56 protein-coding genes and 1 tRNA gene (1 of these 57 running past the window's edge) are annotated in these 55889 nt (G+C 71.0%); 35 read left to right on the top strand and 22 right to left on the bottom strand.

Annotated features, from left to right (window positions below; translation table 11 throughout):
- The 9 genes from argH to argF form a co-directional block, all read left to right on the top strand.
- A protein-coding gene (gene argH / locus Z052_RS10285; RefSeq protein ID WP_049932118.1) for an argininosuccinate lyase crosses the window boundary here: on the top strand, window positions 1-47 show its end. It extends 1462 nt beyond the left edge of the window; the window shows 47 of its 1509 coding nt (coding positions 1463-1509); the start codon falls outside the window, past its left edge; the stop codon is at window positions 45-47.
- Complete coding sequence (locus Z052_RS20220; protein WP_158228679.1) at window positions 44-208, top strand: hypothetical protein; 165 nt, start codon at window positions 44-46, stop codon at window positions 206-208. Before argH ends, Z052_RS20220 begins: the two co-directional genes overlap by 4 nt.
- A 132-nt stretch (window positions 209-340) precedes the next feature.
- Entirely contained in the window at window positions 341-529 is a 189-nt protein-coding gene (lysW, locus tag Z052_RS10280) for a lysine biosynthesis protein LysW (RefSeq protein WP_049932116.1), read from the top strand.
- Window positions 530-608: 79 nt separating this feature from the next.
- Window positions 609-1550 (top strand): lysine biosynthesis protein LysX, encoded by a 942-nt coding sequence (gene lysX / locus Z052_RS10275; RefSeq protein ID WP_099289011.1) that lies wholly within the window; start codon window positions 609-611, stop codon window positions 1548-1550.
- Entirely contained in the window at window positions 1547-2623 is a 1077-nt protein-coding gene (argC, locus tag Z052_RS10270; protein WP_094519691.1) for an N-acetyl-gamma-glutamyl-phosphate reductase, read from the top strand. The genes lysX and argC overlap by 4 nt, the downstream gene beginning before the upstream one ends.
- A complete protein-coding gene (locus Z052_RS10265) occupies window positions 2620-3588 on the top strand; it encodes an acetylglutamate/acetylaminoadipate kinase (protein ID WP_099289010.1) in 969 nt (322 codons plus the stop codon). Before argC ends, Z052_RS10265 begins: the two co-directional genes overlap by 4 nt.
- Complete coding sequence (locus Z052_RS10260) at window positions 3585-4712, top strand: aspartate aminotransferase family protein (RefSeq protein WP_049932109.1); 1128 nt, start codon at window positions 3585-3587, stop codon at window positions 4710-4712. The genes Z052_RS10265 and Z052_RS10260 overlap by 4 nt, the downstream gene beginning before the upstream one ends.
- Entirely contained in the window at window positions 4712-5893 is a 1182-nt protein-coding gene (locus Z052_RS10255; protein ID WP_086216042.1) for a [LysW]-lysine hydrolase, read from the top strand. The genes Z052_RS10260 and Z052_RS10255 overlap by 1 nt, the downstream gene beginning before the upstream one ends.
- A 64-nt stretch (window positions 5894-5957) precedes the next feature.
- The gene (argF, locus tag Z052_RS10250) at window positions 5958-6857 is read left to right on the top strand and encodes an ornithine carbamoyltransferase (protein ID WP_094579751.1); all 900 of its coding nucleotides are present in this window, start codon (window positions 5958-5960) and stop codon (window positions 6855-6857) included.
- A 39-nt stretch (window positions 6858-6896) separates the two neighbouring features.
- On the opposite strand, the gene Z052_RS20485 is transcribed toward argF, so the two are convergent.
- Window positions 6897-7052 carry a hypothetical protein gene (locus Z052_RS20485; protein WP_176450650.1) on the bottom strand — a complete coding sequence of 52 codons (156 nt, stop codon included), beginning with the start codon at window positions 7050-7052 and terminating at the stop codon, window positions 6897-6899.
- 556 nt (window positions 7053-7608) lie between these two features.
- On the bottom strand, window positions 7609-8727 hold the full coding sequence (locus Z052_RS10245; RefSeq protein ID WP_089308488.1) for a twin-arginine translocase subunit TatC: 1119 nt from the start codon (window positions 8725-8727) through the stop codon (window positions 7609-7611).
- 215 nt (window positions 8728-8942) lie between these two features.
- Here Z052_RS10245 and Z052_RS10240 point away from each other — a divergent pair, with 215 nt between their 5' ends.
- The 3 genes from Z052_RS10240 to Z052_RS10230 all read left to right on the top strand — a co-directional run bounded on the left by Z052_RS10240 (window position 8943) and on the right by Z052_RS10230 (window position 15107).
- The gene (locus tag Z052_RS10240) at window positions 8943-11129 is read left to right on the top strand and encodes a twin-arginine translocase subunit TatC (protein ID WP_099289009.1); all 2187 of its coding nucleotides are present in this window, start codon (window positions 8943-8945) and stop codon (window positions 11127-11129) included.
- Window positions 11130-11225: 96 nt separating this feature from the next.
- A complete protein-coding gene (gene uvrA / locus Z052_RS10235; RefSeq protein WP_099289008.1) occupies window positions 11226-14177 on the top strand; it encodes an excinuclease ABC subunit UvrA in 2952 nt (983 codons plus the stop codon).
- Window positions 14178-14249: 72 nt separating this feature from the next.
- Entirely contained in the window at window positions 14250-15107 is an 858-nt protein-coding gene (locus tag Z052_RS10230) for a hypothetical protein (RefSeq protein WP_049932097.1), read from the top strand.
- 44 nt (window positions 15108-15151) lie between these two features.
- Here the strand turns inward: Z052_RS10230 and Z052_RS10225 are convergent, their stop codons facing one another.
- Complete coding sequence (locus tag Z052_RS10225; protein WP_049932095.1) at window positions 15152-15400, bottom strand: hypothetical protein; 249 nt, start codon at window positions 15398-15400, stop codon at window positions 15152-15154.
- A gap of 159 nt (window positions 15401-15559) precedes the next feature.
- Between Z052_RS10225 and Z052_RS10220 the strand changes: the two genes are divergently transcribed.
- On the top strand, window positions 15560-15943 hold the full coding sequence (locus Z052_RS10220) for a RidA family protein (protein ID WP_099289007.1): 384 nt from the start codon (window positions 15560-15562) through the stop codon (window positions 15941-15943).
- 32 nt (window positions 15944-15975) lie between these two features.
- On the opposite strand, the gene Z052_RS10215 is transcribed toward Z052_RS10220, so the two are convergent.
- Window positions 15976-18003: a helix-hairpin-helix domain-containing protein gene (locus Z052_RS10215; RefSeq protein ID WP_099289006.1), complete on the bottom strand. Its 2028-nt coding sequence runs from the start codon at window positions 18001-18003 to the stop codon at window positions 15976-15978.
- 155 nt (window positions 18004-18158) lie between these two features.
- On the opposite strand from Z052_RS10215, the gene larE reads away from it, so the two are divergent.
- The 8 genes from larE to Z052_RS10175 all read left to right on the top strand — a co-directional run bounded on the left by larE (window position 18159) and on the right by Z052_RS10175 (window position 23549).
- Window positions 18159-19121 carry an ATP-dependent sacrificial sulfur transferase LarE gene (larE, locus tag Z052_RS10210; RefSeq protein ID WP_099289005.1) on the top strand — a complete coding sequence of 321 codons (963 nt, stop codon included), beginning with the start codon at window positions 18159-18161 and terminating at the stop codon, window positions 19119-19121.
- 107 nt (window positions 19122-19228) lie between these two features.
- A complete protein-coding gene (locus Z052_RS10205) occupies window positions 19229-19432 on the top strand; it encodes a hypothetical protein (protein ID WP_049932090.1) in 204 nt (67 codons plus the stop codon).
- A 97-nt stretch (window positions 19433-19529) separates the two neighbouring features.
- The gene (locus tag Z052_RS10200; RefSeq protein ID WP_099289004.1) at window positions 19530-19718 is read left to right on the top strand and encodes a hypothetical protein; all 189 of its coding nucleotides are present in this window, start codon (window positions 19530-19532) and stop codon (window positions 19716-19718) included.
- Between the two features lie 85 nt (window positions 19719-19803).
- The gene (gene serB / locus Z052_RS10195) at window positions 19804-20454 is read left to right on the top strand and encodes a phosphoserine phosphatase SerB (protein WP_049932087.1); all 651 of its coding nucleotides are present in this window, start codon (window positions 19804-19806) and stop codon (window positions 20452-20454) included.
- Between the two features lie 105 nt (window positions 20455-20559).
- Complete coding sequence (locus Z052_RS10190) at window positions 20560-21396, top strand: lycopene cyclase domain-containing protein (RefSeq protein WP_049932085.1); 837 nt, start codon at window positions 20560-20562, stop codon at window positions 21394-21396.
- A complete protein-coding gene (locus tag Z052_RS10185) occupies window positions 21389-22531 on the top strand; it encodes a Brp/Blh family beta-carotene 15,15'-dioxygenase (RefSeq protein ID WP_049932084.1) in 1143 nt (380 codons plus the stop codon). Before Z052_RS10190 ends, Z052_RS10185 begins: the two co-directional genes overlap by 8 nt.
- A gap of 71 nt (window positions 22532-22602) precedes the next feature.
- Complete coding sequence (locus Z052_RS10180) at window positions 22603-23259, top strand: GNAT family N-acetyltransferase (protein WP_086216054.1); 657 nt, start codon at window positions 22603-22605, stop codon at window positions 23257-23259.
- Window positions 23256-23549, top strand: a complete 294-nt coding sequence (locus Z052_RS10175) for a hypothetical protein (RefSeq protein ID WP_099289003.1) — start codon at window positions 23256-23258, stop codon at window positions 23547-23549. Before Z052_RS10180 ends, Z052_RS10175 begins: the two co-directional genes overlap by 4 nt.
- Before the next feature lie 27 nt (window positions 23550-23576).
- Here the strand turns inward: Z052_RS10175 and Z052_RS10170 are convergent, their stop codons facing one another.
- A complete protein-coding gene (locus tag Z052_RS10170) occupies window positions 23577-25361 on the bottom strand; it encodes an L-aspartate oxidase (protein ID WP_094494202.1) in 1785 nt (594 codons plus the stop codon).
- 97 nt (window positions 25362-25458) lie between these two features.
- Window positions 25459-26355: a YkgJ family cysteine cluster protein gene (locus tag Z052_RS10165; protein ID WP_094519681.1), complete on the bottom strand. Its 897-nt coding sequence runs from the start codon at window positions 26353-26355 to the stop codon at window positions 25459-25461.
- A 140-nt stretch (window positions 26356-26495) separates the two neighbouring features.
- On the opposite strand from Z052_RS10165, the gene Z052_RS10160 reads away from it, so the two are divergent.
- Window positions 26496-26717 carry a hypothetical protein gene (locus tag Z052_RS10160; RefSeq protein ID WP_099289002.1) on the top strand — a complete coding sequence of 74 codons (222 nt, stop codon included), beginning with the start codon at window positions 26496-26498 and terminating at the stop codon, window positions 26715-26717.
- 17 nt (window positions 26718-26734) lie between these two features.
- Here Z052_RS10160 and hisB read toward each other — a convergent pair whose 3' ends face one another.
- Window positions 26735-27331 (bottom strand): imidazoleglycerol-phosphate dehydratase HisB, encoded by a 597-nt coding sequence (gene hisB / locus Z052_RS10155; protein WP_089308503.1) that lies wholly within the window; start codon window positions 27329-27331, stop codon window positions 26735-26737.
- 162 nt (window positions 27332-27493) lie between these two features.
- On the opposite strand from hisB, the gene Z052_RS10150 reads away from it, so the two are divergent.
- Window positions 27494-28909 (top strand): APC family permease, encoded by a 1416-nt coding sequence (locus Z052_RS10150; RefSeq protein ID WP_099289001.1) that lies wholly within the window; start codon window positions 27494-27496, stop codon window positions 28907-28909.
- A gap of 1 nt (window position 28910) precedes the next feature.
- Window positions 28911-29747: a universal stress protein gene (locus Z052_RS10145; protein ID WP_199058256.1), complete on the top strand. Its 837-nt coding sequence runs from the start codon at window positions 28911-28913 to the stop codon at window positions 29745-29747.
- A gap of 49 nt (window positions 29748-29796) precedes the next feature.
- On the opposite strand, the gene hisA is transcribed toward Z052_RS10145, so the two are convergent.
- Both hisA and Z052_RS10135 read right to left on the bottom strand, forming a co-directional pair.
- Window positions 29797-30549 (bottom strand): 1-(5-phosphoribosyl)-5-[(5-phosphoribosylamino)methylideneamino]imidazole-4-carboxamide isomerase, encoded by a 753-nt coding sequence (gene hisA / locus Z052_RS10140; RefSeq protein WP_099289000.1) that lies wholly within the window; start codon window positions 30547-30549, stop codon window positions 29797-29799.
- A gap of 87 nt (window positions 30550-30636) precedes the next feature.
- The gene (locus tag Z052_RS10135) at window positions 30637-31476 is read right to left on the bottom strand and encodes a hypothetical protein (protein ID WP_099288999.1); all 840 of its coding nucleotides are present in this window, start codon (window positions 31474-31476) and stop codon (window positions 30637-30639) included.
- Window positions 31477-31559: 83 nt separating this feature from the next.
- Between Z052_RS10135 and Z052_RS10130 the strand changes: the two genes are divergently transcribed.
- The 4 genes from Z052_RS10130 (at window position 31560) to Z052_RS10115 (ending at window position 36498) form a co-directional block, all read left to right on the top strand.
- A complete protein-coding gene (locus Z052_RS10130; protein ID WP_099288998.1) occupies window positions 31560-32792 on the top strand; it encodes a thiamine ABC transporter substrate binding subunit in 1233 nt (410 codons plus the stop codon).
- 27 nt (window positions 32793-32819) lie between these two features.
- The gene (locus Z052_RS10125; RefSeq protein WP_099288997.1) at window positions 32820-34616 is read left to right on the top strand and encodes an iron ABC transporter permease; all 1797 of its coding nucleotides are present in this window, start codon (window positions 32820-32822) and stop codon (window positions 34614-34616) included.
- Complete coding sequence (locus Z052_RS10120; protein WP_099288996.1) at window positions 34606-35775, top strand: ABC transporter ATP-binding protein; 1170 nt, start codon at window positions 34606-34608, stop codon at window positions 35773-35775. The genes Z052_RS10125 and Z052_RS10120 overlap by 11 nt, the downstream gene beginning before the upstream one ends.
- Before the next feature lie 465 nt (window positions 35776-36240).
- The gene (locus Z052_RS10115) at window positions 36241-36498 is read left to right on the top strand and encodes a hypothetical protein (protein WP_049932058.1); all 258 of its coding nucleotides are present in this window, start codon (window positions 36241-36243) and stop codon (window positions 36496-36498) included.
- 39 nt (window positions 36499-36537) lie between these two features.
- On the opposite strand, the gene Z052_RS10110 is transcribed toward Z052_RS10115, so the two are convergent.
- Window positions 36538-37287, bottom strand: coding sequence for a TrkA C-terminal domain-containing protein (locus Z052_RS10110; protein ID WP_099288995.1), 750 nt, complete (start codon window positions 37285-37287; stop codon window positions 36538-36540).
- Between the two features lie 246 nt (window positions 37288-37533).
- Here Z052_RS10110 and Z052_RS10105 point away from each other — a divergent pair, with 246 nt between their 5' ends.
- From Z052_RS10105 to Z052_RS10095, 3 genes are read left to right on the top strand one after another with little or no spacing between them, the layout of a single operon-like run.
- Window positions 37534-37887: a hypothetical protein gene (locus tag Z052_RS10105; RefSeq protein ID WP_049932056.1), complete on the top strand. Its 354-nt coding sequence runs from the start codon at window positions 37534-37536 to the stop codon at window positions 37885-37887.
- A 30-nt stretch (window positions 37888-37917) separates the two neighbouring features.
- Window positions 37918-38625 (top strand): TrkA family potassium uptake protein, encoded by a 708-nt coding sequence (locus Z052_RS10100; RefSeq protein ID WP_049932055.1) that lies wholly within the window; start codon window positions 37918-37920, stop codon window positions 38623-38625.
- 46 nt (window positions 38626-38671) lie between these two features.
- Entirely contained in the window at window positions 38672-40225 is a 1554-nt protein-coding gene (locus Z052_RS10095) for a TrkH family potassium uptake protein (RefSeq protein WP_094519672.1), read from the top strand.
- Window positions 40226-40282: 57 nt separating this feature from the next.
- Here Z052_RS10095 and Z052_RS10090 read toward each other — a convergent pair whose 3' ends face one another.
- The gene (locus tag Z052_RS10090; RefSeq protein WP_094519671.1) at window positions 40283-42640 is read right to left on the bottom strand and encodes an amino acid permease; all 2358 of its coding nucleotides are present in this window, start codon (window positions 42638-42640) and stop codon (window positions 40283-40285) included.
- 213 nt (window positions 42641-42853) lie between these two features.
- Here Z052_RS10090 and Z052_RS10085 point away from each other — a divergent pair, with 213 nt between their 5' ends.
- Entirely contained in the window at window positions 42854-43963 is a 1110-nt protein-coding gene (locus Z052_RS10085; protein WP_094494303.1) for an alanine--glyoxylate aminotransferase family protein, read from the top strand.
- A gap of 55 nt (window positions 43964-44018) precedes the next feature.
- On the opposite strand, the gene Z052_RS10080 is transcribed toward Z052_RS10085, so the two are convergent.
- The 3 genes from Z052_RS10080 to Z052_RS10070 all read right to left on the bottom strand — a co-directional run bounded on the left by Z052_RS10080 (window position 44019) and on the right by Z052_RS10070 (window position 45584).
- Window positions 44019-44315, bottom strand: coding sequence for a hypothetical protein (locus tag Z052_RS10080; protein WP_086216881.1), 297 nt, complete (start codon window positions 44313-44315; stop codon window positions 44019-44021).
- A gap of 69 nt (window positions 44316-44384) precedes the next feature.
- Window positions 44385-44684 carry a DUF424 domain-containing protein gene (locus tag Z052_RS10075; protein WP_049932049.1) on the bottom strand — a complete coding sequence of 100 codons (300 nt, stop codon included), beginning with the start codon at window positions 44682-44684 and terminating at the stop codon, window positions 44385-44387.
- Window positions 44685-45584, bottom strand: coding sequence for a tetratricopeptide repeat protein (locus tag Z052_RS10070; protein WP_089308510.1), 900 nt, complete (start codon window positions 45582-45584; stop codon window positions 44685-44687).
- Between the two features lie 111 nt (window positions 45585-45695).
- Between Z052_RS10070 and Z052_RS10065 the strand changes: the two genes are divergently transcribed.
- Window positions 45696-46388: an SdpI family protein gene (locus Z052_RS10065; RefSeq protein ID WP_094519670.1), complete on the top strand. Its 693-nt coding sequence runs from the start codon at window positions 45696-45698 to the stop codon at window positions 46386-46388.
- A gap of 127 nt (window positions 46389-46515) precedes the next feature.
- Window positions 46516-47178 (top strand): hypothetical protein, encoded by a 663-nt coding sequence (locus Z052_RS10060; RefSeq protein ID WP_049932043.1) that lies wholly within the window; start codon window positions 46516-46518, stop codon window positions 47176-47178.
- Between the two features lie 21 nt (window positions 47179-47199).
- Here the strand turns inward: Z052_RS10060 and Z052_RS10055 are convergent, their stop codons facing one another.
- Complete coding sequence (locus Z052_RS10055) at window positions 47200-48567, bottom strand: M20/M25/M40 family metallo-hydrolase (protein WP_094553102.1); 1368 nt, start codon at window positions 48565-48567, stop codon at window positions 47200-47202.
- A 105-nt stretch (window positions 48568-48672) separates the two neighbouring features.
- Between Z052_RS10055 and Z052_RS10050 the strand changes: the two genes are divergently transcribed.
- A tRNA-Lys gene (locus tag Z052_RS10050) sits at window positions 48673-48746 on the top strand.
- Window positions 48747-48966: 220 nt separating this feature from the next.
- On the opposite strand, the gene Z052_RS10045 is transcribed toward Z052_RS10050, so the two are convergent.
- The 7 genes from Z052_RS10045 to Z052_RS10015 all read right to left on the bottom strand — a co-directional run bounded on the left by Z052_RS10045 (window position 48967) and on the right by Z052_RS10015 (window position 55615).
- On the bottom strand, window positions 48967-49623 hold the full coding sequence (locus Z052_RS10045; protein ID WP_049932039.1) for a lactate utilization protein: 657 nt from the start codon (window positions 49621-49623) through the stop codon (window positions 48967-48969).
- A gap of 319 nt (window positions 49624-49942) precedes the next feature.
- On the bottom strand, window positions 49943-51595 hold the full coding sequence (gene thsA / locus Z052_RS10040; protein WP_080508593.1) for a thermosome subunit alpha: 1653 nt from the start codon (window positions 51593-51595) through the stop codon (window positions 49943-49945).
- Window positions 51596-52013: 418 nt separating this feature from the next.
- Window positions 52014-52556 (bottom strand): KH domain-containing protein, encoded by a 543-nt coding sequence (locus tag Z052_RS10035; RefSeq protein WP_006114650.1) that lies wholly within the window; start codon window positions 52554-52556, stop codon window positions 52014-52016.
- A 283-nt stretch (window positions 52557-52839) separates the two neighbouring features.
- Window positions 52840-53835, bottom strand: a complete 996-nt coding sequence (rio1, locus tag Z052_RS10030) for a serine/threonine-protein kinase Rio1 (RefSeq protein WP_049932038.1) — start codon at window positions 53833-53835, stop codon at window positions 52840-52842.
- Window positions 53836-53920: 85 nt separating this feature from the next.
- Window positions 53921-54460, bottom strand: a complete 540-nt coding sequence (hjc, locus tag Z052_RS10025) for a Holliday junction resolvase Hjc (RefSeq protein ID WP_099288994.1) — start codon at window positions 54458-54460, stop codon at window positions 53921-53923.
- 135 nt (window positions 54461-54595) lie between these two features.
- Window positions 54596-54967 (bottom strand): rhodanese-like domain-containing protein, encoded by a 372-nt coding sequence (locus Z052_RS10020; protein WP_099288993.1) that lies wholly within the window; start codon window positions 54965-54967, stop codon window positions 54596-54598.
- An 81-nt stretch (window positions 54968-55048) separates the two neighbouring features.
- Window positions 55049-55615: an NADPH-dependent FMN reductase gene (locus tag Z052_RS10015; RefSeq protein WP_049932033.1), complete on the bottom strand. Its 567-nt coding sequence runs from the start codon at window positions 55613-55615 to the stop codon at window positions 55049-55051.
- Window positions 55616-55889 lie beyond the last annotated feature (274 nt).

Raw genomic sequence — 55889 nt, 5'->3', positions numbered from 1 at the left:
CGGCGGCGGCCGAGGCGCTCGACGCGGAGGTGGCGACGTATGAGTGATCGTGGGACCGACCGCGGTGGTCGCCGCGGGCGGACACCGAACCGGCCGCCGCCGCCGAACCGACCGCCGCAGCCGGACCGACTGCGACGACCGCCGCGACCGGGGGTCGACCGACGACCCCCGGTCGCGAACTCGTCTCCGCGAGGGGACGAACAAGTAACTAGGATCTGATAGTCCGGTTCGTCCGGGCGCTTTCGGCCGCTTTCGAACCGATAGCCGGTGCTTTGGCTAGTGTATATTTTTTGGTAAGTTCGGAAGATTTATGGTATCGAGTCACCCAGAGTGGAGTACGATGACAAGCGACACTGACACGCTGACCGCGGAGGACCCGATCGCGGGCGAAGAAATCGAGATCCCGGCCGACGTGGAGGTCGGCGAGATCATCGACAGTCCGGTCACGGGGACCGAGCTGGAGGTCATCTCGCTCGACCCGGTCGTCTTGGAGGAGGCGCCAGAGCTCGAGGAGGACTGGGGCGAGTAGATGGTGACGACCGCCGCGGCCGCGACACCCGAGTGGTCGACATGCGCGTGAACACCGACCCGAACGGAGGGGAATCGACGTGCGCGTAGGCGTCCTCTACTCGCGGATCCGGAAAGACGAGAAGCTCCTGCTCGGCGAGCTCCGCGAGCGGGGCCACGACGTGGCGAAGATCGACGTGCGCAAGGAGCGGTTCGGCCTGGACTCGACGACGGCCGCCGTCGACGACCTCGACCTCGTGGTCGACCGCTGCCTGTCGACGAGCCGGTCGCTGTACGCGACGCGGTTCCTCGACAGCTACGGCGTCCCCGTGGTGAACGGCCCGGAGACGGGCGACGTCTGCGCCGACAAGGCGAAGAACTCGCTCGCGCTCGCCGAGGCGGACGTGCCGACCCCGGCGACGGAGGTCGCGTTCACGACGGAGGCCGCCCTAGAGGCGATCGAGTCGTTCGGCTACCCGTGCGTCCTCAAGCCCGTGACCGGCTCGTGGGGGCGGCTGATGGCGAAGATCGACTCGCGGAACGCCGCCGAAGCAATCTTGGAACACAAGGAGACGCTCGGCCACTACGAGCACAAGGTGTTCTACGTCCAGGAGTTCGTCGACAAGCCCGGCCGCGATATCCGCGTGCTGGCGGTCGACGGCGAGCCGGTCGCGGCGATGACGCGCTCCTCGGACCACTGGCTCACGAACGCCGCGAAGGGCGGCGAGACGGAGCCGTTCGAGCTCGACGAACACGCGACCGAACTCGTCGAGAAGGCCTCGGAGGCCGTCGGCGGCGGTATGCTCGGCGTCGACCTGATGGAGGTGGGAGTCGAGGCGGAATCGGACACCGCCGAGACCGGCGTCGGCGCAGACGGCGACGGCGCGGCCGACGACTATACCGTCCACGAGGTGAACCACACCGTCGAGTTCAAGGCGCTCGACGCGGCCACCGACGTCGACGTCCCGTCGCGGGTCGTCGACTGGCTGGAGGCGAAGGCGACCGAGCTGGCCGACGGAGCCGTCGCGGGGGCCGACGCGTGACCGTAGACGCCGAGGACAGCGGCGCGGCCGCCGACGCCTACACCGCCAGCGTCGTCGGCGGCACCGGGTTCACCGGCGGCGAGCTGCTGCGGCTCCTCGCCGGCCATCCGAACTTCGAGGTCGTCCAGGCGACTTCGCGGTCGGCCGACAACATGACCGTCGGGCGCTCGCACCCGAACCTGCGCGGGCTCGACCTTCGCTTCTCGGACCCCGAAGACCTCGAATCGGTCGACGTGCTGTTCGCGGCGACGCCGCACGGCGTCTCGATGGAACGCATCGACGAGTTCACCGAGGCCGCCGACACCGTGGTCGACCTCTCGGCGGACTTCCGGCTCCCCGAGGCCGACGCCTACGACGAGTGGTACGACGGGCACGAGTCGCCGGAGTACTTGGAGCGTGCGGAGTACGCGCTCCCGGAGATCAACCGCGGGAACCTCCCCGGCGCCGACCTGATCGCCGGCGGGGGCTGTAACGCGACCGCGACGATCCTCGGGCTGAAGCCCCTCGTCGACGCCGGCGCGCTCGGTCCCGAGAGCGGCGAGGTCGTCGTCGACGTGAAGGTCGGCTCTTCGGAGGGCGGCGCGGGCGGCGGCGCGGCCTCCTCGCACCCGGAGCGCTCGGGCGTCGTGCGCCCGTACGCCCCGACCGGCCACCGCCACGAGGCGGAGATAGAGGCGTACATCGGACTCTCCGTCTCCTTCACGGTCCACGCGGTCGACATGGTCCGCGGCGCGAGCGCGACGTGTCACGTCTTCCCCGACGAGCCGGTCTCGAAGGGGGACCTCTGGGGCGCGTACCGCGACGCCTACGCGGACGAACCGTTCGAGCGGATCGTCTCGGGCGGGGGCGGCGTCTACCGCTACCCCGAGCCGAAGGCGGTCGCCGGGACGAACCACGGCGAGGTCGGCTTCGAGCTCGACCCCGGCAACCGCCGTGTGGTCGTCTTCTCGGCGATCGACAACATGATGAAAGGCTCCGCCGGGCAGGCGGTCCACGCGGCGAACGTCGCCCTCGGACTGCCCGAGACGGCGGGCCTCGAGTTCGACGGGCTCCACCCGGTGGGTGCGCCGTGACGGGGAGTGGTTCCGAACCGGCGGCCGAGCCGCCCGTCGTCGTCAAGGTCGGCGGCGCGAAGGCGGTCGACCCGGCCGGCGCGGTCGGCGACGTCGCGCACCTCGCGGCCAACGGGCGCCCCGTCGTCGTCGTCCACGGCGGCTCGACGGTCGTCGACGAGACGCTCGAACGGCTCGGCATCGAGCCCGACTACGTCGAGTCCGCCTCGGGCGTCACCGGGCGGTTCACCGACGCGGAGACGATGGAGGCGTTCGCGATGGCGATGGCCGGCAAGCTCAACACCGAACTGACGGCACAGTTCCGCTCGGCCGGAGTCGACGCGGTCGGCCTCTCCGGGGTCGACGGCGGCCTCCTCGCCGGGCCGCGTAAGTCCGCGGTCCGCGTCGTCGAGGACGGGAAGCGGAAGATCCGGCGCGGCGACCACTCCGGGCGGATCGAGTCGGTGAACGCCGACCTCCTCGCCGGCCTCCTCGACGGCGGCTACACGCCGGTCGTCTCGCCGCCGATGGCGGGCGACGAGGGCGACGGCGAGGTGACGGCGGTCAACGCCGACGCCGACCGCGCGGCCGCGGCGGTCGCGGGCGCGCTCGACGCCGACCTCGTCCTCCTGACCGACGTGGCGGGCGTGTACGCCGACCCGGACGACCCCGAGACGCGCATCGACGCGGCCGCGACGCCCGACGAGTTGGCGGCCGTCGAGGACGCGGCCGAGGGGTTCATGGGCAAGAAGGTGATGGCCGCGAGGGAGGCGCTCGAAGGCGGAGCGGGCCGCGTCGTGATCGCGGACGCCAACGTCCGCGACCCGGTCGTCGCCGCGCTCGGCGGCGAGGGGACGACAATCGAGCGGGCGGCGCTCGGCGGCGACGGAACAGCGGGGGGAGACGACGAGGCGGCGGACGGCCAAACCGGAGAGGCGGACGGCGACAGCGGACCCGCCGAGCCCGACGGAGGTGAGACCGCGTGAGCGGCTTCGTCTTCTCGGAGAAGCCGATCGGGATCGCCTCGGGAGATGGGGTACACCTCACCGACACGAACGGCACGGAGTACCTCGACTTCGGGGCCAGCTACGCCTGTACGCCGGTCGGCCACTGCCACCCGGAGGTCGTCGACGCCGCGACGAGCCAACTGGAGGAGCTGCTGTACGTCCAGGCGTCGTACCCGCACGCGGCGCGGACGGCGCTGTACGAGCGGTTGGCCGAGGTCGCGCCCGTCGACGTCGACAACGTCTGGCTCTGTAACTCCGGGACGGAGGCGAACGAGGCCGCGCTGAAGTTCGCCCGGCACGCGACGGGCCGCGAGAAGATAATCGCGACCACGCAGGGGTTCCACGGCCGGACGATGGGGACCCTCGCGACGACGTGGAAGGACAAGTACAAGGACGGGTTCGGCCCGCTCGCGGGCGGCGTCGAGTTCGTCGAGTACGGCGACGCCGAGGCGATGCGCGAGGCGGTCGACGAGGACACCGCCGCGGTCATCTTGGAGCCGCTCCAGGGCGAGGGCGGGATCAACCCCGTCCCGACCGAGTACCTTCAGGCTGTCCGCGTCGCGACCGCCACCTCCGGCGCGGCGATGATCCTCGACGAGATCCAGACCGGGCTCGGGCGCACCGGAGACATGTGGGCCGCCGACCGCCACGACGTGGTACCGGACATCCTCACGACCGCGAAGGGGCTCGGCAGCGGGCTCCCGATCGGCGCGACGCTGTGTCGCGACTGGATCGCCGAGGACTCGGGCGATCACGGCTCGACGTTCTCCGGCGGGCCCGTGGTGTCGGCCGCGGCGGGCGCCACCCTCGACGTGATCGAGCGCGAGGACCTCCCGGCCCACGCCGAGGCGGTCGGGAACTACCTCCGCAGCGAGCTCCGCGACCGCCTCGGCGACGACGTGCGCGACGTGCGCGGCGACGGGCTGATGGTCGGGATCGAGGTGCGCCGCGGGTCGAACCGCCTGCTGCGCGACCTCGCCATCGACCACCAGATCCTCGCGCTGCCGGCGGGGCGGACCGTGCTGCGCCTGCTGCCGCCGCTGACGATCGAGCGCGAGCACGCCGACGCCGTCGTCGACGCGATAGCCGAGGTGGTCGGCTGATGGCGGCCGGCAAGGAACAGGATCGGGAGGGCGGCGAGGCGGCCGACGACGCCGCGGCCGGCGGCACCGACGTCGTCGCCGGCGGCGGCTACCCCGCGGCCTGCGACACGCCGGCCCGGAAGCTGCTGTACGACATGGTCTCGATCCCCTCGCCGTCGCGCAACGAGGAGCGGGCGGCCGAGCGCCTCGTCGACTTCTTCGAGGCGAACGGCCGGGAGGCGTGGATCGACGAGGTCGGCAACGTCCGCGCCCCGGCGAACGACGCCGTGCTCCTCACCTCGCACGTCGACACCGTCCCCGGCGACATCCCTGTCGAGGTGCGGCCCGCGCCGTCCGAGGGCGAGCTGCCGGAGCCCTCCGACGTCCGCGTCGGCGACCCCGGCGACCCCGTGTTGTGGGGTCGCGGGTCAGTCGACGCGACCGGACCGCTCGTCTCGATGGCGGTCGCCGCGGTGAAGACCGGCGTCTCCTTCGCGGGCGTCGTCCGCGAGGAGGTCGACTCCGGCGGCGCGCGCCACCTCATCGGCGACCGCGACGCGCCGGAGGCGGTGGTCAACGGCGAGCCGTCGGGCTGGCAGGGGATCACGCTCGGCTACCGCGGCCTGCTCGAGGGGACGTACGTGAACACCAGCGAGTCGGGCCACTCCTCGCGGCCGGAGCCGAACGCGATCCAGCACGCGATCGACTGGTGGCACGGCGTCGAGGAGGCGTTCACGCCGGACGACGCGGAGACCGCCGTGTTCGACCAGGTGACGACCAAGCCCATCTCGGTCGACGGCGGCCTGAGCGACGACGGCCTCGCCGTGGAGGCGACAGTGGACGTCCAGCTGCGGATCCCGCCGTCGCGGCCGGTCGACGAGATCCACGAGCTCGCGGAGGCGGAGCTGTCGACCGGCACCGTCCGCTGGGGCGAGCCGATGCCGCCCGTGATGGAGAGTCCGCGGACCGACCTCGCGCGGGCGTTCCGCGTCGCGATCCGGTCCGCGGGCGGCGACGTGCGCCTGCTCCGGAAGACCGGCACGAGCGACATGAACCTCTTCGCGGCCGCGTGGGACTGCCCGATGGTCACCTACGGGCCCGGGAACTCCGACCTCGACCACGCGCCCGACGAGCGGCTCCCGCTACCCGACCTCGACCGCGCCGTGCGCGTGCTGACCGAGGTCTGCCGCGAGCGACTGTAACCCGACGCACCTCCCCGAAACCGACTGTTTTCGAACGACACCACCACCCGACACCACACCAACGATGCCCCTCGCAACCGACGACTTCCTCGACATCGACGACGTGACGCCCGCCGAACTGGACGCCCTGCTCGACCGCGCCGCCGCGATGAAGGCGGGCGAGACCGACCCTCGACTCGGGGACGCGACGCTGGGGATGATCTTCGAGAAACCCTCGACGCGCACCCGGGTCTCCTTCGAGACGGGCATGACTCGACTCGGCGGCCACGCGATGTTCCTCGGCCCCGACGACATCCAGCTCGGCCACGGCGAGCCGCTGAAGGACACGGCGCGGGTCCTCGGCCGGTACGTCGACGGCGTGATGGCCCGGCTGTTCGACCACGAGGACGTGGAGACCCTCGCCGAGTACGCCGACTGTCCCGTGATCAACGGGCTCACCGACGAGGCGCACCCCTGTCAGACGCTCGCCGACCTCCTCACGATCCGGGAGACGGTCGGCGAGGACGCCACGGTCGCGTGGGTCGGCGACGGCAACAACGTCGGGCAGTCGTTCGTCGTCGGCGCGGCGATGGCCGGCGTCGACGTGGAGGTCGCCACGCCCGCCGACTACGGGATGGACCCCGACGTGTTCGACCGCGCCGCCGAGTTCGGCGCGGACGTGGCGCCGACGACTGATCCGGCGACCGCTATCGAGGGCGCCGACGTCGTTTACACCGATGTCTGGATCTCGATGGGGCAGGAGGACGAGCGCGAGGAGAAGCTCGCCGCCTTCGACGGGTTCCAGGTGAACGCCGACCTGCTCGCGGACACCGGCGCGAAGGTGATGCACTGCCTGCCCGCGCACCGCGGCGAGGAGATCACGGACGGCGTGCTCGAATCCGACCGGGCTTTGGTCTGGGACCAAGCGGAGAACCGGATGCACGCGCAGAACGCGCTGCTCGTCGAGCTGCTCGGCGAGGCGTGAGGGCGCCGCTGGCGGGGCCGAACCAGAACTGCCGCGGCCTCACCGGCGGTTCGGCGGGTCGCGGTCGTCCATGAGGAAGACGCTGTCTTGGTTCGGGTCGAAGTACACCTCCAGCGCGCGGAGGGCGCCCACGTACGCCGCGACCGCGGCGAACACGAACGAGATAGCTGCCGGAACGACGAGGCCGAGGACCATACCGAGTCGATCCTGCCGCGGCGGACTAATGCGTGTCGGCGGAGCGGAGCCGCGTGTCGGCGGAGCGGAGCCGCGTGTCGGCGGAGCGGCGGCGCGTGCCGACGAGCGCCCGCGGGGCGCGAGTCGCACGCGCGAGGGACGCGGTGAGCGACGGGCGACCGAAGGGAGCCCGGAGTGAACCGCGAGGCTGGGGCGGTGTGAGGTGCGGCGCCGTGTGGTCGGGGCGGGACTCGAAGGGGCAGTCGCCGGCGGCGAAGCCGCCGGCTGCCCGTGGCGCGTAGCGCCACGCTGCCGCGAGGCCGAAGCACGCCGCAGTAAGCACCGCAACGAGGGAGCGTCAGCGACCGAGTGAGCCGCGCAACAGGGCGCGCGAGTCCTCGCGGCTAGGGCTTCGGAGGTGTCGTCGGCGATCAGCAGGTGTCTGCGTAGAGCCGGGCGGCTGGGGATTGGGAGGCGGTCGCCGTAGAACCGCAGTTCACGAACGACCGAGCGTCTGAGGCGCTGACGGTGTCTGCTGTCGATCCGCAATCAGTGGTAGAAACAGCACCGACCGGATCTAGTTCCCGGTCCAGCGCAGTATCGCGAGCGTCCCCTCGAAGAGGGCGATCATCGTGAGCGTCACGATGATCGGCGCCATCCCGGTCGGATCGGGGCTGAACAGGAACGCGATCCCGAGGAACGACCCCCAGAAGATCAGCCGCTTCGCCTCCAGCCACTGCCGGGTGACGAGGTTCATCATGATCGCGAGCATGATGAAAAGCGGGATCTGGAAGACGATCGCCATGAACGCGAGCATGATGACGATCAGGTTAAACGTCTCCGCGAGCCCGAAGGCGATCGTCGCGGCGTCGGAGGTGTAGGTGGTGAAATACGAGAAGATCGCGGGCAACACGAGGAAGTGCGCGAACGCGATCCCGACACCGCCTAAGATTAGGCTCGTCGGGACCGCCGCGAGGTAGTAGCGGCGCTCCGTCTCGTAGAGTCCCGGGCGCATGAACCGGTACGTCTCGTAGACGAACGCCGGGAGCCCGACCACGACGCCCGCGAGACCGGCCACCTTCAGGCGGGTGAGCGGGAGTTCGAGCGGGCCGTACAGCCGCGGGCGGTTCTCCAGCGGCGCCGGGATGTGGTAGCTCCAGAAGTAGTTGATCAGCTCCGTCGACTCGGTGACGACGACGAGCGTCGCCAGCCCGCCGATGAGGAAGACGACCGCGAGCCGGCGCATCATCTCCTCGATGTGCGCGGCCAGCGGCATCTCCTCGTCCGTCTCCGGCCCTTCGATACCCTCGAACGGCTCGTCCTCGACGGCCGTGGCGGCGTCGGCGGTCGGTGCGTCCGCGGTCGTCGCCGGCGTGCCGCCGTCGCCGAGGCTCTGGGCGTCGTCCGTCGCCGGGAGGCCGTCAGTCGACGGGTCGGCGGCGTCCGCGGAGCCGGTGGCCGCGGAGGCGGCCGAGTCGGCGTCAGCGGAGGCGGTCGAGTCGGCGTCGACCGCGGCGGGGTCCACCTCGGGTCCGACCTCTGCTTCGACCTCGGACTCGACGCTCTCGGACGCGGCGTCGACGGACTCGACGCTCTCGCCGCCCTCTCCGGCGGCGTCGCTCTCGGGTTCGTCCTCGTCGGTCGACCCGTCAGCGGCGGCCGAGTCGTCGTCGCGCGGCCGGTCCGAGTCGTCCATTCAGTTGCCCTACGCGACCGGGCGGTTATCAACCTTTTCGGATGGCTGCGTCGCGCGGGGGCGAAACCGGGTCTCGCGGCGGCGACGGAGCGACCGAAGCGGCGGCCTGGCCGGGCCCGGCGGGCTCGTAACTGCTCAACGGCCCCGCGACGGCTCGGCGGCCGGAGCGCCCGCGGTCGAAAAGGTTGATAACGGCGACGACCGTCGCCTTCCGTATGGCGAGCGCCCTCGACGAAGACACCCAGCAGTCGATCGCGGAGGGCCGCGAGACGGCGAAGGCGTTCCTTCGGTCGATCCAGAAGGATCTCCAGAAGGTGTTCGTCGTCTTCCTCATCGGCTTCCTCGCGACGTTCTGGGCGCTCCGAACGTACATCTGGGACCGGCTGCGGGAGGTGACCGAGTCCAACATGAGCGCCGCCGTCGCCGAGGAGGCGGACATCATCGCGACGACCCCGTTCGAAGTGATCCTCCTCCAGGCGAAGATCGGGCTGATCGTGGGCGCGATCGCCGCGATCCCGCCGCTGATCTACGTCACCCGCGACGAACTCCGCGCTCGCGGTATGTGGCCGCAGTCGCCGATCGCCCGCTGGAAGCTCGCGCTCCTCGGACTGCTCGCCGCGGGGCTGTTCTCCGCCGGCGTCGCCTACGGCGTCTTCGCCTTCTTCCCGCTGATGTTCGGCTTTCTCGCGGAGTTCGGGCTGGAGGCCGACATCCAGCCCACCTACGGGATCGTGATGTGGACTGAGTTCATCGTCTTCCTCTCCCTCTCGTTCGGCCTCGCCGGACAGATGCCGATGGTCATCACCGGGCTGTCGTACGCCGAGATCGTCCCGTACGAGACGTTCCGCGACAAGTGGCGCTACGCGGTCGTCGCCATCTTCGTGTTCGGCGCCGTCTTCTCGCCGCCGGACCCGTTCACCCAGCTACTGTGGGCGTTCCCGCTGGTCGCGCTGTACGGCTTCAGCCTCTACCTCGCGAAGCTCGTCGTCACGGCGAAACGGAGCTCCGACCGGATCGACGTGCTCGGCGCCGTGCGGAACCACTGGAACGTCGTCGGGGGCGCGACCGTCCTCGGTGGCGCGCTCGTGTACGGCTTCTACGAGTACGGCGGTCGAACCGCGGTCAACGACCTGCTCCGGCTCGCGGGGAGCACGCGGCGGTTCCTCGAACCGGGCGCCGGGCTCGGCGTCGACCCGACGACCGCGCTCGGCGTCTACGCGGCCGCGTGGGCGATCGCGTTCGCGGCCGTCGCGACGCTGTGGGCGGTGTACACCGACCTCGACACCGCGAGCGCGGGCTACCGGTACGGCGACCCGACCGCCATCGACGTGGGCGAACTCGACGCCGCGGGCGTGCGGGCGGCCCCCGCGGACGCGTTCGCCGAGATGGGCGAAGAGGAGTCGCTCGCGCTCGCGCAATCCGCGATCGACGACGACGACCCGGAGAAGGCGCAGGCGATCCTCGACCGCTTCGACGAGGCGAACGAGGGGAGCGACGGCGACGGCGGCGCGGACGACGCCGGCGAGGACGGGCTCGTCGGGAACGTCCAGAACCGGACCTCGCGGGCGAGTTCGACGTTCCTCGCGGAGCTCACCGACGGCAACGAGGAGGAGGCCGAAGACGACATCGGCGGCTACTACACGGACCTCAAGTTCATCTTCGACTCGCTGCGCACGCGGTCGTTCCGGATCGTCGCGGTGTTCGGCGCCGTGATGGCGGCCGCGTTCACGTGGCTGTACCTCGGCGGGCTCGGAACGGTCCGGGGCGACCTCGAACGGCGCGTGCCCGCGGAGGTCGAGGGCGGGATCAACATCATCACGCTCCACCCGGTCGAGGCGCTCATCTTCATGGTGAAGTTCTCGGTGATGCTCGGGATCTTCGCCGCGTTCCCCGTGGCCCTCTACTACGCGTGGCCCGCGCTCCGCGAGCGCGGCTTCGTCGCCGGGCGGCTCTATCAGGTGTACCTGTGGGCGGGCGCGCTCGGCGCCGGGATGATCGGCGGCTTCGCGCTCGGGTACGCGTACATCGCCCCCGGGATCATCGGCTGGCTCGTCACCGACGCGCGCCTCGCGGACATGGTCATCACCTACCAGGTGAGCGACTTCCTCTGGCTCGTCATCTACACGACCATCGGGATCGGCTTCCTCGCGGACATCCCCATCGCGATGGTCCTGCTGAACAACGCCGGCGTCCCGTACCGCGTGTTCCGCGCCCGCTGGCGCGAGGTGACGATCGGGATCCTGCTCGTCGCGGCCGTGTTCACCCCCGCCGACGTGATCACGATGTTCCTCGCGACGATCCCGTTGATGTTGGCGTACGGCGTCGGCGTCGGCGTCCTCTTCCTCGTCACCTTCGGGGGGCGGCGGGACCTCTCTCCGCCCGCGGAGTTCGTCGGGGAGTGAGTCCCCGCGCTCGGCGCGGCCGACGGCGAGAACGGGCGCTGCCGGTCCCCGCGACCGACGACTATTCCCGCGCGCGCCCGCAACGGACGAAGTGAAATGAGCAAGGACTACATCGAGGTCCGCGGCGCCGAGGAACACAACCTCAAGGACCTCGACGTCCGGATCCCGCGGGAGGAGTTCACCGTCGTCACCGGGCTCTCTGGCTCGGGGAAGTCGTCGCTCGCGTTCGACACCGTCTACGCAGAGGGACAGCGCCGCTACATCGAGTCGCTGTCGGCGTACGCGCGCAACTTCCTCGGACAGATGGACAAACCGCAGGTGGAGTCCGTCGAGGGGCTCTCGCCGGCGATCTCGATCGACCAGAAGAACGCGGCGAACAACCCACGGTCGACGGTGGGGACCGTCACCGAACTCCACGACTACCTCCGGCTGCTGTACGCCCGGATCGGCACCCAGTACGACCCCGTCACGGGCGAGGAGGTCGGCGAGCAGTCCGCCCAGGACATGGTGAAGCAGATCCTCGACCTGCCCGAGGGCACGCGGGCGAAGATCGCCGCCCCGGTCGTCCGCGACCAGAAGGGCGCCTTCGAGGACTTATTCGAGGAGCTGGTGAGCGACGGGTACAGCCGCGTCGAGATCGACGGCGAGCCCGTCGATCTCACCCTCGACGACCCAGACCTCAACGAGAACTACGACCACACGATCGACGTGATCGTCGACCGCGTTCGGGTGGCCTCGGACGCGCGCTCGCGGATCACCGACTCGGTCGAGACCGCCCTCGAGGAGGCGGGCGGCGTCCTCAAGCTGATCGTCCCCGACCCGCCCGAGGACGTTCCCTTCGCGTCGAACGCGCGCTCGACGGGATCGCTCGCGGCCGACGCCGACGGCGACGACCGCCTCGTCGTCGAGTTCTCCGAGGAGCTGGGCAACCCCAACTCCGACGTACAGTTCTCCGCGATCGAGACGCGCTCGTTCTCCTTCAACAGTCCGTACGGCGCCTGCCCGGAGTGCGAGGGGATCGGCTCGACGAAGGAGGTCGACGAGGACCTCGTCGTCGAGGACCCCTCGAAGCCGCTGAAGCACGTGTTCGAGCCGTGGAGCTACGACCGCACCTACTACTCGCGCCAGCTCGACAACGTCGCGGAGCACTTCGGCGTCGACCTCGACACGCCCTTCGAGGAGCTCAACGAGTCGATCCGGCGGCAGTTCCTCTACGGCACCGACGGGATGGTCCACTTCGAGTGGACGACGAAGAACGGCACGCGCGAGAAGACGGAGCGCTTCGAGGGCGTCATCCCCAACTTGGAGCGCCGCCACGTCGAGACCGACTCCGAGCGCGCCCGCGACCACATCGAGGAGTACATGGCCGTGACCACCTGTCCCGAGTGCGAGGGCACCCGACTGAAGGAGCAGTCGCGGCACGTCCTCGTCGCCGGCACGTCGATCACCGAGGTGAACGAGCTGTCGATCGCCGACGCCCGCGAGCACTTCGAGGGAATGGAGGCGGAGCTGAACGAGCGCGAGACGACGATCGCCGAGGAGATTCTGAAGGAGATCCGCGCGCGGCTCGGCTTCATGGAGGAGGTCGGGCTGGAGTACCTCACGCTCGACCGCGAGGCGTCGACGCTGTCCGGCGGCGAGAGCCAGCGCATCCGGCTCGCGACGCAGGTCGGCTCCGGACTGGTGGGCGTCCTCTACGTCCTTGACGAGCCTTCCATCGGCCTCCACCAGCGCGACAACGACCGTCTGCTCGACACGCTCGAAGGGCTCCGCGACCTCGGCAACACGCTGCTCGTCGTCGAACACGACGAGGAGACGATGCGGCGCGCCGACGAGATCATCGACATGGGCCCCGGCCCCGGCAAGCGCGGCGGCGAGGTCGTCGCGCAGGGCGACTTCGACGAGGTGGTCGGGACCGACGAGTCGGTGACCGCCGACTACCTCGCGGGCCGGAAGTCGATCCCGGTGCCCGACGAGCGGCGCGAGCCAGACGGCGAACTCGTGGTGACGGGCGCGCGCCAGCACAACCTGAAGGACCTCGACGTGCCGATCCCGCTCGGCACGTTGACGACCGTCACCGGCGTCTCCGGCTCGGGGAAGTCGACGCTCGTCAACGACATCCTCTATAAGGGGCTGGCGCGAGAGATGAACGACAACACCTCGGTCGATCCCGGCGCACACGACGCGATCGAGGGGCTCGACGGGGTCGAGACGGTGCGGCTCATCGACCAGTCGCCGATCGGGCGGACGCCGCGGTCGAACCCCGCGACGTACACGGACGTGTTCGACCACGTCCGAGAGCTGTTCGCGGAGACGAAGCTCTCGAAGCGCCGCGGCTACGAGAAGGGCCGCTTCTCGTTCAACGTGAAAGGCGGCCGCTGTGAGGAGTGCGGCGGGCAGGGGACCGTCAAGATCGAGATGAACTTCCTCTCGGACGTGTACGTCCCCTGCGAGGAGTGCGGCGGCGCCCGCTACAACGACGAGACGCTCGACGTGGAGTACAAGGGGAAGACCATCGCCGACGTGCTCGACATGAGCGTCGCGGAGGCGTACGACTTCTTCGAGAGCCACCGCGGGCTCGAACGCCGCCTGAAACTGCTGAAGGACGTGGGGCTCGGCTACATGGAGCTGGGCCAGCCCTCCACCACCCTCTCGGGCGGCGAGGCGCAGCGCGTCAAGCTCGCCGAGGAGCTCGGCAAGCGCGCGACCGGCGACACGCTCTACCTGCTCGATGAGCCGACGACGGGGCTCCACAAGGAGGACGAGCGCAAGCTGATCGACGTGCTCCACCGCCTCGTCGACGCCGGCAACACCGTGGTCGTCATCGAACACGAGCTCGACCTCGTGAAGAACGCCGACCACGTGATCGACCTCGGCCCCGAGGGCGGCGACGGCGGCGGCGAACTCGTCGCGAGCGGTACCCCCGAGGAGATCGCTCGGGAAGATGCCTCGCACACCGGGCGCTACCTCCGCGACATACTGCCCGACGTGGACCTCGACGGCCCCCGCGACGACCGTCGGAAGCCCGCGGTCGCGGACGACGACTGAGCGGCGTCTGTGGCGGCTTTCGGGGCGAAATTGGGAAAAGAACTTTTGCTCGACATCGCTTGACACACGGTCATGGAACGACGGTCGTTCCTCTCCGTTGGCGGCGCAGCGGTCCTCGCGCTCGCGGCCGGGCGCTCCTCCACCGCCGAAGGCGCCGGCGGTCCCGCGGCGGCGGTCGAGGCGTACTACCGGCGGGCGAGCGCGAGCGAAGACGCAGAGGCGTTCGCGGCGGACGTTCCGGCGCTCGCGCACCCCGTCTCCCCGCTCTCGACGCTCGCCGAGGACGTGCCGATGGCGTTCGACACCACGGTGAGACAGGAGCTCGCCGACGCCGCGGTCGTTGAGGAGAACGTCTCGGCCGACCGGATCCGCTCGATATCCGGATTCCTGTCGGCCTCGCTCACCGACGAGGAGCTGGAGTCGATCGCCGCGGAAAACGCGGTCGTCTCGGCGACCGTCGTCGGTGGCGACGGGGGCGAGTTCGAGCGTCGGTGGCTCGTCGCGACCGACGACGGCGAGTGGGGCGTCGTGTGGCCCGGCGAACCGGAGGGACCGGTGACAGTCGTCAGGGAGTACTACCGGCGGGCGGGCGAGGCCGAGAGCGCAGCGGCGTTCGCCGACGACGTCCGGGAGCTCTCGCACCCCGCGTCGCCGCTGGGCGAGGTGGCGGCGGACGTGCCGGGCCTCTTCGACGGCGCGCGGCGTCAGGGGCTCGTCGAGGCCGCCGTCGTCGCCGAGGACGTGGACGCCGAGCGCGTCCGGAGCGTCTCGGACTTCTTCGCCGGGGCCGCGGACGACGAGACGATCGAGACCGTCGCCGCGGAGAACGCGGTCGTCTCGGTGACAGTCACCGACGGCGACGGCGACGAGTTCGAACTGGAGTGGCTCGTCGCGACCGCGGACGGCGAGTGGCGGCTCGTCTGGCTCTGAGGGTGCGATCGTAACCGGGACGACGCGGCGCCGAGACCGTCGCGTTACCCCGCCGTCGGCCGACGGCCGGGCGATCCGACGGCTCTCGCAACGACGAGGAGCGCGATCAGGTCGACGGTGAGCGCCGCGATGGAACCGAAGCGGAACAGGATCAAGAGACCCAGTACCGCCACGGCGAGCCCGACGGCCGCGCGACGGGCGCGGTCACGGTCGGGGAGCAAGCGGGACACCTGAGCGCCGACGCCGACCTGCGCCGCGAAGAGGAGGACGCCGAACGGGGACACGGCTGGCATACGGCCCGATTCCGACCGAGCCTGTATGAATATGTCGGCGGGGCGACGAACGCCCGGACGGGGCGTGGGTCGGGGCGACCGCCTCGCGGCGGTGTCGGAGCGGCCGAGGCGACCCCCGCGACCCGCATCTTGATGCCGCGGCGCGCCGTCGCCCCGGTCATGCGAGAGATCACGACGGACGACGTCCCGGAAGCGCTCGGCCCGTACTCGCAGGGGATCGTCTCGGGCGACATGGTCCACGTCTCCGGGAAGACGGGCGTGGACCCCGACACGGGGGAGGCGCCCGACTCGGTCGGCGAACAGACGACGCAGACGCTCGAAAATGTCGCCGCGATTCTGGAGGCGGCCGGGACGACCCCGGACGCGATCGTGTCGGCGACCGTCTACCTCACCGACATGGACGACTACGACGCGGTGAACGAGGCGTACCGGTCGTTCCTCTCGGAGCCGTACCCGGCGCGGACCTGCGTCGAGGTGTCTCGGCTCCCCGCGCCGCTCGACGTCGAGATCACGGTCACGGCGGAGCTCGACGGCGGCGACTGAGTTCTCGGGGCGGGGGGAAACCCGCTCCCGGCTCAGAACTTCTCCAACAGGTCGCCGTAGAACTCGCCGCCGCGGTCGTCCGCGAGCTTCTCGACGATGAGCTCCGGCGTCGACCGCGCGAGGTGCCCCTTCTTCGGCGAGCGGTTCACGCGGAGTTCGCCGTCGACGAGCCCCGCGGCCTCGATGCCGTCGACCGCGACTTCGAAGTCGGCGGCGGCGCAGATCTCGCGGGCGAGGTGCGAGACGAAGACGGCGGTCGCGTCCTGGTCGTCGAGCGCCTCCAAGATGCCCGCGATGATCTTCGCGGAGGCGCCCGGCTCGGTGATGGATTCGAGTTCGTCCACCAAGACCAGCCGACCGTCGGCGCCGTCGACGAGGTCGCCGAAGTCCCGCAGCGTCGCCTCGAACGCGCCGGCGTCGAGGGTGCCCTGCGACTTCGCGTAGTAGTGGATCTCCTCAAACCGCTCGACGGTCGCCGACTCGGCCGGCACGGGCATCCCCATCTGCGCGAGCACGACGACCAGCGCGACCAGATCGAGCGTCGAGGTCTTCCCGCCGGAGTTCACCCCGGAGAGCAGCGTCGCGCCCGACACGCCGTAGTCGACGGGCTCGACATCGGGGAAGTCGACGTCGAGGAGCGGGGAGCGACCGCCCTCGATGCGGAAGCCGGCGGGCGGGGCCTCGCCGCCGTCGTCGCCCGCCGGCTCGACCACCTCGGGCAGCGTACAGTCGAAGTCGCGCGCGAACCGCGCGACGGCGAGCTCGACGTCGAGTTCCAGGGCGTCGCGGACCAGCTCCTCGACCGGCTGGCGGAGGTCCCCGAGGTCGCTCGCGAGGTCGGCCTTCAGCTTCGCCGCCCGGCGGTCCCGGGCCGCGGAGAGCTCGGTCCGGAGCCGCGAGACGGCGCTCTCGTCGTGGTCGACCGGGAAGGATGGGTCGCCGCCGAAGACGCGCTCCGCGAGCTCCGCCTCCTCGGGTTCCAGTCGGAGCGCGTCGGCGAGGTGTTCGCGGGCGGCGTCGACGGCCGCGTCGTACTCGTCGGCGAGCTCGCGGTCCAGTAGGGAGTCCACGCGGGCGCCCTGCTCGACGAGGGAGAGGAAGTCGGTCCCCTCGATGGTGACGTCGCGCTCGCGGATCGCCTCGCGCAGCCGGTCGTCGGCGACGGAGGCGGCCGTCGACACCGCGGCGTCGAGGTCGTCGACGGCGGCGGTGAGCCGGTCCAGCTCCGCGTCGCCGGCGATCGTGCCGTCGTCGTCGAGCCGCGAGAGCGCGTCGCGCAGGCGGTCGAGGGCGACCGGAGGGCCGCCGCCCGAGACGGGGTCGCCGGCCGCCGCGGCCGCCTCGTGGACCGCCGCGGCCGCCTCCAGCCGGTCGCGGTTCTCGGCGAAGAAGGCGAGCAGCCGCTCGGGCACCGTCTCCGCCGGCGCCTCCAGCGCGTCCGGCCGCACGCTCACGTCGCCCTCCACGTCGAGCCCGGCGAACGACTCGTCCAAGACGATCACGGACGCGTACGAGCGGCCCAGCTCGGAGACGTCACGCGCGTCCTCGACGGTCTCGACGGAGAGCTCGGGAACCTCCGCCTCGGCGCGCGCGAGCGTCTCGGCGTCGGCCGTCGCGAGGCAGCGGTCGCGGACGCGGACGGTCGGGGGGTCCGACAGGGGCGCGCAGTCCGCGAGCGCCTCGCGGACCGCCGGGTCGGGGTCGCGGTCGGCCGCGTCGGCGGCGAACGACTGCGCCTCCGCGATCCGCGAGGCGGACGCGCTCGGGTAGAACGTCTCCAGCCGCTTCGCCGCGTAGTCGGTGACGGTGCGCTCGCGCAGCAGGTCGATCGCCTCCCGGTACAGCTCGCGGGCGCGGTCGGTGGCCAGCACGCGACCGTCGTCGCCGTGGCGGCGCCGGATCGCTCCGCGAGCGATGCGGGCCGCGCGGGCCTCGTTGACGCCCGGCGCGCGGGCGATGGCGGCCACGTCGCCGGACTCGACGGTCGCGACCGGGTCGTCGAGTTCGCGCAGCGAAGCGGCCGTCTTGGCGCCGACGCCGGGGATCGCCTCCAGCTCCATCTACCCGCCGGTATCACGGCAACGGTGTAAAGCGTGCGGGTCGCTCCCGCGGATCCCCGCGGCGTCCGGCGGGTCGGGGGGCGGCGCGCGTCTCAGAGCGAGGACCAGCGCGCCGGGTGCGACGCCCTTTTTCGCGCTCGTCGCCAACGCATGCCATGAGTCAGGACGCGCGTGCCGTCGGCGACGGGTCGCTCGACCCCGAGGCGGCGGCGAAGGCGGCGACCGCCCGCGAGGCGCTCGGCGAGCGCGACGGGGTGCTCGTCGCGTTCTCGGGCGGCGTCGACTCCGCGGTGGTGGCCGCGCTGGCAACGGAGGCGCTCGGCGACGACGCCGTGGCGTGTACCGCCCGCAGCGAGACGCTCCCCGCGGCGGAGCTCGACGACGCGAAGCGAGTCGCCGACGAGATCGGGGTCCGCCACGAGACGGTGACGTTCTCCGAGCTCGACGACCCGAACTTCGTCGCCAACGACGGCGACCGGTGTTACCACTGCCGGACCATGCGGCTCGGCCGGATGTACGAGACCGCGAAGGAGCTGGGGATCGACACCGTCTGCGACGGGACGAACGCGGACGACCCCGGCGAGGGGCACCGACCGGGGCTCCGCGCGGTCGAGGAGCTCGACGTGTTCTCGCCGCTGCTCGACGCCGGGATCACGAAGGCGGAGGTCCGCGCGATCGCCGAGTCTCGCGACCTCTCCGTGGCCGACAAGCCCTCGATGGCGTGTCTCTCCTCGCGGATCCCGACCGGGCTGGAGGTCACCGAGGAGCGGCTGACCCGCGTCGAGAAGGCGGAGCGGGTGCTCCGCGAGTGGGGCTTCGAGGGGTTCCGGGTTCGCGACCACGACGGCCTCGCACGCGTCGAGATCGCCCCCGACGAACTGGAGCGGGCGCTCGACCCGGCCTTCGCCGACGCCGTCCACGAACACCTCACCGACCTCGGCTTCGAGTACGTCACCCTCGACATGGCCGGCTACCGAACCGGGAGCGTGAGTCCGGGCGGCGAGGAGGTGGGCGACGGGGATGCGGGCGACAAGAACTCCGACAACGCGAACGGAGAGCCCGCCGGGAGCGACGCGGCGGACGACGGCGCCGACCTCGGGCGGCGGTACCCGCGCTGAGGCGCCGGCGACCGCCGAGAGCGGCACCGCGCCGGAATGAGGGCGGCGTTATCACCGGAGAGAACCCGGCGGGAACGCTTATAACCCGTGTTACTAAATCGACACCTATGCGGGAGGCACAGACGCTGGCGGTGATCGCCGGCGGCGTCGGGGGGGCCGTCGGGGCGTTCGTGGGCGTCGCGATCGGCGGCTCGGCGCTCTCGGTGACGATGACCACCCTCGGGGTCGCCACCGTGGTCGGCGTCGGCGTCATCGCGAGCGCGGTCATCGCCGGCGACGTGGAGTTCCTCGCCGACGCTGACGGCGAGTGAGGAGGGCGGCGCGAACCGCTGCGACGCGGCCAAAAGGGGCCGGGCGGGCGCGAGTTCGAAGTAACGTTCAAATGCGAGTTTCACGTAAACGGACGCGATGGCCGCTGCGGCGTCGTTCTGGGAGGAGTGCGACCGATACCACAAGCTCGCGGAGCGGTTCCAGCGCGGCATCGAGATCACCCACCCCGATCGGCTCACCGGGCGGAGCGGCTACTACAGCGAGTGCGGCTGCGCCTGGTGCGCCGAGGAGGTCAGGTACTTCGAGTACCGCGGCGAGCGGCTGTGAGCGGGCCGTGTCCGAGAGGCGCTCCCGCCGGTGAAAATCGGGGGCGACCGCGCGCTTCAAGGCCCCGCCGCGACGAACGGACGCCATGAGTCTCATCGCGTTCGACTTCGACGGGACGCTCTCCGACTCCGAGATGACGGTCCTGCTCGCGGAGCGGGCGGGCGTCGCCGACGAGGTCGCCGAGATCACCGAGCGGGCGATGAACGACGAACTCAGCTACGCCGAGAGCCTCTACCGGCGCGCGGAGCTGCTGGAAGCCCTTCCAGAGGCGGAGGTCGAGGACGCGTTCGACGCGGTGCGGATCCGGCCCGGCGCCGCGCGTCTCATCGAGCGCCTCCGCGACGAGGGGCACCACGTCGCCGTCCTCACCGGGGGGTTCGAGCGCGGCGTCGAGGCGGCGCTCGCTCGCGAGGGGGTCGCCGTCGACACGATCGTCGCCAACCGACTGCCGACCGGACCGGACGGCGCCCTCACCGGCGAGGCGGAGGGACCGCTGATCGAGGGGACGAAGGACGACGCGCTCGCCGACCTCGCGGCCGAGGTCGGCGTCCCGATGCGCGAGACGGTGGCGGTCGGCGACGGCGCGAACGACCTCCCGATGCTGGAGGTCGCGGGCCTGGCGGTCGGCTTCGTCCCGAAGTCCGCGGTGCGGCCGGTCTGTGATTCGGTCGTCGCCTCCATGTACCGGCTGGGGAAGGTGCTGGAGGCGCACGGCGTCCTCGCGGCCGGGGACTGATCACCGAACCGGTTCGGGCCGGCGATACCTGACCACGTTGGGCTGAAGGGTTAAACAGAAACGGGGGCGATATGTTGGCATGAGCGTCTTCGCCGGGGTGGTCCGATGCTACCGACGCTGACGTATCTCCAGTTTCACCTCGTCTTCAGTCTCCCCGTGCTGGCGCTGCTGTGGTACCTCGCCCCGCGGTACGAGGCGACGCGGCAGCGCCGGGCGGTCGGTGGGATCGCGATCCTCGTCGCCATCGCGTACGCCTACACCACCCCGTGGATCAGCTACATGATCCGCCGGGGCGCCTGGGGGTACGCGGACGGCGCCGTCGTCGCGCGGGCGCTCTCGATCCCGCTCGGCGAGTACCTGTTCTTCGCGATCCAGACGATCGTGGTCGCGTTCGCGCTCCACCGGATCGGTTTCGATCCGACGTTCCGCGAGGGCGACTTCGACCGCGTGCCCCGGGCCGCTGGCGTCCTCGTCGGCCTCGCGATGGTCCCGATCGGGCTGGGGCTCGCGTGGCTCGACCCGTCGTTCCTGTACCTCGGCGGGCTGATCGCGTGGGTCGGGCCCGTCCTCGCGCTCCAGTGGGGCGTCGGCGGCGGCTACCTCGCGCGCACGCCGCGGCTGTGGATCACGGCGACGCTCGCCCCGGCGGCGTACTTCTGGGTCGCCGACCGGATCGCGATCGGCATGGGGACGTGGTACCTCTCGCCGGAGTTGACGACCGGGATCGCGGTCCTCGGCCTCCCGATCGAAGAGATGCTGTTCTTCGTCGCCGCGGGAGTGATGACGATCAACGGCCTCGTCTTGTTCGAGTGGGTGCTCGACTGGAACGACCGCCGCGGGGCGGCGGCGGACGCTGTCGCCGGCGCCGGGTCGGAGCCCGAGCGGGACGTTCGCGGCCCCGAGTCCCCGGCCGACCCGGACCCGGACGTAGTCGATGACTGAGGCGTCGGAGGCGTCGCGGAGCGCGGCGGACGCCCGGTCCGTCGCGACCGCGGGACGCGGGGCCGACGAGAGCGTCGGCGACGGGCGCGACGCCGACCCGGCGGCCGAGCGGGTCGACCGGTGGTTCGCGCGACGTCCGGCGCTGGCGCTGGCGGCGCTGTTGCCGGTCGGCGCCGCGACCCCCCTGTTTCCGGTCGAACTCGGCGTCGCGACGTTCGCGCTCGGCACCCTCGCCGTCGGGATGGCGCACGGGGCAGTGGACCACCTCGTCCCCCTACGGGCCGCGCCGGGCGTGTCGCTCCGGCGGTCGATCGCGGTCGTCTCCGTCGGCTACGCGGTCCTCGGCGGGGCGGTCGTCGCAGCGTTCTTCGCCGCGCCCGTCGCCGCGTTCGTCGGGTTCATCGCGCTCACGTGGCTCCACTGGGGGCAGGGCGACGTGGCGACGCTCGCGATCGCGGGCGTCGACCACCTCCCCACCTCGGCCGAGCGCTGGCTGGCGCTTATCGTCCGCGGCGGCCTCCCGATGGGCGTCCCGCTCCTCGCGCACCCCGAGGAGTACCGGCTGGTGGCCGAGTGGATCGTCGGCCTGTTCCTCGTCGACGGGGGCGCGGCCGCGACGGCCGTCGACCCCCTGTTCGCGCCCGCGGTCCGCGCCGGGGTCGGCGTCGGGATGGCGGCCGCGACGCTGGCGTCGGTCGGGCTCGGCTACCGGCGGGTTCGGAGCGGGCGCGACGCCGGCGGCTGGCGCCGCGACGCCGGCGAGCTGGCCGTGCTGTGGGCGTGGTTCCTGCTCGCCGCGCCGGTGTTCGCGATCGGGGTGTACTTCGCGCTGTGGCACGCGCTCCGGCACGTCGGCCGGCTCGTCCTCGTCGACCCAGCGGCGGCGAGCGCGGCGTCGGCCGGCGACGCGGTCGGCGCGCTCGCCCGCTTCGGGCGCGACGCGGCGCCGCTCACGCTCGGCGGGTTCCTCGTGGTCGGCGCGGTCGGCGTCTCGGTCCCCGCGGGCGTGGCGGCGCCCGGCGACCTGCTCGCCGTGTCGCTCGTCGCCATCGCCGCCATGACGCTCCCGCACGTCGTCGTCGTGGCGTGGCTCGACCGGCGGGAGGGAGTCTGGCGGCCGGGCGCCGGGGCCTGATCGGCGCCGACCGGAGGCGGCCGGTGCCGGCACCGCACCGCTCTTGGTCGGCGACGGCGTCCGTCCGGTAGATGGACGAGATCGCGATCCGCGAGCCGCGACCGGGCGACGCCGAGCCGCTGGAGGCGCTCATCACCTCTCATTTCACCGAGGGGAGCTCCTACGGCGTGGACCTCGGGATCGACGACCCGACGTACCACGTGCTGGTCGCGGTCGAGGGGGACGCCGTCGAGTCGGCGGGAGACGCGGTTGACGGCGAGAGTGACCGAACCGACGCGGTCGACGGCGAGGGCGACCGGGACGGCGCGATCCTCGGCGTCATGGCGCTCCGCGAGTTCACCGATCCGACCGCCGTCGCCGACGAGATGTACTTCTTCGACGACCCCGACCTGCTGCCCGCCGCGGAGCGGTACGGCCACCTCGAAATGGGGTACGTCAGGGAGGGCGCGACGGGTCGGGGGATCGGCAGCCGGCTGCTCGGTCGCCTCCACGAGGCCGGTGCGGAGCGGGGCGTCGACCTGTTCCTCGCGGACTCGTGGTACCACGGCGGCGACGACTCCCCGGAGAAGCTGTTCGACGCGCACGGCTACGAGACGATCCACCGCGACCCGATCGAGCGCCCCGCGGCGGAGTGCCCGAAGTGCGAGGAGACGTGTACCTGCGAGGGCGCGCTCGCCGTGCGGCGCGTCGCGGGCGACGCGACCGACGCGGAGGCGAGCCGGTCGTGAACCACGACCGCGTCCACGCCAGGGAACCGTCGCACCACGTCGACCAGTGGTCGGTCGGCGTCGTCGAATCGATCGGCGAGCGCGACGGCCACTGCGTCGTGACGGTGCGGCCGACCGTGTCGGAGCGAGAGGCGGGAGGAGATGAAGCGGTGGCAGACGGGGACCGCGGCGAGCCCGTCGAGTTGACGCTCACGCTCGCCGTGCGGGACCTGTTCGTGAGCCGGCTCCCGATCGACGACGGCGAGTCGCCGGTCGGCGAGCGCGTCTGGTACCGGGAGCGGGGCGGGTGAAGGAGGGACGAGCGGAGCGGGCCGTCGCTACTCTAGCTGGTGGTAGTCCAGCTCGTGGCCCTCGTCGAGGGCGGCCTGGACGGCGTCGCTCGGCTGATCGACCGGTTCGGTGCGGAGCGTCATGCCGCCGACGTCGGCCGCGTCGAAGTAGACGTTGCGCCGCCAGTCGGGGTCGGTGTCGGGGTGGTCGGTGCGGTAGTGCGCGCCGCGCGACTCCTCGCGTTCGAGCGCGCCGCGGAGGACCGCCTCGGCGGCGACAAGCATGAAGCCGGCGTCGACGGCGAGCTCGAACGACTCGCTGGTGACCGGCCCGACGCGCATGTCCGCGGCGCGGTCGCGGACGGCGGCGAGGCGGTCGAGCCCCTCCCGGAGCGACGACTCGTCGCGGAGGATGCCCGCGTGCTCCCACATCAGCTCGCGGAGGTCGGCGAGCACCGCGTCGACCTCGTTGGCGCCGTCGTTGTCCGCCATCGCGCGCAGGTCGCGGAGGTGCGGCTCGACGGTCTCCTCGCGGAGGGCGTCGGGCACCTCGCCCGGGCCGTCGACGCGGTCGGCGATCCGCTCGCCCGCAACGACGCCGTACGCGACCGTCTCGGCCAGCGAGTTGCCGCCGAGGCGGTTCGCGCCGTGAACGCCCGCCATCGTCTCCCCGATGGCGAAGAGGCCGTCAACGTCGGTCTCGCCGTGGTCGTCGACGGCGACGCCGCCCATCCCGTAGTGGGAGGTCGGCGCGACCTCGACGGGCTCCTCGGCCATGTCCACGCCGAGGTCCTGGAACCGCTCGTACATTCTGGGGAGCCGCTCCTCGATGAAGTCGGCGTCGCGGTGAGAGATGTCGAGGTAGACGCCGCCGTGCTCCGTGCCGCGCCCCTCGCCGATCTCGCGGGCGATGGCGCGGGCGACCACGTCGCGGGCGTCGAGCTCCATCTGGTCCGGAGAGTAGCGCTCCATGAACCGCTCGCCCTCGGCGTTGAACAGGCGGCCCCCCTCGCCGCGGACGGCCTCGGTCACGAGGCGGCCGCTCCACGGCGCCCACTCGGGGTCGGCCTCGTCGACGGCCATCCCCGTCGGGTGGAACTGCATGAACTCCATGTCCATCAGCGACGCGCCGGCGTCGAAGGCCAGCGCCGCGCCGTCGCCGTTGTTCTCGTCGTCGCGGGAGGTGTGCCGGTTGTAGATCGCCGCGTGGCCGCCGGCGGCGAGAACGACGGTGCCCGCGTTGAACAGCACGAACTCGCCGTCGTCCATGTCGAAGCCGACCGCACCGTGGACGGCCTCGCCGTCGGAGACCAGCTTCGTGATCATCACGTTCTCGCGGTAGGGGACCGACAGTGCCTGCGCGCGGTCGACGAGCGTGTTTAGCAGCGACTCGCCGGTGTGGTCGCCGGCGAAGGCGGTCCGGCGGAACGACTGCGCGCCGAAGAACCGCTGGTCGATCGCGCCGTCGTCGGTGCGGGAGTACGCCATCCCCCAGTCGTCGAGCTCGCGGAGTCGCTCGGGCATCTGCGCGGTCACTGTCTCGACTTTCCCGGGATCGTTGATCAGGTGGCCCTCGTTGAGGGTGTCCGCCGCGTGGATCGCGGGCGAGTCCTCGGGGTCGTGGGTCCCGAGCGCGCCGTTGATCCCGCCCCGAGCCCACGTGGTGTGGGCGTCGCCGTGTCCGCGCTTCCCGAGGACGAGCACGTCGTCGACGCCGCGCTCGGCGAGTTCGATCGCCGCGCGCGCGCCGGCGGCGCCGGCGCCCACGACGAGGACGGACACGTCCTCTCGCGCGTACTCGACCGGCTCGTCAGTCGGGGCTCGTTCGTCCATGTTCGAACGGAGGGTCCGGAGACGGGTAAGCCTCACGCGCGTGTGCGTGCGCGAGAAGGCGGCGCGAACACACGACCGAGGACGGTCGGCGCGTCCCCTATCGCTCCGCGTCCCAGCCGGGCGTGCCGGGCGCGCCGGCGTCGTCCTCGACGACGCGGGCGAGGCGGTCGCGCGCGTCGCGGTCGAGGCCGACCCGCTCGCCGTCGGCGCCGGCGCGCTCCGTCCACTCGCGGATCGCGGACCCGACCCACGAGTCGGCCTCGCGGGCGTCGTCCCGAGCCTCGGCCATGCGGTCGCGCGTCACCGACAGCGATCCGGGGCGAGAGCCGACGGCGGCGCCGGCGAAGCGGGCGCGGTCGTCGGCGGTCGCCCCGCCGTCGCGGAGCCGGGCGACGACGCCGTCGAGGTCCTCCGGGTCGGGGTACGCGAACACCGTCGCGCCGAGCGCCTGCGGGCCGAACGCGGGCGCCGGGAGGTCGTCGGCCGGCTCGTCGTCGAGGAGCCGGTCCCCGCCCCCGGCGGCCTCGACGCGCTCGCACTCGGTCTCGGCGTCGAGTTCGAGGTTGTGACCCGGGTAGCTCGAACAGGTGCGCGGGTAGCGGTCGTCGCCGTGGATCCGGCACTGGAGCGTCGTCGGGTCGAGGAAGGCGCAGGCGCCGAGCCAGCGCGGCTCGTCGGTCCCGATCGGTGCGACCGGTTTGGGGGGCTTCCGGAGGCCGACGACGAAGACGGGGCGGCCGTCGATCGCGGCGAGGTCGGTCCCGTCGATCCGAACGCGCTCGTCGCGCTCGGCCGGCTCGAACAGTCGGGGGACCAGGGCGTCGCCCAGCCCGTCGTCGACGATGCCTACGACCTCGTCGCGGGTGAGCGGGACGAGGTCGTAGGTGTCGTCGAGCGGGGGACGAGGCCCGGTGCGGTCTGAGCCCGCCGCGGCCGGATCGAGCGGACGCCAGTCGACGCAGCAGCCGGCACAACCCTCACAGCGGAGTTCCATACGGCCCTGCCAACGGTTCGCAGTGTGATAAGTTGTCGGCGGAACGCGAACCGGACGCGAACCGAGTCCGGACGGGACGCGAACCGTGCGCGTCCCGGACCCGGACAGTTTTGCCGACCCCGGCCGAACGTCGTCACGAGATGGACTCGGAACGGGCGGAACTCGGGCTGCTCGCGGTCCGGATCGTCCGAGAACACGAGGCCGCGGCGGTGACGCCGGGGGTGGTCGTCCAGCGGCTGGCGGTCGAGTACGACCGCGAACACGCGTACAGCGAGGTGTTCGACCTGCTCCACGAGCTGGAAGAGACGGGCGAGCTCGTATACCACAACGGGGAGTACAACGAGTTCGCCGCGCCCGAGTGACCCCGAGGGACGCCGCCTCAGAGCTCGCCCTTCGTGCTTGGCGTGTCGCTGCGGCGCTCGTCGAGCCGGGTGGCGTCGTCGAGCGCGCGCGCCAGCGCCTTGAACAGCGCCTCGACCTCGTGGTGGGCGTTGTCGCCGCGCTCGACCGCGGCGTGGAGCGTCAGCCCGGCGTTGTGGGCTACGGAGAGCGCGAAGTGGTCGGCCATGACGCTGGTGAACTCCCCGACAGACTCCTGTGAGAACTCTCCGGAGAACTCGTAGTACGGCCGCCCCGCCACGTCGACGACGACGCTCGCGACCGCCTCGTCGAGCGGGACGCGGCGGTCGGCGTACCGCCGGATGCCGCGCTTGTCGCCGAGCGCCTCGTCGAACGCCTCGCCGAGGCAGATCGCCACGTCCTCGACGGTGTGGTGGTCGTCGATGTCGAGGTCACCGTCGCAGCGGACCGTGAGGTCGAACAGGCCGTGCTTCGCGAACGATTCGAGCATGTGGTCGTAGAAGCCGACCCCCGTGTCGACCTCGCTGTCGCCGTCGCCGTCAACCGCGAGCGTGAGTTCGATGGTCGTCTCGCTCGTCTCGCGGGTGACGGCCGCGGTCCGGTCGTGGTCGCTCATACCGGCCCGTCGCGGGGGATTCGTAAGTCGGTTGCGGGTGGCGCGGGGGCCACGGCGGCCGACCGGCGGCGGTCCCGGTCCGCGCTGGGGCAGGCGGGCCGGGTCAGTCAGACCGAGGCCAGCGGTGGATATTTGTCGCGTCGGGGAGGCGTCTCTACACGTATGGACGGCCCCGAGCCCGACGAGACGCGCGACACCGCGCCTTCACCCGCCGACGTCGAGGACCCCGACGCCGTCGACGCGGACACCGGAGAGGGAGAGCTCGAACGGACGATCGGGCTCGCCGGCGGCCTCGCGATCGGCATCGGCACGATGATCGGTGCGGGGATCTTCGTGTTCCCGGGGCTCGCGGCCGAGAACGCCGGACCGGCGGCCGCCGCGTCGTTCGCGATCGGCGCAGTGGTCGCCCTGCTGGTCGCGCTGCCGGCCGCCGAACTCGCCACGGCGATGCCGCGCAGCGGCGGCGGCTACTTCTTCATCTCGCGGGGGCTGGGCACCGGCCCGGGCGCGGTGGTCGGGCTCGGCCTCTGGCTCGGGCTCGTGTTCGCCTCCGCGTTCTACCTCGTCGGGCTCGGGAGCTACGCCGGGCAGGTGTTCCTCGAGGCGGGGATCGCGCTCCCGGTCGACCCTGCGGTCCCGCTCGGCGTCGCGTTCGGCGTCGGGCTCACCGCGCTCAGCGTCTTCGGGACGGAGAACACGGCGGCGCTCCAGAACGCGATCGTGATCGTGTTGCTCGTTATCCTCACGCTGTTCCTGAGCTACGGGAGCCTCGACGCGCTGGGCGTCTTCGGGGCCGAGAGTACCCCCGAGCGCTTCTTCCCGCCCGGCGGGGCGCTTCCGGTTCTCCAGACCGCCGCGCTCGTGTTCACGTCGTACCTCGGCTTCGCGCAGGTCGCGACGGTCGCCGGGGACATCAAGGAGCCCTCGCGGAACCTCCCGCTGGCGATGGTCGGCTCCGTGGTCGTGGTCGGCGTCTTCTACGTCGTCACCATCTTCGTGGCGACGAGCGCGTTCGGGAGCGCGCGGCTCGGCGAGTTCGGCGAGACCGCGATGGTCGAGGTCGCCCGCGAGTTCGTCGGCTTCCCCGGCGCGCTCGCCATCGTGATCGCCGGGCTGCTGGCGACGTTCTCCAGCGCGAACGCGTCGATACTCAGCGCGTCGCGGGCGGTGTACGCGGTGAGCCGCGACGACCTCATCCCCGAGGCCGCGAGTCGGGTCAACCTCGCGTACGGGACCCCGCACGTCGCCTTGGGGCTCGCCGGTGGCCCGATCGTCGTGCTCGCGGCGACGGGACAGGTGGAGCTGCTCGCGGAGGTGGCGTCGTTCCTCCACCTCGTGATGTACGGCCTGCTCTGCGTGGCGCTGGTCCGGCTCCGCCGCGAGCAGCCCGACTGGTACGCGCCCGCGTTCCGCTGTCCGGCCGGGGTCCCCGTCGCCGCCGTCGGCAGGGTCGCGAGCTTCGCGCTCATCGCGTTCATGCAGCCGGCGTCGATCGGCGTCGGCGTCGCGATCATGGTCGCCGCCTACGGCTGGTACCGGTACTACGCGACCGACGTGGAACTGAGAGGTGACTTCTAAGATGTCCGACACACCCGCGAACGACGACGAGGCACAGCCCGGGACCGGCGAGAACGACTCAAGTCCCGAACCCGACGGCGAGGGACCGCCCGAGTCCGGGGGGGACGCGCGGCCCGACCCCGACCGGCCGTCGGTGTTGGTCCCGCTGGCGGTGTTGGAGGGGGAGTCGCTCCCCACCGGAACGCCCGAACTGCTCGCGAACGCCCGCGTCGTGCTGCTCGGGTACCACGTGATCCCCGACCAGACCGCGACCGAGCAGGCGCGCGAGCAGTTCGGCGAGAAGGCCATGTCGAAGCTCGACGAGTTCGCGGCCCGGCTCGCCGCGGCCGGGGCCGACGTCGAGACGCGGCTCGTGTTTACACACGACAAGGAGACGACGGTCGACCGGCTCAGCTACGAGTACGACAGCCTCGCGGTGTTGGTCCCGAACAGCACGGACCGTGTGGAATCGGTCCTCGTGGCGCTCCGCGGGACCGTCGGCGCCAGCCGGAACGCCCGGCTCGTCGCCGGCCTGTTCGCCGACGCGGGCGTTGCGGTGACGCTGTACCACGCGCTCGACGAGGGGGAGTCCCGCGGCGACGGCGAGGCGTTCTTGAACGGGGTGAAAAGCGACCTCGCCGAGCGCGGGGTCGACTCGGACCGGGTCGAGCTGGTGGTGGAGACCGGTGACGTCCCGATCGACGACATCGCGAGCCGGGCCGAGTCGCACGACGCAGTCGTGATGGGCGAGACCGACCCGTCGGTCACCACGTTCGTCTTCGGGATGCCGTCGGAGCAGATCGCCGAGCGCTTCCTCGGCCCGGTGTTAGTCGTTCAGCGCGAGCGTCCGGAGGAGTAGTCGGCGGCGACGCCGCCGGGAGCGCGTCGTCGCCGGCTGAGTAGAGCGCTCAGACCTCGTCCGCGGCCGCCTGTGCCTCTCGGAGCGTGAACTCGCCCTCGTATAACGCCGTCCCGACGACGACCGCGGCCGCGCCCGCCTCCTTCAGCGCGACCACGTCGTCGACCGCCGCCACGCCGCCGGAGGCGATCACCGGGATCTCGACCGCGTCGACCACGCTCGCGACCGCCTCGCGGTCGATCCCATCCAGCTGCCCCTCCACGTCGACGTTCGTGAAGAGGATCGCGCCGGCCCCCAGTTCCTCGTAGCGGGCGGCGGCCTCGGCGGGGTCGAGCCCGGTCCCCTCGGTCCAGCCAGAGACGACGACCTCGCCGTCCTTCGCGTCGAGGCTGACGACGACGCTCCCCGGGTGGGTCTCGTCGATCTCCGCGACGATCTCCGGGGTCTCGACCGCCGCGGTCCCGAGGATGACGCGGTCGAGCCCCAAGTCGAGCAGCGCGCGCGCGCCCTCGGCGGCCCGGATGCCGCCGCCGAGCTGGAGGCCGACCGCGTCCGCGCCGTCGCCGCCGACCGCGTCCACGACCGACTCGATCGCGCCGGCGTTGACGCGCTCGCCCTCGAACGCGCCGTCGAGATCGACGAGGTGGAGGGTTTCGGCCCCCGCCTCGACCCAGCGCTCGGCGGCCGCGACGGGGTCGCCGTAGCGCTTGCCCGTCCCGCGCTCGCCGCCGACCAGCTGGACGACCTCGCCGTCCTGCACGTCGACGGCGGGGATCACTTCGAACTCCGAGAAGTGGCTCATACGGGACTGAAGCCCGCGACGGCGATTAAACGGGTCGGTTCGAGGCGGAAGGAGGGCCGAGCGGGGGGGCTCCGGGGGGCCGTCGGCTCACACCACCGAGATGAGCAACTGCGAGACGTCCTCGTCGTAGGCGGCGGGGTCGGTCGCGAGCGCCTCGGCGCTCTCGGCGCCGGCGAGCCGTCGCACAGCGCTCTCGGCGTCGATCGAGTCCGGCAGCGCCGCGTCGAAGGCGTCGAGAAGGGGATCGGTCGGATACGCGCCGCCGGCGACTATCACGTCGGTTCCGTCGTGCCAGACGCCGAGGCGGGCCCCGATGTCGAGGGGTCGATCGAGTCCCGCGGCGGTCCCGTCCGGGAGCGGGACCTCGCCGTCGAGCGCGTACTCGCCGGTCAGCCGCCACACGGTCGCCGTGTTGCCGGACCGGACGGTGGAGATCCCCTCGTCGGCGATTTCGACGTTCTCGATGCCGGCGCTCCGGAGCTGCCCGCGGAAGGCGTCGGTCGCGGCCGCCTCCACCTCGCGCATGATCCGCTCGCGGCCGATCTCGGCCGGGAGTCGGTCGACGGCGGGCCGGAGGTCGATCCGCGTCGCGAAGAAGACGACCGGCGACCCGGACCCGCCGAGCGTCTCGGCGAGCGCGTCCGCGACGGGCGCGTACTCGTAGACTCCCGTGTGTTCGAGCGCCCGGACGGTGACGGGACCGTACGACCGCTCGAACACCGTCCGCTCGAACTCGTCGGTCCGTCGCCAGTCGTCGATCCGGTCGCTCGTCACCTCGGGGGCCGGGACTGGCCCGTCGCGGGCGCCGAGACAGCCGGCGAGCCCGGCGACGCCGACCGCCGCGCCGCCCGCGAGCAGGCGGCGTCGGGTGGTCGTCTCGCGTGGGGGCGGCGTCGCCGCAGATCCGTTCGTCGGACGCTGCTTCATACGAATTCGACGGCCGCGACGGGCAAATCGGTGTCGCCCCGACCCGGATCCCTTATGTAACCACCGAGTACAACAACCGAGTGATGACCGACGACGAAAGCAGGACACGGCGGCGACGCGCTCGGCCACACACCCGACGGCGGTTCCTGACTGCGGCCGGGGCGGCGGGGGCCGTCGCGCTCGCCGGCTGTAGCGCGGAGCAGGTCGACGACGGGGGCGACGGCGGGGACGGGGGCGGCGGCAACGGAACCGACGACGGCGGATCGGAGAGCGGCGACGGCGGCGACGAGACGCCGACCCTGACGGTCGCCACGTACACGAACTTCATCGACGCGCCGTCGGTGAGCCCCGGCGAGTGGCTCAAAGAGGAGTTCGAGAGCCGGTACGACGCCACGCTGGAGTGGGCGACGCCCGACAACGAGGTGAACTACTACGTTGAGCGCGCCGCCTCTGGCGCGGGCATCGACGCCGACCTCTACGTCGGGCTCACGACGGAGGACCTCGTCCGCGTCGACGGGGCGCTCGACGAGGACCTCTTCGCCGAGGCGGGCGACGTCGACGGGCGCGACGCGGTCAAGGAGGGACTCCGGTTCGACCCGTTCGAGCGGGCGGTCCCGTTCGACACCGGCTACGTCAGCCTCGTGTACGACAGCACGACCACAGAGGCGCCGGAGACGTTCGACGGACTGCTCGACGACGAGCACGCGGGCGCGCTCATCGCGCAGAACCCCGGCGGCTCCGCGACCGGGCGGGCGTTCCTCCTCCACACGATCAGCCGCTTCGGCGACGGCGGGGTCGCGAGCGACGGCGACGGCGAGGCCGTCGGGGGCGGGGACGGCGACCCCGACTACGACTACCTCGACTACTGGGCGGAACTCCAAGCGAACGACGTGCGCGTGCTGGGGAGTTGGGACGACGCGTACGCGGCGTGGAGCGAGGGGGAGGCGCCGATCGTCGTCTCCTACTCCACCGATCAGGTGTTCGCGGACATGGAGGGCGCGGACCTCCAGAAGCACCAGATCCGCTTTTTGAACGACCAGGCGTACGCGAACCCGGAGGGGATGGCCCTCTTCGCCGACGCAGACGAGCCCGACCTCGCCCGCGAGTTCATGTCGTTCATGCTGGAGTCGGACGTTCAGGGGGAAATCGCCCAGCGCAACGTCGCGTTCCCGTCGACCGACGGCGCGGAGCTGCCGAGCGACTACGCCGAGCTGGCGAAGGAGCCGGCCGACCCGGTGACGTTCACCTACGACGAGCTCCAGGGCTCGGTCGACGCGTGGGTCGAGGCCTGGGAGCGGCAGTACGCCGGGAACTGATCGCGTGTCCGACGAGGGACCGAGCGCGTGACCGACCACGACGGGCGACTGTCTCGGCTCGGGAACTGGGCCGAGGCGCGCGCGCTGACGGCGCTCGCGGTCCTCACCAGCGCCGCGCTCGTCGTCGCCTTCTACTACCCGACGGCGACCGTCCTGATTGAGGCGGTCGTCGTCGACGGCGCCGTCACCCTCGGCGCCTTCGCCGAGGTGCTCACCGACCCGTTCTACTTCGGCGAGCTCGCCCGGCTGCTGTCGGGCGAGTCCCCGGTCGCGGTCGCGCGGGCGTTCCTCTCGCCGGACCGCCGGCTCGGGATCGTCGGCTTCACCGCGTACCAAGCGGTCCTCTCGACCGTCGCGAGCGTCGCCCTGGGCCTCCCGGCCGCCTACCTGCTCGCGCGCTTCGAGTTCCCCGGGCGGCGAACCCTGCGCTCGCTCACCATCGTCCCGTTCGTCCTCCCGTCGATCATGGTGGCGGTCGGGTTCGTCGCCACGTTCGGCGAGAACGGCACGTTGAACGCCGCCCTGGCGACGCTCGGACTCCCGCGGGTCGAACTCATGTTCACCCTTGAAGCGGTGGTGATCGCCCACGCGTTCTACAACGCGCCGCTGGTGGCGCGCGTGACGACCGCGGCGTGGGAGTCGGTGGACGCGAGCGCGGTCGAGACCGCCCGCAGCCTCGGCGCCGGGCCGGTCCGGGCGTTCGTCGACGTGGTCGCGCCGCAGGTGTACCCCGCCGTCCTCACGGGCGCGGCGCTGACGTTCGTGTTCACCTTCGGAACCTTCCCCATCGTCCTGGCGCTCGGGGGGTTCGAGCTCGTGACCGTCGAGGTGCTCGTCTACCGGTTGGTGCGGGACCTGAGCTACGCCGAGGCCGCCGTGCTTGCGATCATCGAACTCGCGATCTCGCTCGGCGTCCTGCTCGCGTACCTCCGGTACGAGGCCCGGCAGTCGACCGGCGCGCGCGGCGCTCGGCCGCTCCCCCGGCGCCCGCTCTCCCCGCCCGCCGCGACGCTCCGCGAGCTGTTGCCGCGGGCCGGGCTGGCCGCCTACGCGGTCGTCGCCGGGGTCGTCTTCCTCGCGCCCATCGCGTCGATGGTCCTCGCGTCGGTGACCGGCGGCGACGGCGCGATCACGCTCGACCACTACCGATTTCTGGTCGAGCGCCAGCAGACGGGGGCGGCGTTTCAGGTGCGGCCGTGGCCCGCGATCCGGAACTCGCTCGCGTTCGCGACGGGCGCGACGCTGCTCGCGCTCCCGATGGGCGTCGTCGTCGCGGTGTTGACCACGCGGCGGTACCGCGGGCGGACGCTGGTCGACGCGGCCGCGATGGCGCCGCTGGCGGTGTCGGGGATCATCGTCGGGCTCGGTCTCCTGCGGGGGCTCGTCTTCGGCGTCGAGATCGGGGGGTGGCGGATCGCCGCGAGCGGCGCGGCCGCGATCGTCGTCGCGCACGCGGTCTCGGGCTACCCGTTCGTCGTGCGCACCGTCTCGCCCGGGCTCGCCGGGCTGGACCGCTCGCTCGTCGAGTCCGCGCGGGCGCTCGGCGCCTCGCGGGCGCGGGTGATCCGGGACGTGGAGATCCCCCTCGTCTGGCCCGCGGTCGTCGCGGGCGCGGCGTTCGCGTTCGCCGTCTCGATCGGCGAGTTCACCTCGACCGTCGTGCTGGCGACCGGCGCCGACGCGTACACGATGCCCGTCGCGATCGAACGGTTCATCGGGCGGCGGCTCGGACCGGCGACCGCCATGGGCGTCGTCCTGCTCGTCGTCACCGGGGTCAGCTTCGTCGTCATCGAGCGGCTCGGGGGTGACCACCGTGGGCTCTGAACCGAAGTCGGAGTCTGCGCCCGACCCACCGGTCGCGGTCGAACTCGACGGGGTGACGAAGCGCTACGGCGAGACGGCCGCGGTCGACGACGTGCGCCTCCGGGTGCGGGAGGGCGAGTTCTTCACGCTCGTCGGTCCCTCCGGCTGCGGGAAGACGACGACGCTCCGCCTGATCGCCGGGTTCGAGGAGCCGACGAGCGGGACGGTCCGGTTCGGCGGCGAGTCGGTCGCCGGCGTGCCCCCGGAGGACCGCGACGTGGGCGTCGTCTTCCAGAGCTACGCGCTGTTCCCGCACATGACCGTCGGAGAGAACGTCGCGTACGGGCTCAACTTCGCCGACCCGCCCGACGGCGTCACGCGCGACGAGCGCGTCGCGGAACTCCTCGAACTGGTCGACCTGCCGGACGCCGCCGACCGCGACCCGGAGAGCCTCTCGGGCGGGCAACAGCAGCGGATCGCGATGGCGCGGGCGCTCGCGCCCGGCCCCGACGTGCTCCTCCTCGACGAGCCGATGAGCGCGCTCGACGCGCGGCTCCGCGAACGGCTCCGCGCGCAGGTGAAGCAGATCCAGTCCGAACTGTCGATTACCACGATATACGTCACGCACGACCAGGAGGAGGCGCTGGCCGTCTCCGACCGCGTCGCGGTGATGAACGACGGGACGCCGGAGCAGGTGGCACCCCCGCGGACGGTGTACCGCGAGCCCGCGACGCGGTTCGTCGCGGAGTTCGTCGGCGACAATAACGTGTTCGCGGGCCGCGTCGTGGAGTCGCTCGGCGAAGGCGAACTCGCGGTCGACGTCGACGGCGGCGACGAGACCCTCCGCGTCGCACCCGGGGGCGGCGGCGATGCGGGGGAGGGCGCGCCCGCGACGAACTCGCCCGAAGTCGGCGACCGGATCGCGTTCTGCGTCCGTCCGGAACACCTGCGCGTCGCGAGCGCGGGCGGGGCAGGAGGCGGCGAGACCGCCGCTCCGGTCGGCGAAAACACGCTGCGCGCGACGGTCGCCAGCGCGGAGTTCCTCGGCGAGACGACGCGCGTCACGCTCGACTGGGGCGACCGCGAACTGCTCGTCCGGACCGTCGACCCCCTCGACGGCGCGGTCGCGGTCGGGTTCGACCCGAGCGACGGACACGTTATCGACGCGGAGCAGCGCTGAATCCCTCACGGTGGCGCGTGCCTGCGAGCGGCCGCCCTCGGCGGCCGCGACGGAGCGCGCGAGGTCGCCGGCGCTACGCGCCGGCTGCCAGAGAATCTTCGATTCTCGCTGGACGCGGTGAGCGCTCGGAGAGCGCGAACCGCGAGGCTGGGGAGGCGTGAGGCGCCGTGCGGTTGCGGTCGGGTGGGACTCAAAGGGGCAGCCGGCGAGGCGGGCGCAGGCGACGTAAGCACCGAACGAGGGAGCGACAGCGACCGAGTGAGGCGCGCAGCGAGCGTGCGCCCGCCTCGCCGGCTGGGGCTTTGGGAGTGTTCGCCGCCGGTCTGCTGATAGTCGCTTATAAACGAGTGGGTGCTGATTGAGCGGTGTTCACCGCAGAGCTGTCAATTGCGTCTCTCCAAACAGCGGCGATATATAATTACCGAGGCGACACGCCTTACCCCGCGGACCCCGTGAGAGACGCGTATGGCCTCCGAGGCGTGCGACGTGTGCGAGCGGTCCGTGCGGATCGCCGGCGGGATCGGCGACCTGTGGAACTTCGCGTTCGAGTCGACGCAGGGGCTGACGCTCGAACTCACCGACGGCTCGGAGTTCTTCCTCTGTTTCGACTGTATGGAGCGGCTCCCCGACGACCACGAGCCGACCGCCGAGGACGTCGCCGCCCTCCGGGAGCGCACCGACCCGGTCGAGGACGACGACAACCACTTCTGGCACTGGGGGTAACGCCGCTCCCGGACGACTGACGACGGGCCGGCGCCGCGTTCACTCCCGCTGCGAGCCGAACGCCTCCAGCGACCCCGTCTCGAAGGGGGCGGGCGAGAGCAGCGAGACGACGTCGCCGGCCTGGAACCTCGTTTCGCCCTTCGGCGTGAGCACCTCGCCGTCTCGCTCGACGCCGACGACGTGAGAGTCGCCCGATATCAGTTCGTCCGCGACCGCCTCCTCGATGGTCTTCCCCGCGATCTCGGCGCCCTTCGAGACGGTGAACTCGGCGACCTCGGCGTCGCCCGCGAGGCTCATGAAGTCGGTGAGCGACGGCCCCCTCGGGACGGTCTCGGGACCGAACGGGTCGTACGGCCTGTGGTACTCGCCTTGCATCACGCTCTCGTCTTCGATCCGCAGTCCGAGGTCGGAGAGTTCCCCCGCGATGTGGTTGATGTCGTCGGTGTCCCCGCCGACCGCGGTGACGAGGAGGTTCGCCGACCCCGACATCAGCTCTTGGACGCCGACGACCCCGGAGACGTCCAACGCCGACTGCGCGAGCGGCGTTCGCTCCGGGATCGGCGCCGTACACCTGAACAGGTACGTGATGTAGCCGCCGATCGCTTTGTAATCGACGTCCGCGGGGTAGCCGCGGAGGATGCCGCGCTCTTCGAGCTGGTCGATCCGGTTTCGGATCGTCGCCGGCGTCACTCCCATTTCCTCGGCGACGTCGGACGTGGCGGTGTTGCGCGCGTCCGCGGCGAAGTGGTAGAGGATGCGCTTGTCGATCTCGTCGATGCGATGTCCCATGTTCGAACGACGGCCAGCGCGTACAAATGATTTCTCGTACCCGCGTCGGGAGGCCGGAACGGTTGGCTCAGAAGGACCGAGACAGGACAGTAACCCGGTTTGGAAAAAATAGAAAGCCAATATTTATGACTCAGCGAAAATTTTGGGGGTTATAGATCCCGTATCGAAAGCGTCGCTGGCGTGGGCAGCGGTCGGACACCCGGCCCACATCGCCCGGGATCGACGCGGTCGCAACACGCACAAACCATGACAGAACCTCACACAGATCCGCCGGGAAGCGTCTCTGACGACGTGGTCGACGCGCTCGAAGGGTACGACGACACGCAACTCAGGGAGGTCATTCACTACGCGCAGCGACTCCTTCGAGAGCATCCGACGCTGACGGACGCGATCGAGTCGAGACCCGGAGAAGAGCTCGTCCGCACGGAGGACCACGGCGCATACACGCTCGCGGTCGTGGAGCGGCCGGACGAGACGGGGAGTGCGCGCGGCCCCTTCGCGTACAGGGTCGCTTGGGATCCCGCGAGGGAGGAAGGAGACGGGCAGTATCGGTGGCACTACCTCGGACGCCTCCACGGCGACGCCGAGGAGAGCGCCTAGGACGACGGCTGACGGGAACACACAACAGACATGTACATCATCATCGTCGGAGCCGGCGACATCGGAACGCCGCTCATCGGAATCGCAACGGGCGCCGGATACGAGGTCGTCGTCATCGAGAACGATCCGGAGAAGGCGGACGAGATCGCGAGCAAGTACGACTGTATGGTACTCAACGCCGACGCGACGGTCAAGGAGACCCTCGTCGACGCCGGCAGCGACCGCGCGGACGCGATCATCACGACGACGGACCAAGACGCGACCAACGTGATGGTCTCGCTGCTCGCGCAGGAGCTCGGCATCCCCGACGTCGTCTCCGTCGTCCACAGCCCCGAACACATGAACTTGTTCCGCCAGATCGGCGTGAACACCATGCAGAACCCGCAGCGACTCATCGCCGAGTCGCTGTTCCGGTCGGTCGACCGGCCGTCCATCGTCGACTACATGCGGGTCGGCGAGGTCGCCGAGGTGTTCGAGATCACGGTCGCCGAGGAGGCACCGATCGCCGGGAAAACCCTCGTCGAGGCCGACGACGAGGGGCTCGTCGGCGACGAGACGCTCATCGTCGCGATCGAGCGGGAGGACGCGGACGCGCCGATCACGCCCCGCGGACAGACCCGCATCGAGACGGGCGACCTGCTGACCGTCTACTCCGGTACCGGTGCGACGCCGGACGTGACGGACATCTTCGGTCACTACGAGGACCAAGAGAACGGGTCGAACGGGGTGAGCCTGTGACCAGTCGACCGTTGTCGCGGGGGAGTCCCCCCGGGCCGAGGGAGTCATGAAGGTGAAAAACGACACCGTCGGTCGCGACGTCGGTCGGATCATCCAAGCGGTCTCGCTGATGATGCTGATCTCGCTCGTCGTGGCCGCGGTCAACGGCGAGTTCTATACGGTACCGGCGTTCGTGGTTTCCGCGGTCATCATGGCGGGGATCGGCACCGCGCTGGTCCGCCGGTACCGCGGTGCCGACCCGCCGGAGAAGCGCGAGGCGATGGTTACCGCGGCCACGGCGTGGGCGCTCGTCGGAATCTTAGGCGGCCTCCCGTTCGTCCTCATCGCGTGGACGATCCACGTCGACCCGTTCCCCGCGTGGGCGAACACGCCGCCGATGGACCCGACCACCGCGACCTTCCGTCATCCCCTCAACGCGGTGTTCGAGAGCATGAGCGGCTTCACCGGCACCGGACTCACGATGGCGACCGTCGAGGAGGAGCTCCCGCGGGCGATCCACTGGTGGCGGTCGTTCATCGAGTGGGTCGGCGGCGTCGGCGTGATCGTCTTGACGGTCGCGATCCTTCGCCGGTCCGGCGGGAGCAGCGGCTCGTACACGCTCTACGAGAGCGAGGCGCGGTCCGAGAAGATCCACCCGAGCATCGTGACGACCGTCCGCGAGATCTGGAAGATCTTCCTCGGTCTCACGCTCGGCTCGATCGCCCTGTTCCTCCTCGCCGGGATGCCCCTGTGGGACGCGATCAACCACGGGATGACCGGGATCGCGACGGGCGGGTTCTCCGTCCACGCGGACTCGATCGGCCACTACGGGAGCCCGCTGATCGAGTACGCCACGGTCCCGATCATGGTCGCGGGGAGCATCGCGTTCCCGATCCACTACCTGATCTTCAAGGGTGAACTGCGGAACTTCTACGCCGACCTCCAGACGCGGTGGGTGTTCATCTGGTTCGGCGCCGGGTCGCTCGTCTTGACCGCGATCCTCTACGCGAACGGGCAGTACCCGACGCTCGAAGAGACGTTTCGGGTGAGCCTGTTCCAGTTCGTCTCCGCGACGTCGAACACCGGGTTCGGCAGCGCGTCGGTCGGTAACGGCACCGAGCGCGTCTGGACCGCGGGCCCGACGCTGTTCGCGTGCCTCGGGATGCTCACCGGCGCGGCGGCCGGGTCGACGGTGAGCGGGATCAAGCTCATTCGCGTCGTCACGCTGGTCAAGGGGACGGTCTGGCAGATACAGGACATCTTTCGGCCGCAGGCCGCGATCCGGTACCTCCAGATCGGCGACCGACGCCTCAGCGAGGCGCAGGCGCAGCGCGAGTACACCGAGGCGACGGTCGTGTTCCTGCTGTGGATCACGTTCCTCGTGATCGGCGTCGCGGTCCTCCTTCGGGTCCTTCCGCCGACGTACCCGCTGGAGTACGTGATATTCGACGTGATGAGCGCACAGAGCAACGTCGGCCTCGACTCGGGAGTCACCGGGGCGACCATGCCCGGCACGGCGAAGGCGATGCTGATAATAAACATGTGGGTCGGACGACTCGAAATAATCCCGGTGGCGGTGTTGATCGGGTCGGTCGTCCGCCGGCTCGACCGGTCGGCGTAGGAGAGGCGCGAGCGCCCGGCGGGGACGGTTCGCGGGCGGCGTCCACGCGGACAGCGATCAGGCGTCGTTCGTCGAGTCGTCGACCTCCGGCGTGGACGGGTCGGGCGTGACGCCGGTTTCTCCGGTGGAAACCTCCGCACTGGTGACGTCGTTTTCCCGCGCACCCCCGCCGAAGAGCCGGTCGAAGAAACCGCGCTCGCTACGGGGCTCAGCGAGCAGCACGGAACACTCCACCTCGTTGAGCACGTCCAACACGAGCGACCCGCTGACCAGCCGCGAGAGCAGTCCCTTCTGGGTCGCGCCGATGATGAGCATCGTCGCGTCGCGGGCGGCGCGCTCGATGCTGTTCTCGACATCGCCGCTTTCGATCCGGAGCGTGGCGTCGGAGAGGTCGTGCGCGTCGGCCCACTCAGTGAGGAACGCGCGGCCCGCCTCCTCCTCGCCGTCCTCGGCGACGTGGAGCAGCGTGACCTCGCCGCCGAACTCGGTCTGGAGCATCTTCGCGACGGCGCCGGAGAGGTCCGAGGCCGGACCGCCCGCGGTCGGCACGAGGATGCGCGAGGCGTCGAACCCGCGGTCGCGGAACACGAGGAAGTCCGAGGGCAGCGAGTACGCCAGCTCGTCGATCGCGGACTCGGCGCGCCCCGGCGCCCCGTGGGAGTCCTCGCCCCAGCCCATCACGGTCATGTCGGCGCCGTAGGTGCGGGCGGCGTCGAACACCTCCTCGAACACGCGGTGCGACAAGACGACATGGGTCTCCACGTCGACGCCGAACGTCTCCGCGTCCTCGCGGGCCTGATCGAGGAGACCGTGTGCCGCCTCGTGGGCGCCGCGGTCGCGCGCCGCCTCGAGCGGCGTCTGGTCGGGGACGTTGGCGATGTTGACCGCGACGACCGTCCCGTCGCGCTGTTTGGCGATCGCCGACGCTAGCGTGATCAGGTGCTCCTCGGTCTTGGGGTTCGCGAGCGGCACCATCACGCGGTAGTCGCCGCCGCTCGGCTGGACGGAGGTGGCCGCCGAGACGGCCTGCTCGGGCAGGTCCTCGGAGCGGTCGAGGATCCACCGACCGAGGAGCCCGGTGCGTTCGACCTTCCGGCGGGCGTACAGGAAGTACCACAGCACCGCGGCGACGATGAACGCCCCGGCGAGCGCGACCTCGACGGCGCCGACGAACGGGAGCAGGCCGAGCGAGAAGACGATCCCCGCGATCGGCGTGAGCGGATAGAAGGGGACCTCGAAGTCGGGGTCGTACTCGGCGATATCGGCCTCGCGGAAGACGATGAGCGCCACGTTCATCAGCGCGTACACGACCAAGTGGAGCACGCTCGCTGCCTTCGAGAGGATCTCGACGTCCTGGCCGAGCGCCGCGATGAAGACGATGATCATGATCCCGGTGACGAGGATCGACCGGTACGGCGTCGCGAACTGCGGGTGGATCTGGTTGAGCCAGTTCGTGACGATCTTGTCGCGTCCCATCGCGAAGTTGATCCGCGCCGACGCGAGGATCGACGCGTTCGCGCTCGACGCGGTCGCGAGCAGCGCGCCGCCGGTAACGATCGTCACCGCGATCGCGGTGACCGCGGGGGTGTACGCGCCCGAGAACGCCACTTCGGTGGCCTGCGTCAGCGGCGCGTCCGTGCTCAGCTCCGGCCACGAGACGACGCCGAGCATGATGCTGACGAGGATGGCGTAGATCACCGTGACGATGGCGACGCTGCCGATGACCGCCCGCGGGAGGTTCTTGCCGGGATTCTTCAGTTCCTCGGCGACGGTGGCTATCTTCGCGTACCCGAGGAAGGAGACGAACACCAGCGCCGTGCCCGGAAGGATCGCGCCGTATCCCATCGGAGCGAGGCCGCCGGTCCCGGAGAGGGTCGCGTAGTCGAAGGAGAGCCAGCCCTGGATCGCGAACAGGCCGAGGATGATCAGGAGTCCGGTGACGATGACGGTCTGAACGCCGCCGGTCTCCTTCGCGCCGACGTAGTTGACGAGGACGAAGAGGCTGCCCGCGATCAGCGCGCCGATCTGGATGTCAGTGAGGAACAGGACGCCCGGGATCGGCGCGAGCGTCGCGAGGTACTGTCCGAATCCGATGCTGTAGAACGCGGAGGCGAACGCCAGTCCCATCCAGTCGCCCATCCCGGCTATCGACCCGAACAGCGGTCCGAGCGCGCGGTTGACGTAGTAGTACCCGCCGCCGGCTCGCGGCATGGCGGTCCCGAGCTCCGAGACGGAGAAGGCGTTCACCATGGCGATGATCCCGCCGACGACGAACGAGACGACGACGATGGGGCCCGCCTCGCGGGCCGCGAGTCCGGGGAGGACGAAGATCCCCGCACCGATCATCGTGCCGATCCCGATCGTCATGGCCGAGACCAGCCCGAGGTCCTTCGCGAGCTCCTCGTCGCCGCTCACGGCGGGCCACCCCGGGCGGTTGCGACTCTCGGTGTGTGTATCATACCATGATTCTCTGCTCTGTGCCTATAAAGACGGTTGATCCGCGCAACTCCACCGCGGTGCCGCCTCGGCCCGCCGCCGGTCGCGCCCGGCGCCGGCGTTCCCGGTTTTTGAACGTAACACAAGGAACATACCCGCACGCGTCCCGGTACGAACTAACAGGTGGATCCCGTGACGAAGAAACGCGAATACCGCGACGACTACGACGAGAAGACGCTGTACATCCCCGGCCCGACGGAGGTCCGCGACGACGTCATCGAGGCGATGGCCGAGCCGATGTTCGGGCACCGGATGGACCGGATGACCGACCTGTACACCACTATCGTCGAGGACACGAAGGAGTTCCTCGGCACCGACCACGAGGTCGTGATTCTCACCGGCTCCGGCACGGAGTTCTGGGAGGCGACGACGCTCAACCTCGTCGACGAGCACGTCCTCGTCCCGACTTGCGGCGCGTTCAGCGAGCGCTACGCCAACGTCGCCGAGCGGCTCGGCAAGGATGTCGACCGGCTAGAGTACGAGTGGGGCGAGGCGGTCAAACCCGCGGACGTGCGCGAGGCGATCGAGTCCGCGGACGCGAAGTACGACATGGTCGCGGGCGTGATGAACGAGTCGTCCACCGGCGTGCGGAACCCGGTCGAGGAGATCGGCGACGTGATCGCCGAGTACCCGGACACGTACTTCGCGGTCGACGCCGTCTCGTCGCTCGGCGGCGACTACGTCGACATCGACGAACACGGCATCGACGTGATCTTCGCGTCCACTCAGAAGGCGTTCGCGATGCCGCCGGGGCTCGCGGTCTGCGTCGTGAGCGACGACGCCTACGACCGCGAGGTCGAGAAGGGCGACTCCTCGTGGTACGGCGGCTTCCGCCGGACGATCGACTACTACGACCGGAAGGGACAGACCCACTCGACGCCCGCCATTCCGATCATGCTGGCGTATCGCAAGCAGATGAAACGCATGCTAGAGGAGGGCCACCGCGCCCGCGACGAGCGCCACCGCGAGATGACGGAGTACGTCCACGACTGGGCCGACGAACACTTCGCGATGTTCCCCGAGGCGGGGTACGAGTCGCAGACGGTCGCCTGCATCGAGAACACGCAGGGGATCGACGTGGCCGCGACGATCGAGGAAGTGAGCGAGGAGTACGACATGGCGTTCTCGAACGGCTACGGCGACCTCGGCGAGGAGACGTTCCGGATCGGCCACATGGGCGAGCACACCGTCGAGAGCGTGAAGGAACTCACCGACGCCATCGAGGACGTCGCCGGGCTCTGATCGGGTTTCGCCACCCGGTCCGGCCCGTCTTCCGAGTCGATCCGTCTCCCGATCCTCAGTCTCCCTCGCGGTCGGCGACGAGTTCGATCCGGTAGATCCGCCCGCCGCTCTCGGTGCGGTCGGCGTCGACGACGACGAAGGCGTGGTCGCCCACGTCGACGATGTCCCCCGTGTCGAGCGGCTCCGTCGGTCCGTCGTCCGGTTCGTCGCCCGGGGCCGCGCCTTCGCCGACGGCGTCCGCGCCGACGCCGAGCGCGGCCTCCCCGCGGTCGATCGCGCGCCGCCAGAAGGCGTCGGACGGCGGCCGCGGCCCCACCCGCGACGCCAGTTCGCTCCGCGTGAGTCGTCTCATCGGATTCGCCTCGTCGCCCGCGCCCTTAGCCGGTTCGGATCCCGGCGAGACGCGGGCGGCGGTGCGCCGCTACAGCCAGAGCAACTGCGCGTGCCGCGTCTCCTCGAACTCCAAGACGGTCTCCTCGTCGACGAGCCCCGCGTCGACGGCGACGCCGACCGCCTCGGTGCCGACGATGTTCGCGACCTGTGCGCGCTGAAGTCCCGCGACGACCTCCTCGGCGGTCGCCTCGACGGCGTCGTCGCCGCCGTAGAACTCCTCGCTCACGGTGATCGTCGCGCGGCCGTTGTCGTACGTCTCGCCGAGGCAGTCCGGATCACAGACGGAGACGAGCCGTCCCTCGGCGGTCTCGCGCTCGCGGAGGAGCATTCAGAAGCCCTCTGGCCCCTCGCCCTGAAGCTCTCGCTCCGGGCCCTCGGGGTCGCCGCCCCGCCCGCCGCCGGCCTGCCCGCCCTGACGGCCCTGTCCGCCGGGAGCGCCGCGACCGCCCTGACGACCCTGCCCGCCGGGTCCGGGGGCCTGCCCAGTCTGCTCTTCGACCATCTGCTCTTCGGCCTCGCGACGGAGTTCCTCGGCGCGGTCGGCGACCTCCTCGGCCTGCTCGTGCTCGCCGGCCTCCTCGAGGGCGCGCGCCTTCTCTTCGAGGACCCCCGCGTCGCGGTAGCCGAGGCGGATCGCGTTGTCGAAGCACTTGACCGCGTCCTCGGCGAGCCCGCGCTCGACCAGCAGGAACCCGCGGTTGTACCACGCTTCCGCGAAGCGCGGGTCGGTCTCGACGGCGCGTTCGGCGTGTTCGAGCGCCTGCTCGCTCCGGCCGGACTCCCAGAGCGAGTACGCGAGGTTCGTCTCGGCGGTCGCGGCGTGTTCGGACTCCTCGTCGATCCGGAGCGCCTCCTGATACGCGCCGATCGCCTGGTCGAACTCCTCCAACTGGGCGTGGGCGGCGCCCTTGTTCACCCACGCCTCCTGCGCTTCCAGCGAGTCCTCCTCGGCGAAGTTGGCGGCGCGTTCGAACGTCTCCGTCGCCTCTTCGAACCGGTTGATCCCCATGTACGAGAGGCCCACGTCGATCAGCTGCTCGACGTCGACGTCCTCGCTGCCGATGTTCCGGCGGTCCAGCTCCTCGGTCAGCACCCGGGAGTCGACCGGGTCGACGCGGCTCGGGTCCTCGCCGAGCTCCGGCGGGTCGAGCGTGAACGCGTCGTAGTCGGCGTCGACGCCCTGCCCCGAGGAGAACTCGTGGCCGTCGTCGTCGCGTTCGTCGGTCATATGGCCAGAGTTGGCGGTCACGACCGGTAAGGGTTGCGTCGCGCCGGGGTCTTCGGGTCGGAGTCGCACGGGTGGGTACCTTTTATCGGTTCGGCGCGTGTCTCCGGCCGCATGCCCTCCGAATCCGTGCTCTCCACGCGGCTCCGGTTCGGCGTCGCGGTCCTCCTCGTCGCCGTCGGCGCCGCCGCAAGCCTCGCAGTCGCGCCGGACCTCCCGCAGCGAATGGTAACGCGGTGGAACGCCGCCGGCGAGCCGACCGAGACGCTCTCGCGGACGGCCGGGATGTGGCTCGTGCCGGGGCTCGCGGTCGGACTGATCGGCCTGTTCGCCGTGCTCCCGCGGATCGATCCCCTGCGGGAGAACGTCGCGGCGTTCCGGGTCCACTACGACCGGTTCGTCGTCGTCCTCACGGCGTTCCTGGTCGCCCTCCACCTCGCCGTGCTCGCCGTCAACCTCGGCTACGCGGTCGACGTGACGACGGTCGCGGCCGCCGGCGGCGCCGCGCTGTTCTACTACCTCGGGACCCTGCTCCCGCACGTCGAGCCGAACTGGTTCCTCGGGATCCGGACGCCGTGGACGCTCAGCGACGACGCCGTCTGGGACCGCACCCACGCGCTCGGTGCTCGGCTGTTCAAGCTCTCGGCCGCGATCGCCGCCGTCGGTCTCTTCGCCGGCGAGTACGCCGTGTACTTCCTCGTCGGCCCGGCGCTCGCGACCGCCGCGGTCACCGTGGCGTACTCGTACCTCCTGTACGCGAGGGGAACGGACGAGGGGGACGACGGGGCGGCCCGGACCCCGAAGTAGCGTCGAGCGCCGACGACCGGTCCGGACCGCGAAGCGCATCGACTCCCGGCGATCCGGCGCGTCCGGCGTTCGAGCGAGTTCCGCCCCGGTGCCCGGCGTTTATATCCGCGGCCCCGAAGGTGTGTGTATGACCGAGGAGTCACGCGCTGACCGACGGTCCCCCGTCGGCGAACCGGTGGTCCGGTCGGACCCGTCGGTGACCGGCGACCGGGCCGCGGACGCGGTGGGGTTCGACCCGAACGACCCCGACAGCGTCGCCGAGGCCGCGAGGACCGTGGGCCGCTTCGCGGCCGGCGACGTCGGCGACGACGACAACGTCCTGATGCTGCGCGGCGCCGCCGCCTGCGCGGCGCTCGTCCGCGGTGTCGGGTCGTACAAGGAAGCCGCCGAACGTGCCGGAGATGACGTGAGCGTCGCGTTTATCCGGAAGTGGGCGCGGGTCCACGACCTCCCGCAGGCGATCCGGCGGCAGGTCGCCAACGGGCGAATCGCCCCCAGCGCGGCGAAACACGTCGCGCGGCTCGGCGGGCGGGACCGCTACCTGCTCGCGTGGGCGACGATCGACGGCGACCTCACAGTGCGGGAGGTCCGCGCGATCGCGTCCGCGGTCAACGACGGCGCGGAGGTCGAGGCCGCCGTCAGCGAGGCCGGGGTCGAACTCGGTCGGCTTCAGGTCCGGCTCCCGGCGGAGACGTACGTCGAGCTGCGCCGACGGGCGTCGATGGAGAGCGTCGATCCGGGGTCGATCGTCGCCGACGCGGTCGACGAGTACCTCGACGGCGACCGGTAGGAACTGCCCGTCACCGGACGACTACGCCGCGTAGTCGCGCGCGAACCGTCCTGCGGCGGCGGCGATCGCGTCGCGTGCCCGGACGACCTCCTCCCACGCGATCGTCTCGTCGGGGTAGTGCGCCTCGTCGATGGTACCGGGCCCGAACAGCACCGCGGGGATCCCGGCCGCGACGAAGTGTCGCGAGTCGGCGCCGTACGTCGCGCCCCGCGGCTCGACGTCCGGGAGCCCCGTTGCGACGAGGCCGGCACGGACCGCCTCGACGACCGGTTCGTCGACGGCGACCTCGGCCGGCTCGAACTGGACGGAGAACCGCTCGAACCGCGGCGGGTGATCGCGCAGCCAAGGGTCGGCGTCGACGACATCGTCCAGGCGCTCGCGGAACGCCGCCTCCACCTCCGCGACGGTCTCCCCGGGCGCGACGCCGATCCGGAACTCCGCTTCGAGCGTCGCCGGGACCGTCGACGCCCACGAGCCCGCCTCGACCCGGCCGCAGACGACCGGCCACGGAACAGCGAACGACCCGTACAGCGGGTGCGAGACCGACTCGCCGCGCTCGGTCTCCAAGTCCGCGAACGCCTCCCGCACGGCCTCGAAGCGCGGGAGCACGTCCTCGCCGCGCCACCGGGTGGCCGCGTGGGCGCTCCGGCCGTCGATCTCGATCCGGGCCATGAGCGACCCCTCGCAGGCGACGACGGGACGTAGCTCGGTCGGCTCGGCGACGATCGCCGCGTCGCGCTCGAAGGGGTACGGGTTCGCGAGCGCGGCGGTCGCGGCGCCGTACCCGCCGTCCTCCTCGCCGGCGACGGCCTCAACGACGAGTCGGAGCCCGGACGGCGGCAGGTCGACTGCGCCGTCGGCGACCCCGTCGCGGACATCGACGGCGGCGCCGACGCAGGCCGCGAGCCCGCACTTCATGTCGGCCGCGCCGCGGGCCGTGAGGGTGTCGCAGCCCTCGTCGGCGGCGGCCGGGTCCGCGTTTCGCTCCGACGCGTCGCGCCAGACCGGCTCGAAGGGGTCGCTCGACCACTCCGCCGCCTCCGCGGGCACGACGTCGAGGTGGCCGTTCAGGACCAGCGTGGGGACCGGGTCGGCGGCGGCGGACTCGGGGGCCGCGTCGTCGCCGTCGCTCGCGCCACCGTCGTCGCCCGCGCCGCCCAGTTCGAGCACGCCGGCGACGCTGCGCCGCCCGTCGACGGCCGCTGCGTCGAGGTCGTCCGGGAAGGAAGGGTGGTCCGCGAGGACGGCGGGGTGGGCGTCCCAGGCGTACGTCTCGAAGCCGAGGTCGGCGAGCCGCTCGGCGACGAACGCGGCCGCGGCCGCCTCCTCGCCGGCGGTCGACCGGTGGCGACAGAGCTCGGCGGCGAACGCGCGCATGTCGAATGGCATGCTCCCGGCGACGGCTGGGGGTCGGAAACCGTTTCGGGTGGCGACGCCGACGCCTTCCGCGGTTCTAAACGTTTATCAGTCGGCTGCCCCTACGGCGATTCGTCTGGGCCGGTAGCTCAGTTAGGGAGAGCGTCCGGCTTTTAACCGGACGGTCGGGGGTTCGAATCCCTCCCGGCCCGTATCCTCGCGGCGAGCAACTCCGCGAGCCGCGAGGCCGTCGAGAAGGGAAAGGTTCGAAACCGCCGAGCGTGGCGCTACCGCGGAACCGACGCGGCGGTCCTCGGAGGATCGGGGACGGGTTACAGTCTCACCGTCTCGGCGTCGCACGGTGGGGGCTGGCGGTCGTCCAAAGGGAGAAATCGTGTGCTCTGTCGGCGTGTATCGCGCGGCCGCGGGAGATCAGTAGCCGAGCTGCTCGCGCACGAGAACGACCGTCGTCCGGCCCTCCTCGGTCTCGCGCCGGTAGACGAGCTGTTTCGCGATCGCGGACTCGGCGCCGTACGCCTCCTGCGCGCGCTCGTTCTCCAGCGGGTACGCGACCGACTCCAGCCGATCGAAGGCGTCCGAGAGCGTCGGGACGATCTTGTTGATCCCGGTGACGATGACGACGTTGCCAGCGGCGAACGGGTACGCGCCGATCCGGCTGCCGGAGAGGTCGGCGGCGACGAGCTCGCCGGTCTGTGCGACCGCGTTGATCCCACCGAGGAAGTAGTCGGCCGTCTGCGAATCGCGCCGCGCGGCCTGTCGCTCCGCGTCGTCGTCGATGCTCCAGATCTGGTCCGGGAGGCTCTCCCACTCGTGGTCGCCCTCGCTCAGGAACTCGTCGAACCCGATCTCTTCGAGCGTCGTCGAGTGCCCGTTCATCACCGAGGCCTCGTCTGGTATCTGGGCGGTAACAGTCTCCAGCGCCTCGTCGGCGTCGTCGACGACGAGCACGTCGAAGCCGCGCTCCGCTAAGTTCGCGACCGTCTCCTCGACGGTCTCGTCGTCTGGGAGCTCGTCCAGTTCGGCGTTGATCTCGGTGTCGTCGGCGTAGTCGGCTTTCTGCTGTGGCATCGTAAACGTGAGAACCTCGTCGGGAGAACGAACGGGCGGGAGTCACTTAACCGCTCGCTGACACCGCCGTCCGGTGGTTACGCGGGTGTTACCGTCGTGTCGCGCGGATCGAATGTGGGTGTCGCTAGCGCGGACCGAATGTGGGTGTCGCTAGCGCGGATCGTAACTGACGGGGAGCGAGACGGTCGCGTCGCTGGAGCGTCGGCGTCGATAAAAATCGCGTGTCGTCGTGGCCCGAAGGGGCGCGCGACGGTCGATCGGTGAAGCGGTCCAGCGGAACAGCTGCGGTCGGGGTAGGGGTGAAGGCGTTAGCCGAACTTCACATCGCGCCGCCCATGCCGCCCATGCCGCCCATGCCGCCGCCCATGCCGCCGGGCGCGCCGCCGGGGCCGCCCTCGTCGCCGCCGTCGTCGGTGCCGCCGCCCTTGAGGTCGCCGGCCGCGATGACGTCGTCGATGCGGAGGATCATGACGGCCGCCTCGGTGGCGGACTCGATGGCCTGGGTCTTGACGCGGAGCGGCTCCACGACGCCCTCGGCCTCCATGTCGATCACGTCGCCCGTGTAGGCGTCGAGACCGGCGCCGAACTCGCCGCCGTCGTGGCGGGAGCGGAGGTCGACCAGCGAGTCGATGGGGTCGAGACCCGCGTTCTCGGCGAGGGTGCGCGGGACGACTTCCAGCGCGTCGGCGAACGCCTCGACGGCGAGCTGCTCGCGGCCGCCGACAGAGTCGGCGAAGTCGCGGAGCTGCAGCGCGAGCTCGGCCTCGGGGGCGCCGCCGCCGGGCAGCACCTGCCCGTCGAGCAGCGTCGTGCGGACGACGCCGAGCGAGTCATCGATGGCGCGCTCAACCTCGTCGACGACGTGCTCGGTGCCGCCGCGGAGGATGAGGGTGACGGACTTCGCCTCTTCGACGTCCTCGACGAAGATGCGCTCGTCGCCGCCGATGTCCTTCTGGGCGACGGAGCCGGCGAAGCCGAGGTCGTCCGACTCGATGTCGTCGAGGTTGGAGACGACGCGGCCGCCGGTCGCGCGGGCGAGGCGGTTCAGGTCGTCGGACTTCGCGCGGCGGACGGCGAGGATACCCTCCTGCGCGAGGTAGTGCTGGGCCATGTCGTCGATGCCGTCGCCGACGAAGACGACGTCGGCGCCGATGTCGACGAGGTGGTCGACCATCTCGCGAAGCTGCTCCTCTTCCTGGTCGAGGAACTGCTGGAGCTGGTCGGGGTCCGTGACGTTGACCTCGGCGTCGATCTCCGTTTCCTTCACTTCGATGGCGCCGTCGAACAGCGCCACGTCGGCGTCCTCGACCGCGAAGGGCATGTTCTCGTCGACGCGCTCCTTGTCGACGATGACGCCCTCGACGAGCTCAGACTCGTCGATGGAGCTGCCGACGACCTTCTCGACGGAGACGTTCTCCGTGTCGATGCCGTCGTCGTCTTGGACCGCGAGGACGGCGTCGACGACGAGCTCGGCGAGGAGGTCCTTGGAGTTCTCCGCGCCCTTGCCCGTCATCGCCGTCTCGGCGATCTCGACGAGTGTGTCGCGGTCGTCCGCGGAGACGTCGATGGCCTCCTCGTCGAGGATCTCCTTGGCCTTCTCGGCGGCCTGACGGTACCCCTGCGCGAGGGTCGTCGCGTGGATGTCCTGGTCGAGGAGCTCCTCGGCCTGATCGAGGAGCTCACCGGCGACCACGACCGCGGAGGTGGTGCCGTCGCCGACCTCCTCCTCCTGCGTCTCGGAGACCTCGACGATCATGTTGGCCGCCGGGTGGTCGATGTCCATCTCTTTCAGGATGGTGACGCCGTCGTTCGTGACGACGACGGACCCGCCGGAGTCGACGAGCATCTTGTCCATCCCTTTCGGGCCGAGCGTGGTGCGGACGGACTCCGCGACCGCCTTGCCGGCCGTGATGTTCATGTTCTGCGCGTCCTTTCCGGATGTTCGCTGCGATTCCTCGGAAAGTACGATCATGGGCTGATTGCCCATCCGCTGGCGCTGTGACATTACGACCATTGATTGTTTGTGATTCTATATAAACCCTTTGTTCAGGTCGTGCGAAATCGCAACACGGTGGGGGAGTATCGGCCAGTATGCGGTGCGTTCACACGACCCTTTATATAGTACGCTAACTCGACCGTTGAGGCCGAGGTTGAGCGGCGCCAAACTACGGCGGCGCGTGCCTGCGAGGCCGCTCTACGGCCGGATAGCACGCGCGAGGTCGGCGACGCAACGCGTCGGCTGCCAGATGGACCGGAGGTCCTTCGCCGGAGTCGGCCGACTGAAGGAAGGCCGACGAGGCTGGGGCTTTGGCGGAGATCAGCGTATCCCGGTAGAGGTCGTCGTTAGTCGAAAGGCGACCGCGGCCGCAACGGGAAAAAGATATTCTCTGTTATTGCGGCGCGTTGAAGCTCACGTCGTCGTCGAGCTCGTTCGACATGCGCTCCAAGTACGAGTACACCGCGCCGTGCGGAGCCCCGTCGAGCAGCATTCCGACAGCGCGCCGCACCACCTCCAGCTCCTCGGGCTGCCCCACCGCGCCCACGGTCGACCCGTAGACGACGACGTTCGCGCCCGACAGCTCCTCGATGAGCTCCCGAGTCCGGCCGTTCTCGCCGATTATCCGGCCCTTCTTACGCTGGAGGTCGTTGTCGTTGCGAGTGTGTTCGGAGAGGTCGACCAGGTCGAGCGTCCGGAGGTCGTGGTCGAGGATCGACAGCGCGGTCTCCGGCTTGAAGCCGCGGCCGATCGCCTTGATCACGTCCGGGGCCACCATCGCCGCCACGGGGTCGTCGCGCTCCTCGATGGCGACGCTTCCGGACTCGGAGTCGATGTCGAGCCGCACGTTCGCCCGCTCTTCGATCTCTCGCATCGTCTCGCCGCCGGCGCCGATGACGACGCCGATCCGGTCCTGCGGAACCGTCACGTGTTGCATATCACGGAGTACCCGGCGGAGCCTTTTAAGAGTGTTCCGCGGCGGGCGCCGTGTGGCCGCGTGACGGTGGTCTCCGGCCGGTTGTCCGTCCGAAGGCGTGTCACATCGGAATGAGGTTTTTCTGTCGACTCCGCGAGCGACGCGTATGGAGATCAGACCGGCGGCGTCGGACGCGGACTCCGGGGGACTGATCCGCGTACAGGGGTTGTCCGAGGAAACCTATCCGACCGCGATCTACGCCCGCGAGGTCTGAGCCTCGACGCCGCGACGGAAGCGCCCCGAATTACGCTTCGTCGGAAGCTCCGGTCGACTTCCCGTCTGCCTCCGCGTTCGACTCCGTCTTCCCGCCCGACGCCGGCTCCCCGGTCGGGTCGGCCTCGGGCTCCGTCACGTACGCGCGGAGGTCGTCAGGGTCGACGTCGAGCCCCTGCCGGGTGAAAAACGTCGCCACGTTCTCGCAGTCGCGGGCGAGGAACTCCCCGGCGTTGGGGTGGTGAACGGTCACGGCCTGCCCTAGGTCGATGATCACCAGCTCGCCGTCGTGGATGATCATGTTGTACTCCGAGAGGTCGCCGTGGATCAGGCCGGCACCGTACAGCCGGCGCATGTACTCGCGGACGACCTCGTAGGCGGTCTCCGGGTTCTCCACGTCGACCTCGCTCAGCCGCCTTGCGCGCTCCGCGGCGTGGCCGACGAGCTCCATCACGAGGACGTTCCGCTGGACCGCGATCGGTTCCGGGACCCGGACGCCGGCCTTTTGCGCGCGCGAGAGGTTCGCGAACTCCTTGCGCGTCCACGCCAGCACGACCGCCTTCTTGTCGCTCGCGATGCCCTCGAAGCGCGGGTCGCCCTCCAGGTAGTCGCGCATTTGCCGGAAGTTCGAGGAGTTGATCCGGTACACCTTCACCGCGACCTCGCGCTCGGGCGTGACGCCCTCGGGGCCGCCGCCGGCCGCCTCCGACCCCGGCTCCGGCCGCTCGCCCGCCTGCCCGCCGAGTGCCTCGAAGACGCTCGCCTCCTTCCCCGTCGACACCGGCCCGCCGAAGGCGTCGACGTAGCCGTCCTGGACCAGCTTGTACACCGCCGCCAGCGTGGCGTCGTCGAACACCGACTCCTGGAGCTTGAACTGCTCGGTGTCTTTGATCCGCTTGCGGAACTCGTCGAACTCGCGGTCCTGCCGCCGGGCGATCCGGTCGGCCTCGGTGTCGGAGACGTCGAGTTTCTCCCACTCGTCGCCGGGCTGGTCCGCCGGTTCGAGCAGGCCGAAGTCCTCGCTCATTCGTCCCGGGGTTCGACGCGGCGAGGCATAAGCGAGGGGGTCCGCGGGCCGTCGAGGCGACCCGGGAAGGCGGCCGCGCCGACCGTCACAGCACGTCGAGCGCGTCCGCGACCGGCATGTGCCCGTCGCGGACGGCCTCTAAGATCGTCCGCCGCTCCTCGGTCTCCGGGTCGGTCGCGTCGCCGTCGTCGCCGACTTCCGCGAGCGTCACCTTCTCGGTCTCGCCGACGAACTCGGGGAAGTCGGTGCCGTCGGCCAGCGCTTTCTCCTTTTTCACCCGGTACGAGCCGGCGTCGGTGGTGTAGAGGTCGCCGGGGTGGAAGAAGTACCAGTCCTCGCGGTCGAACCGCACCGCGATCCGCGCCTTCGCGCCGAAGTTCCGCGCGAAGAACAACAGCGCTTCTACCTCCTCGCCGGTGAGGTAGATCGGGTCGCCCGCGCTCGACTTCGCCTCGATGGCGTAGAACGTCTCGCCGTCGCCCGCGAGCACGTCGGGGAGCTCGCGCTCGGTCGCGGAGCCGCTGGCCGGCGCGCGCATCACGGCGAAGCCCGCCTCGTCCAAGGCGTTCACCAGTTCGCGCTCGCGGCGGTCCCCCTTCCGGTTAGCGGACACGGTCGTCGTCACCCGGTTCGGTCATGGGCGACGTAGACGCGAGCCGGGCAAAAGCCCGGCGGGTCGCGGAGCGTCGACGGCGGGGTCGTAGGGTGTCGACGGCGGGGTCGCGAGACGCCGGTGACGAACTCGCAGACGCGATCGACTTCACCCGCGCAGCCGCCACCACAGCGACCGGAGCTTGTACCCGAGCGAGTCCCGCTCGTACCCGTTCCAGCCGCTCATCCCGCCGGAGAGCGTCGACGCCTCGTAGCCCGCCTCGTCGAGGACGCGGGTCGCGCGCTTGGCGACGATCCCCATCTTACAGACGGTGACGACCTCGCTGTCGTCGGGAATCTCGTCGAGCCGGCGGCGGAGCGCGGCGTCGTCGCCGCTCCGGAGGTCGTCGTACACGGGCACGTTCCGGCTCCCGTCGATCCCGCCGCTCCCGTAGTCCGACTCGGGGCGGATGTCCAGCAGGAACGGCTCGTCGTCCGTGCCGAGGCGCTCGTCCAGCTCGTCCGGGCGGATACGGCTCATCGGGGGACGATCGGTCTCGCGGGGCAAATCCCTGCCGGCTGCGGCGCGTCGAGCGCGGCGACCGCGGGGCCGCGACCGGTCTCACTCCCGCAGCCGCTCCGAGTGTTCGACGACGACCCGTCCGAGCCGCTCGGTGCGCCGGCGGAGGTCGTCGTCGGTGATCCGCGGACCGTCGTCCGGGGCGTCCGCGTCTCCCGGTCCGCCTGTCTCGACCTTCGAGGAGGCGCCCCGGATCCCGACCTCGTGGGGGACCGTCCACGCGTGGACGTTCCGGAACGTCGAGCGGAGGTGTTCGAGCGTCCCGCCGTAGGAGCCGCCGCCGGCGGTCGCGAGCAGGCCGACGGCGGTATCTGCGTACTCGTCGGAGCCGCAGAAGTCGTGGAAGTTCTTGAACGTCGACGAGTAGGATCCGCGGTAGACGGGCGTGCCGGCGAGGACGCCGTCGGCCTCGCGGACGCGGCGCTTCAGCGCCTCGCTGTCGCCTTGGGCGTCCTCTTCGGGGTGGTACAGCGGGAGGTCGACCGCGGCCAGGTCGATCAGGTCCGTCTCGGCGCCGGCGTCGGCCGCGGCGTCGAGCGCGACGCGGAGGGCGGCCCGCGTGGTGCTGGCCGCGCTCCGGCTGCCGGAGACGGCGACGATTCGGGTCATACCTCGAGTTCGAGACCAGATACTAAAAACGGAGGCGATCGACGGGGAGCGGACCCGAAACTCCGACCGTTAGTGCCTTGGAACTAATTGGCAAGGTCGATTCGCGCCGTTATAACTCCGGCCCCTCGATTGTAAGTAGCCGGTAGCAGATCGGCGGCGGCCACCTCCGAAGCCCCGGCCTCGCGGCGCCCCGGTGAGTCCCCCTCTGCCCAGCACAGCACCTCACGCCTCCCCAGCCTCGTCGGACCGGCGCAGTAGTGCCTAGTGAAAGTTA

The sequence above is a fragment of the Halorubrum sp. C191 genome, assembly GCF_002727095.1.
GTDB lineage: Archaea > Halobacteriota > Halobacteria > Halobacteriales > Haloferacaceae > Halorubrum > Halorubrum ezzemoulense.
Note: the sequence above shows the minus strand (reverse complement) of the source record. Positions and strands in the feature narration are given on the sequence as shown.

Coding starts and splice junctions, on each gene's coding strand:
- thsA (WP_080508593.1), bottom strand. CDS start 51,595: ATGATCGTACTTTCCGAGGAATCGCAGCGAACATCCGGAAAGGACGCG.
- Z052_RS10020 (WP_099288993.1), bottom strand. CDS start 54,967: ATGAGCCGTATCCGCCCGGACGAGCTGGACGAGCGCCTCGGCACGGAC.
- Z052_RS10145 (WP_199058256.1), top strand. CDS start 28,911: ATGTCCGACACACCCGCGAACGACGACGAGGCACAGCCCGGGACCGGC.
- Z052_RS10105 (WP_049932056.1), top strand. CDS start 37,534: ATGACAGAACCTCACACAGATCCGCCGGGAAGCGTCTCTGACGACGTG.
- Z052_RS10035 (WP_006114650.1), bottom strand. CDS start 52,556: ATGCAACACGTGACGGTTCCGCAGGACCGGATCGGCGTCGTCATCGGC.
- Z052_RS10045 (WP_049932039.1), bottom strand. CDS start 49,623: ATGCCACAGCAGAAAGCCGACTACGCCGACGACACCGAGATCAACGCC.
- rio1 (WP_049932038.1), bottom strand. CDS start 53,835: ATGAGCGAGGACTTCGGCCTGCTCGAACCGGCGGACCAGCCCGGCGAC.
- Z052_RS10205 (WP_049932090.1), top strand. CDS start 19,229: ATGCGGGAGGCACAGACGCTGGCGGTGATCGCCGGCGGCGTCGGGGGG.
- Z052_RS10055 (WP_094553102.1), bottom strand. CDS start 48,567: ATGCCATTCGACATGCGCGCGTTCGCCGCCGAGCTCTGTCGCCACCGG.
- Z052_RS10230 (WP_049932097.1), top strand. CDS start 14,250: ATGGAACGACGGTCGTTCCTCTCCGTTGGCGGCGCAGCGGTCCTCGCG.
- Z052_RS10015 (WP_049932033.1), bottom strand. CDS start 55,615: ATGACCCGAATCGTCGCCGTCTCCGGCAGCCGGAGCGCGGCCAGCACC.
- Z052_RS10245 (WP_089308488.1), bottom strand. CDS start 8,727: ATGGACGACTCGGACCGGCCGCGCGACGACGACTCGGCCGCCGCTGAC.
- Z052_RS10165 (WP_094519681.1), bottom strand. CDS start 26,355: ATGGAACTCCGCTGTGAGGGTTGTGCCGGCTGCTGCGTCGACTGGCGT.
- Z052_RS20485 (WP_176450650.1), bottom strand. CDS start 7,052: ATGGTCCTCGGCCTCGTCGTTCCGGCAGCTATCTCGTTCGTGTTCGCC.
- Z052_RS10225 (WP_049932095.1), bottom strand. CDS start 15,400: ATGCCAGCCGTGTCCCCGTTCGGCGTCCTCCTCTTCGCGGCGCAGGTC.
- Z052_RS10130 (WP_099288998.1), top strand. CDS start 31,560: ATGACCGACGACGAAAGCAGGACACGGCGGCGACGCGCTCGGCCACAC.
- Z052_RS10215 (WP_099289006.1), bottom strand. CDS start 18,003: ATGGAGCTGGAGGCGATCCCCGGCGTCGGCGCCAAGACGGCCGCTTCG.
- lysW (WP_049932116.1), top strand. CDS start 341: ATGACAAGCGACACTGACACGCTGACCGCGGAGGACCCGATCGCGGGC.
- Z052_RS10110 (WP_099288995.1), bottom strand. CDS start 37,287: ATGGGACATCGCATCGACGAGATCGACAAGCGCATCCTCTACCACTTC.
- Z052_RS10200 (WP_099289004.1), top strand. CDS start 19,530: ATGGCCGCTGCGGCGTCGTTCTGGGAGGAGTGCGACCGATACCACAAG.
- Z052_RS10135 (WP_099288999.1), bottom strand. CDS start 31,476: ATGAAGCAGCGTCCGACGAACGGATCTGCGGCGACGCCGCCCCCACGC.
- larE (WP_099289005.1), top strand. CDS start 18,159: ATGAGTCAGGACGCGCGTGCCGTCGGCGACGGGTCGCTCGACCCCGAG.
- Z052_RS10160 (WP_099289002.1), top strand. CDS start 26,496: ATGGACTCGGAACGGGCGGAACTCGGGCTGCTCGCGGTCCGGATCGTC.
- Z052_RS10150 (WP_099289001.1), top strand. CDS start 27,494: ATGGACGGCCCCGAGCCCGACGAGACGCGCGACACCGCGCCTTCACCC.
- Z052_RS10220 (WP_099289007.1), top strand. CDS start 15,560: ATGCGAGAGATCACGACGGACGACGTCCCGGAAGCGCTCGGCCCGTAC.
- argF (WP_094579751.1), top strand. CDS start 5,958: ATGCCCCTCGCAACCGACGACTTCCTCGACATCGACGACGTGACGCCC.
- Z052_RS10185 (WP_049932084.1), top strand. CDS start 21,389: ATGACTGAGGCGTCGGAGGCGTCGCGGAGCGCGGCGGACGCCCGGTCC.
- Z052_RS10095 (WP_094519672.1), top strand. CDS start 38,672: ATGAAGGTGAAAAACGACACCGTCGGTCGCGACGTCGGTCGGATCATC.
- Z052_RS10070 (WP_089308510.1), bottom strand. CDS start 45,584: ATGACCGACGAACGCGACGACGACGGCCACGAGTTCTCCTCGGGGCAG.
- uvrA (WP_099289008.1), top strand. CDS start 11,226: ATGAGCAAGGACTACATCGAGGTCCGCGGCGCCGAGGAACACAACCTC.
- Z052_RS10075 (WP_049932049.1), bottom strand. CDS start 44,684: ATGCTCCTCCGCGAGCGCGAGACCGCCGAGGGACGGCTCGTCTCCGTC.
- Z052_RS10060 (WP_049932043.1), top strand. CDS start 46,516: ATGACCGAGGAGTCACGCGCTGACCGACGGTCCCCCGTCGGCGAACCG.
- Z052_RS10255 (WP_086216042.1), top strand. CDS start 4,712: ATGGCGGCCGGCAAGGAACAGGATCGGGAGGGCGGCGAGGCGGCCGAC.
- Z052_RS10180 (WP_086216054.1), top strand. CDS start 22,603: ATGGACGAGATCGCGATCCGCGAGCCGCGACCGGGCGACGCCGAGCCG.
- Z052_RS10190 (WP_049932085.1), top strand. CDS start 20,560: ATGCTACCGACGCTGACGTATCTCCAGTTTCACCTCGTCTTCAGTCTC.
- serB (WP_049932087.1), top strand. CDS start 19,804: ATGAGTCTCATCGCGTTCGACTTCGACGGGACGCTCTCCGACTCCGAG.
- Z052_RS10080 (WP_086216881.1), bottom strand. CDS start 44,315: ATGAGACGACTCACGCGGAGCGAACTGGCGTCGCGGGTGGGGCCGCGG.
- Z052_RS10065 (WP_094519670.1), top strand. CDS start 45,696: ATGCCCTCCGAATCCGTGCTCTCCACGCGGCTCCGGTTCGGCGTCGCG.
- hisB (WP_089308503.1), bottom strand. CDS start 27,331: ATGAGCGACCACGACCGGACCGCGGCCGTCACCCGCGAGACGAGCGAG.
- Z052_RS10240 (WP_099289009.1), top strand. CDS start 8,943: ATGGCGAGCGCCCTCGACGAAGACACCCAGCAGTCGATCGCGGAGGGC.
- Z052_RS10100 (WP_049932055.1), top strand. CDS start 37,918: ATGTACATCATCATCGTCGGAGCCGGCGACATCGGAACGCCGCTCATC.
- hisA (WP_099289000.1), bottom strand. CDS start 30,549: ATGAGCCACTTCTCGGAGTTCGAAGTGATCCCCGCCGTCGACGTGCAG.
- Z052_RS10170 (WP_094494202.1), bottom strand. CDS start 25,361: ATGGACGAACGAGCCCCGACTGACGAGCCGGTCGAGTACGCGCGAGAG.
- Z052_RS10115 (WP_049932058.1), top strand. CDS start 36,241: ATGGCCTCCGAGGCGTGCGACGTGTGCGAGCGGTCCGTGCGGATCGCC.